The sequence below is a fragment of the Halorubrum tebenquichense DSM 14210 genome (assembly GCF_000337415.1).
Lineage (GTDB): Archaea > Halobacteriota > Halobacteria > Halobacteriales > Haloferacaceae > Halorubrum > Halorubrum tebenquichense.
This window is the reverse complement of record NZ_AOJD01000018.1, coordinates 1-52,715: the sequence shown is the minus strand read 5'-3', so window position 1 is coordinate 52,715 and position 52,715 is coordinate 1. Positions and strand designations below refer to the sequence as shown.

At 69.5% G+C, this 52,715-nt stretch carries 55 protein-coding genes, 2 tRNA genes and 1 pseudogene; 39 read left to right on the top strand and 19 right to left on the bottom strand.

Features of this window, described 5'->3' with window-relative positions:
- The 3 genes from cmk to C472_RS01770 form a co-directional block, all read right to left on the bottom strand.
- A partial coding sequence (gene cmk / locus C472_RS01780) for a (d)CMP kinase (protein ID WP_006628068.1) occupies nt 1-419 on the bottom strand: 419 nt, incomplete at its 3' end.
- Between the two features lie 108 nt (nt 420-527).
- Nucleotides 528-938: a hypothetical protein gene (locus C472_RS01775; protein WP_006628067.1), complete on the bottom strand. Its 411-nt coding sequence runs from the start codon at nt 936-938 to the stop codon at nt 528-530.
- Nucleotides 928-1,968, bottom strand: coding sequence for a zinc-binding dehydrogenase (locus C472_RS01770; RefSeq protein WP_006628066.1), 1,041 nt, complete (start codon nt 1,966-1,968; stop codon nt 928-930). The genes C472_RS01775 and C472_RS01770 overlap by 11 nt, the downstream gene beginning before the upstream one ends.
- Before the next feature lie 300 nt (nt 1,969-2,268).
- Here C472_RS01770 and C472_RS01765 point away from each other — a divergent pair.
- From C472_RS01765 to rpsB, 13 genes are all read left to right on the top strand, one after another.
- Nucleotides 2,269-2,354, top strand: a tRNA-Ser gene (locus C472_RS01765).
- Between the two features lie 56 nt (nt 2,355-2,410).
- Nucleotides 2,411-2,932: a 30S ribosomal protein S13 gene (locus C472_RS01760; protein WP_006628065.1), complete on the top strand. Its 522-nt coding sequence runs from the start codon at nt 2,411-2,413 to the stop codon at nt 2,930-2,932.
- Complete coding sequence (locus tag C472_RS01755; RefSeq protein WP_006628064.1) at nt 2,929-3,456, top strand: 30S ribosomal protein S4; 528 nt, start codon at nt 2,929-2,931, stop codon at nt 3,454-3,456. Before C472_RS01760 ends, C472_RS01755 begins: the two co-directional genes overlap by 4 nt.
- 4 nt (nt 3,457-3,460) lie before the next feature.
- On the top strand, nt 3,461-3,853 hold the full coding sequence (locus C472_RS01750; RefSeq protein WP_004595254.1) for a 30S ribosomal protein S11: 393 nt from the start codon (nt 3,461-3,463) through the stop codon (nt 3,851-3,853).
- Between the two features lies 1 nt (nt 3,854).
- The gene (locus tag C472_RS01745) at nt 3,855-4,607 is read left to right on the top strand and encodes a DNA-directed RNA polymerase subunit D (protein ID WP_006628062.1); all 753 of its coding nucleotides are present in this window, start codon (nt 3,855-3,857) and stop codon (nt 4,605-4,607) included.
- Nucleotides 4,608-4,756: 149 nt separating this feature from the next.
- Nucleotides 4,757-4,841: transfer RNA gene (locus C472_RS01740), tRNA-Leu, on the top strand.
- 39 nt (nt 4,842-4,880) lie between these two features.
- A complete protein-coding gene (locus C472_RS01735) occupies nt 4,881-5,234 on the top strand; it encodes a 50S ribosomal protein L18e (RefSeq protein WP_006628061.1) in 354 nt (117 codons plus the stop codon).
- Nucleotides 5,231-5,680, top strand: a complete 450-nt coding sequence (locus tag C472_RS01730) for a 50S ribosomal protein L13 (protein WP_006628060.1) — start codon at nt 5,231-5,233, stop codon at nt 5,678-5,680. Before C472_RS01735 ends, C472_RS01730 begins: the two co-directional genes overlap by 4 nt.
- Nucleotides 5,674-6,072, top strand: coding sequence for a 30S ribosomal protein S9 (locus tag C472_RS01725; protein WP_006628059.1), 399 nt, complete (start codon nt 5,674-5,676; stop codon nt 6,070-6,072). Before C472_RS01730 ends, C472_RS01725 begins: the two co-directional genes overlap by 7 nt.
- Before the next feature lie 12 nt (nt 6,073-6,084).
- Nucleotides 6,085-6,279 carry a DNA-directed RNA polymerase subunit N gene (locus C472_RS01720; protein WP_006628058.1) on the top strand — a complete coding sequence of 65 codons (195 nt, stop codon included), beginning with the start codon at nt 6,085-6,087 and terminating at the stop codon, nt 6,277-6,279.
- A gap of 3 nt (nt 6,280-6,282) precedes the next feature.
- On the top strand, nt 6,283-6,459 hold the full coding sequence (locus C472_RS01715; RefSeq protein WP_006628057.1) for a DNA-directed RNA polymerase subunit K: 177 nt from the start codon (nt 6,283-6,285) through the stop codon (nt 6,457-6,459).
- Entirely contained in the window at nt 6,459-7,661 is a 1,203-nt protein-coding gene (eno, locus tag C472_RS01710) for a phosphopyruvate hydratase (protein ID WP_006628056.1), read from the top strand. Before C472_RS01715 ends, eno begins: the two co-directional genes overlap by 1 nt.
- 16 nt (nt 7,662-7,677) lie before the next feature.
- On the top strand, nt 7,678-8,505 hold the full coding sequence (rpsB, locus tag C472_RS01705) for a 30S ribosomal protein S2 (RefSeq protein ID WP_006628055.1): 828 nt from the start codon (nt 7,678-7,680) through the stop codon (nt 8,503-8,505).
- A gap of 87 nt (nt 8,506-8,592) precedes the next feature.
- Here rpsB and C472_RS01700 read toward each other — a convergent pair whose 3' ends face one another.
- Together C472_RS01700 and C472_RS01695 are read right to left on the bottom strand one after the other, a co-directional pair.
- Nucleotides 8,593-8,937: a DUF4870 domain-containing protein gene (locus C472_RS01700; RefSeq protein ID WP_006628054.1), complete on the bottom strand. Its 345-nt coding sequence runs from the start codon at nt 8,935-8,937 to the stop codon at nt 8,593-8,595.
- A 25-nt stretch (nt 8,938-8,962) separates the two neighbouring features.
- Nucleotides 8,963-9,556, bottom strand: a complete 594-nt coding sequence (locus tag C472_RS01695) for a mechanosensitive ion channel domain-containing protein (protein WP_006628053.1) — start codon at nt 9,554-9,556, stop codon at nt 8,963-8,965.
- Between the two features lie 130 nt (nt 9,557-9,686).
- Here C472_RS01695 and mvk point away from each other — a divergent pair, with 130 nt between their 5' ends.
- The 5 genes from mvk (at nt 9,687) to yqeC (ending at nt 13,771) form a co-directional block, all read left to right on the top strand.
- The gene (mvk, locus tag C472_RS01690; protein ID WP_006628052.1) at nt 9,687-10,703 is read left to right on the top strand and encodes a mevalonate kinase; all 1,017 of its coding nucleotides are present in this window, start codon (nt 9,687-9,689) and stop codon (nt 10,701-10,703) included.
- Nucleotides 10,700-11,479 (top strand): isopentenyl phosphate kinase, encoded by a 780-nt coding sequence (locus tag C472_RS01685; protein WP_006628051.1) that lies wholly within the window; start codon nt 10,700-10,702, stop codon nt 11,477-11,479. Before mvk ends, C472_RS01685 begins: the two co-directional genes overlap by 4 nt.
- A gap of 45 nt (nt 11,480-11,524) precedes the next feature.
- Nucleotides 11,525-12,568 (top strand): Mrp/NBP35 family ATP-binding protein, encoded by a 1,044-nt coding sequence (locus tag C472_RS01680; protein ID WP_006628050.1) that lies wholly within the window; start codon nt 11,525-11,527, stop codon nt 12,566-12,568.
- Entirely contained in the window at nt 12,565-12,957 is a 393-nt protein-coding gene (locus tag C472_RS01675) for a hypothetical protein (RefSeq protein WP_006628049.1), read from the top strand. Before C472_RS01680 ends, C472_RS01675 begins: the two co-directional genes overlap by 4 nt.
- Before the next feature lie 82 nt (nt 12,958-13,039).
- Complete coding sequence (yqeC, locus tag C472_RS01670) at nt 13,040-13,771, top strand: selenium cofactor biosynthesis protein YqeC (RefSeq protein WP_006628048.1); 732 nt, start codon at nt 13,040-13,042, stop codon at nt 13,769-13,771.
- Between the two features lie 4 nt (nt 13,772-13,775).
- On the opposite strand, the gene C472_RS01665 is transcribed toward yqeC, so the two are convergent.
- On the bottom strand, nt 13,776-14,381 hold the full coding sequence (locus C472_RS01665) for a hypothetical protein (RefSeq protein ID WP_006628047.1): 606 nt from the start codon (nt 14,379-14,381) through the stop codon (nt 13,776-13,778).
- 174 nt (nt 14,382-14,555) lie between these two features.
- Here C472_RS01665 and fdhF point away from each other — a divergent pair, with 174 nt between their 5' ends.
- On the top strand, nt 14,556-16,739 hold the full coding sequence (fdhF, locus tag C472_RS01660; protein WP_006628046.1) for a formate dehydrogenase subunit alpha: 2,184 nt from the start codon (nt 14,556-14,558) through the stop codon (nt 16,737-16,739).
- A 38-nt stretch (nt 16,740-16,777) separates the two neighbouring features.
- Here the strand turns inward: fdhF and C472_RS01655 are convergent, their stop codons facing one another.
- A complete protein-coding gene (locus C472_RS01655) occupies nt 16,778-19,411 on the bottom strand; it encodes a methyl-accepting chemotaxis protein (protein WP_006628045.1) in 2,634 nt (877 codons plus the stop codon).
- Between the two features lie 232 nt (nt 19,412-19,643).
- On the opposite strand from C472_RS01655, the gene C472_RS01650 reads away from it, so the two are divergent.
- From C472_RS01650 to C472_RS01640, 3 genes are all read left to right on the top strand, one after another.
- Nucleotides 19,644-19,961, top strand: a complete 318-nt coding sequence (locus C472_RS01650) for a DUF5785 family protein (protein WP_006628044.1) — start codon at nt 19,644-19,646, stop codon at nt 19,959-19,961.
- Nucleotides 19,962-20,425: 464 nt separating this feature from the next.
- Nucleotides 20,426-21,523: a DUF1611 domain-containing protein gene (locus tag C472_RS01645; RefSeq protein WP_049906181.1), complete on the top strand. Its 1,098-nt coding sequence runs from the start codon at nt 20,426-20,428 to the stop codon at nt 21,521-21,523.
- Nucleotides 21,520-22,566 carry a dipeptide epimerase gene (locus C472_RS01640; RefSeq protein ID WP_006628042.1) on the top strand — a complete coding sequence of 349 codons (1,047 nt, stop codon included), beginning with the start codon at nt 21,520-21,522 and terminating at the stop codon, nt 22,564-22,566. Before C472_RS01645 ends, C472_RS01640 begins: the two co-directional genes overlap by 4 nt.
- A gap of 36 nt (nt 22,567-22,602) precedes the next feature.
- Here the strand turns inward: C472_RS01640 and C472_RS01635 are convergent, their stop codons facing one another.
- Together C472_RS01635 and C472_RS01630 are read right to left on the bottom strand one after the other, a co-directional pair.
- Nucleotides 22,603-22,797: a hypothetical protein gene (locus C472_RS01635; protein ID WP_152420576.1), complete on the bottom strand. Its 195-nt coding sequence runs from the start codon at nt 22,795-22,797 to the stop codon at nt 22,603-22,605.
- 130 nt (nt 22,798-22,927) lie between these two features.
- On the bottom strand, nt 22,928-23,815 hold the full coding sequence (locus tag C472_RS01630; RefSeq protein ID WP_006628040.1) for a PspA/IM30 family protein: 888 nt from the start codon (nt 23,813-23,815) through the stop codon (nt 22,928-22,930).
- A 210-nt stretch (nt 23,816-24,025) separates the two neighbouring features.
- Between C472_RS01630 and C472_RS01625 the strand changes: the two genes are divergently transcribed.
- Together C472_RS01625 and C472_RS01620 are read left to right on the top strand one after the other, a co-directional pair.
- Complete coding sequence (locus C472_RS01625) at nt 24,026-24,997, top strand: sugar phosphate isomerase/epimerase family protein (RefSeq protein ID WP_006628039.1); 972 nt, start codon at nt 24,026-24,028, stop codon at nt 24,995-24,997.
- Between the two features lie 12 nt (nt 24,998-25,009).
- A complete protein-coding gene (locus C472_RS01620) occupies nt 25,010-26,161 on the top strand; it encodes a Gfo/Idh/MocA family protein (protein WP_049906178.1) in 1,152 nt (383 codons plus the stop codon).
- 111 nt (nt 26,162-26,272) lie between these two features.
- Here C472_RS01620 and C472_RS17725 read toward each other — a convergent pair whose 3' ends face one another.
- Nucleotides 26,273-27,835: a hypothetical protein gene (locus C472_RS17725; RefSeq protein ID WP_241432942.1), complete on the bottom strand. Its 1,563-nt coding sequence runs from the start codon at nt 27,833-27,835 to the stop codon at nt 26,273-26,275.
- Nucleotides 27,836-27,863: 28 nt separating this feature from the next.
- Complete coding sequence (locus tag C472_RS01610) at nt 27,864-28,331, bottom strand: type IV pilin (RefSeq protein ID WP_006628036.1); 468 nt, start codon at nt 28,329-28,331, stop codon at nt 27,864-27,866.
- Between the two features lie 211 nt (nt 28,332-28,542).
- Between C472_RS01610 and C472_RS01605 the strand changes: the two genes are divergently transcribed.
- The 3 genes from C472_RS01605 to C472_RS01595 all read left to right on the top strand — a co-directional run bounded on the left by C472_RS01605 (nt 28,543) and on the right by C472_RS01595 (nt 32,161).
- Nucleotides 28,543-29,163 (top strand): YIP1 family protein, encoded by a 621-nt coding sequence (locus C472_RS01605; protein ID WP_006628035.1) that lies wholly within the window; start codon nt 28,543-28,545, stop codon nt 29,161-29,163.
- Between the two features lie 74 nt (nt 29,164-29,237).
- Nucleotides 29,238-31,463: an OB-fold nucleic acid binding domain-containing protein gene (locus C472_RS01600; protein ID WP_006628034.1), complete on the top strand. Its 2,226-nt coding sequence runs from the start codon at nt 29,238-29,240 to the stop codon at nt 31,461-31,463.
- Nucleotides 31,464-31,579: 116 nt separating this feature from the next.
- Nucleotides 31,580-32,161: a DoxX family protein gene (locus tag C472_RS01595; RefSeq protein ID WP_049906176.1), complete on the top strand. Its 582-nt coding sequence runs from the start codon at nt 31,580-31,582 to the stop codon at nt 32,159-32,161.
- Nucleotides 32,162-32,208: 47 nt separating this feature from the next.
- Here C472_RS01595 and fer read toward each other — a convergent pair whose 3' ends face one another.
- Nucleotides 32,209-32,865, bottom strand: coding sequence for a ferredoxin Fer (fer, locus tag C472_RS01590; RefSeq protein ID WP_006628032.1), 657 nt, complete (start codon nt 32,863-32,865; stop codon nt 32,209-32,211).
- Nucleotides 32,866-33,004: 139 nt separating this feature from the next.
- Here fer and fen point away from each other — a divergent pair, with 139 nt between their 5' ends.
- From fen to gcvPB, 4 genes are all read left to right on the top strand, one after another.
- Nucleotides 33,005-33,982, top strand: a complete 978-nt coding sequence (gene fen / locus C472_RS01585) for a flap endonuclease-1 (RefSeq protein WP_006628031.1) — start codon at nt 33,005-33,007, stop codon at nt 33,980-33,982.
- Nucleotides 33,983-34,264: 282 nt separating this feature from the next.
- On the top strand, nt 34,265-34,648 hold the full coding sequence (gene gcvH, locus C472_RS01580) for a glycine cleavage system protein GcvH (protein WP_006628030.1): 384 nt from the start codon (nt 34,265-34,267) through the stop codon (nt 34,646-34,648).
- Between the two features lie 72 nt (nt 34,649-34,720).
- Nucleotides 34,721-36,049 carry an aminomethyl-transferring glycine dehydrogenase subunit GcvPA gene (gene gcvPA / locus C472_RS01575; protein WP_006628029.1) on the top strand — a complete coding sequence of 443 codons (1,329 nt, stop codon included), beginning with the start codon at nt 34,721-34,723 and terminating at the stop codon, nt 36,047-36,049.
- A complete protein-coding gene (gcvPB, locus tag C472_RS01570) occupies nt 36,049-37,479 on the top strand; it encodes an aminomethyl-transferring glycine dehydrogenase subunit GcvPB (RefSeq protein WP_006628028.1) in 1,431 nt (476 codons plus the stop codon). The genes gcvPA and gcvPB overlap by 1 nt, the downstream gene beginning before the upstream one ends.
- Before the next feature lie 48 nt (nt 37,480-37,527).
- Here gcvPB and C472_RS01565 read toward each other — a convergent pair whose 3' ends face one another.
- A complete protein-coding gene (locus C472_RS01565) occupies nt 37,528-38,370 on the bottom strand; it encodes a helix-turn-helix domain-containing protein (RefSeq protein ID WP_006628027.1) in 843 nt (280 codons plus the stop codon).
- Between the two features lie 264 nt (nt 38,371-38,634).
- Between C472_RS01565 and C472_RS01560 the strand changes: the two genes are divergently transcribed.
- The 5 genes and pseudogenes from C472_RS01560 to C472_RS01540 all read left to right on the top strand — a co-directional run bounded on the left by C472_RS01560 (nt 38,635) and on the right by C472_RS01540 (nt 44,350).
- Complete coding sequence (locus C472_RS01560; RefSeq protein WP_006628026.1) at nt 38,635-39,861, top strand: threonine synthase; 1,227 nt, start codon at nt 38,635-38,637, stop codon at nt 39,859-39,861.
- Between the two features lie 79 nt (nt 39,862-39,940).
- A pseudogene (gene gnd / locus C472_RS01555) lies at nt 39,941-40,867 on the top strand (phosphogluconate dehydrogenase (NAD(+)-dependent, decarboxylating)); the annotation flags it as partial.
- 122 nt (nt 40,868-40,989) lie between these two features.
- On the top strand, nt 40,990-42,300 hold the full coding sequence (locus tag C472_RS01550) for a glycosyl hydrolase family 28-related protein (RefSeq protein WP_082238216.1): 1,311 nt from the start codon (nt 40,990-40,992) through the stop codon (nt 42,298-42,300).
- A gap of 231 nt (nt 42,301-42,531) precedes the next feature.
- Entirely contained in the window at nt 42,532-42,876 is a 345-nt protein-coding gene (locus tag C472_RS01545) for a DUF5802 family protein (RefSeq protein ID WP_006628023.1), read from the top strand.
- Between the two features lie 565 nt (nt 42,877-43,441).
- Nucleotides 43,442-44,350, top strand: a complete 909-nt coding sequence (locus tag C472_RS01540) for a Vms1/Ankzf1 family peptidyl-tRNA hydrolase (RefSeq protein ID WP_006628022.1) — start codon at nt 43,442-43,444, stop codon at nt 44,348-44,350.
- 28 nt (nt 44,351-44,378) lie between these two features.
- Here C472_RS01540 and C472_RS01535 read toward each other — a convergent pair whose 3' ends face one another.
- From C472_RS01535 to C472_RS01515, 5 genes are all read right to left on the bottom strand, one after another.
- A complete protein-coding gene (locus C472_RS01535; RefSeq protein ID WP_006628021.1) occupies nt 44,379-44,774 on the bottom strand; it encodes a rhodanese-like domain-containing protein in 396 nt (131 codons plus the stop codon).
- The gene (locus C472_RS01530) at nt 44,774-45,100 is read right to left on the bottom strand and encodes a cupin domain-containing protein (RefSeq protein WP_006628020.1); all 327 of its coding nucleotides are present in this window, start codon (nt 45,098-45,100) and stop codon (nt 44,774-44,776) included. Before C472_RS01530 ends, C472_RS01535 begins: the two co-directional genes overlap by 1 nt.
- Nucleotides 45,101-45,142: 42 nt before the next feature.
- The gene (locus tag C472_RS01525; protein WP_006628019.1) at nt 45,143-45,676 is read right to left on the bottom strand and encodes a cob(I)yrinic acid a,c-diamide adenosyltransferase; all 534 of its coding nucleotides are present in this window, start codon (nt 45,674-45,676) and stop codon (nt 45,143-45,145) included.
- Nucleotides 45,673-45,912 carry a glutaredoxin family protein gene (locus C472_RS01520; RefSeq protein ID WP_049906173.1) on the bottom strand — a complete coding sequence of 80 codons (240 nt, stop codon included), beginning with the start codon at nt 45,910-45,912 and terminating at the stop codon, nt 45,673-45,675. The genes C472_RS01525 and C472_RS01520 overlap by 4 nt, the downstream gene beginning before the upstream one ends.
- A gap of 111 nt (nt 45,913-46,023) precedes the next feature.
- Nucleotides 46,024-46,422, bottom strand: a complete 399-nt coding sequence (locus C472_RS01515; protein WP_006628017.1) for an acyl-CoA thioesterase — start codon at nt 46,420-46,422, stop codon at nt 46,024-46,026.
- Nucleotides 46,423-46,564: 142 nt separating this feature from the next.
- Between C472_RS01515 and C472_RS01510 the strand changes: the two genes are divergently transcribed.
- Nucleotides 46,565-47,068, top strand: coding sequence for an Lrp/AsnC family transcriptional regulator (locus C472_RS01510; protein WP_006628016.1), 504 nt, complete (start codon nt 46,565-46,567; stop codon nt 47,066-47,068).
- Between the two features lie 46 nt (nt 47,069-47,114).
- Here C472_RS01510 and C472_RS01505 read toward each other — a convergent pair whose 3' ends face one another.
- Nucleotides 47,115-48,131 (bottom strand): amidohydrolase family protein, encoded by a 1,017-nt coding sequence (locus C472_RS01505; protein WP_006628015.1) that lies wholly within the window; start codon nt 48,129-48,131, stop codon nt 47,115-47,117.
- Nucleotides 48,132-48,373: 242 nt separating this feature from the next.
- Between C472_RS01505 and C472_RS01500 the strand changes: the two genes are divergently transcribed.
- A complete protein-coding gene (locus C472_RS01500; RefSeq protein ID WP_006628014.1) occupies nt 48,374-49,855 on the top strand; it encodes a proton-conducting transporter transmembrane domain-containing protein in 1,482 nt (493 codons plus the stop codon).
- Complete coding sequence (locus C472_RS01495) at nt 49,845-52,319, top strand: DUF2309 domain-containing protein (RefSeq protein ID WP_006628013.1); 2,475 nt, start codon at nt 49,845-49,847, stop codon at nt 52,317-52,319. The genes C472_RS01500 and C472_RS01495 overlap by 11 nt, the downstream gene beginning before the upstream one ends.
- Nucleotides 52,320-52,715: the final 396 nt, after the last annotated feature.

The following is a 52,715-nucleotide window of genomic DNA, read 5'->3' as shown; positions in this document are numbered from 1 at the left end:
TTGTAGTACTCCTCGTACCGCTTGCGCTCGGAGGCCTCGCGGCGCTCCGTCTCGGTTCGCGCGCGGTCGACCGGCTTCGACTCGCGCTCGGCGATCCGCTCCGCGCGGACCGAAAGCGGGGCGTCGAACCAGAACCGGAAGTCCGCGTGGTCGGCCGCGAGCCAGCCGGCGAGCCGGGATTCGAGGACGACGTCGTCGCGCTCGACGGCGATCTCGCGGAGCCGGCGGTCGAGGTCGCGGTCGATCTGCGGGTCCTCCTCGGCGAACTCGTTGAACTCGACGGGCGTCATGTCGCGTTCGGCCGCCATCTCGCGGAAGATGTCGCCGCCCGAGACGTGCCCGAGACCGAGCGCGTCCGCGAGCTGGACGGCGTTGGTACTCTTCCCGCTCCCCGGCGGGCCGGAGACGGTGATCAACATAGCCTCACTCCGCGGGTGTCGTTCAAAACCGTTGTCGTTCGCCCTCGCGCGGGACCGGCCGGTGAGCGGGCGGCCGCCGGGCGAGAGCGGTTCACGTCTTGCCGTCCCTCACGCCTCGTCGTCCGCAGTCGCGGCCGTCATCGACCAGACCGCGACGAGTCCGAGGAGGAGCGCGGGGACGAGCGGGAGCGCGAGGTACGTCGCGAAGAACGTGAGACCGAACGCGCCGGCGGCGTACGGGTAGACGTAGATGATCCCCGGGATCACCAGCACGCAGGTGAACAGCACGGCGGTCAGCGCCCACCCCTTGCGGCCGAAGCCGTCGGCCGTCGGGTCGTCGGTCGACGCCGTCCCGTTCCGCGGGCCGTCGCCGGGGTCGGGCGCGTCGCGGTCGCGGACGCTGTCGGTCGCGGCGTCGTCCGTCCCGCCGTCGCCCTCGGTTCCGGGGACGTGAACGTAGCCGCCGTCGGTGGTGCCGTCGGCGGCCTCGTCCGCGCCGGCGTCGGTCTCAGAGCTCACTGTCGGGCTTTACGACCACTTTGCCAAAGCCCTCACGGTTCTCGATCATCTCGTGTGCGCGCGCGGCCTCGCTCATCGGGAGGATCTCGCGGACGCGGGGTTCGAAGGTGCCGTCCCAGACCAGTTCCAGGACGTCGTCGACCTCGCCGGGCGTCGCCATCGTCGAGCCGAGCACCGACAGCTGGTTCCAGAAGATGCGGTTGAGCCCGGCACCGGGGTTCCCGCCGGTCGTCGCCCCGCAGGTGACGAGTCGGCCGCCCTTCGCCATCGACTTCAGCGAGTCCGGGTAGGTGGCCTCGCCGACGTGGTCGACGACGACGTCGACGCCGCGTTTGCCGGTACGGGCGCTGATCTCGTCGGCGAAGTCGTTCGCCTCGTAGTCGATGACGTGGTCCGCGCCGCAGTTCTCGGCGTGCGAGAGCTTCTCTTCGGTCGAGGCGGTCGCGAACACCTCACACCCGGCGTGGTCGGCGATCTGGACGGCCGCGTGGCCGACGCCGCCGGAGGCACCGAGGACGAGCACCTTCTCGCCCGCCTCGATGTCGGCGCGCGTGTGGAGCATGCGCCACGCGGTCTGGAAGACGAGCGACGCGGAGCCGGCCACTTCCCAGTCGACGCCGTCGGGGACCGGAACGAGGTTCGCCTCGGGGACGACCGCCTTCTCGGCGTGGACGCCGCGGACGTGCTCGCCGATGATGTGGAAGGAGACGCAAAGCGACTCCTCGCCGTTGCGACAGAACTCGCAGTTCCCGCAGGAGACGCCGGCGCTCACAGCGACGCGGTCGCCCGGCTCGAAGCGCGTCACGCCCTCACCGACGGACTCGACGACGCCCGCCGCGTCGCTGCCGGGGATGTGCGGCATCTCCAGGTCGATGCCGGGCATCCCGCGTCGCGTCCAGATGTCGAGGTGGTTCAGCGCGCCCGCCTTGACCTCGATCACCACCTCGCCGCGACCCGGTTCGGGGTCGGGGAACTCGCCGTACTCGATCACGTCGCGGTCGCCGTGGTCGCCGAACTGAACGGCCTTCATGTTCGGTCCCTCCCGCGGGACCTACTAAACAGTACGCCTCACGGAACCCGACGGCGCGACGCGTACCGGATCCGACGGCGCGACGCTTCCGAGGTCCGACGATGCGACGCTTCCGAGGTCCGACGCGACCGGTTCGGCACTGCCGGCTCGTCGTCCCGAGGGCGTCGACGACGACCGTGGGAACTCCCCACAGCGACCCGACCGATTCGTGATGTTTAAGTACTGAAAGCGGGAGGTAACGAACGCACGAACTGTAGGGGCGTCGGGCCCCGAGTCCGCGAGGGCGATGATACAACGCGGGTTGCGGTAGCCAAGCCTGGCCCAAGGCGCAGGGTTGCTAACTCTGTGGCGTCACTGCCTCCGGGGTTCGAATCCCCGCCGCAACGCTCGAACGGACGAGTACCGCCGGATTCGCGCCGGTAGGGCTCACCACAACCAACACATGAGCACGGAAGAATCACAGGACGACTCGCCGGAGGAGGAGGAAGACCTCCAGTACTTCGTTCGGATCGGGGGCGCGGACCTCGACGGGACGAAGACGGTCGAGCGAAGCCTGTCCGAACTCGACGGCATCGGCACGCGCACGGCGCGGCTGGTCGCCGAGAAGGCCGACGTGGACCGAAGCGCCACGTTCGGGCTCCTCGACGAGGAGGACATCGACGCGGTGGTCGACATCGCCGAGAACCTCGAAGACCACGTCCCGTCGTGGATGACGAACAGACAGAACGACTTCTTCACCGGAGAGACGACGCACCTCGTCGGCACCGACGTCGACGAGAAGCGCCGCCACGACATCAACCGGATGAAGATCATCGAATCGTACAAGGGCGTGCGTCACAAGCGCGGACAGAAGGTCCGCGGCCAGCGCACCAAGTCCACGGGTCGCTCGGAGGGGACCATCGGGGTCAACGTCGAGGAGATCCGCGAGGAGATGGCCGACAACGAAGGCGGTGACGACGAATGAGCACCGGGAAAAACACCAAGGGCTACGAGACGCCGAACCACCCGTACCAAGGCGAGCGCATCGCCGAGGAGTCCGACCTCCTCTCGCGGTACGGTCTGAAGAACAAAGAGGAGTTCTGGCGCGCCCAGTCCGAGCTGCGCAACATGCGCCGGGAGGCCCGACGGCTGCTCGGCGAGGCGCAGGGCGACGTCGACGCCGCCCAGGACGCCGGCGCGGAGTTCGTCGCACGGCTCCGCCGCATCGGCATCCTCGGCGACAACGACGACATCTCGACGGTCCTGTCGCTCGACGTGACCGACCTCCTGGAGCGTCGCCTCCAGACGGTCGTCTACCGCCAGGGATTCGCCTCCTCGACCCAGCAGGCCCGCCAGTTCATCGTCCACGGCCACATCACCGTCAACGGCGCTCGCGTCACGCGCCCGTCGGTGAAGGTGGACGTCGACGACGAAGGTGCCATCGCCTTCGACGAGAACAGTCCGCTCGCGGACGATCTCCACCCCGAGCGCGCGGAGTCACAGGAGTAACATCATGAGTGAATCCGAAGACGGAGGAAAGTGGGGCATCGCCCACGTGTACGCGTCGTTCAACAACACGCTCATCACGGTCACCGACGAGACGGGTGCCGAGACGATCGCCAAGTCGTCCGGCGGCACCGTGGTGAAGCAGAACCGCGACGAGGCGTCGCCGTACGCCGCCATGCAGATGGCGGAGGTCGTCGCCGAGCGCGTCAAGGACGCCGGGCTGGAGGGCGTGCACGTTCGCGTGCGCGGCCCCGGCGGCAACCTCAACAAGTCCACCGGTCCCGGTGCGCAGGCGACGATCCGCGCGCTCTCGCGTGCGGGCGTCGAGATCGGCCGGATCGAGGACGTCACGCCCATCCCGCACGACGGGACGAAGGCACCGAAGAACAAGCGAGTCTGACATGACCGAAGACGAATTCGACGTCCAGTACGTCGAACGGGACGAACGCAGCGCGCGGGTGCTCATCCGCGGGCTCACGCCGGCGCTCGCCAACGGCATCCGCCGGGCGATGATCGCCGACGTCCCGACGTTCTCGATCGACACCGTCCGGTTCGTCGAGAACTCCTCGGTCATGTTCGACGAGATGATCGGCCTGCGTCTGGGGCTCATCCCCCTGACGACGCCGCTCGACGACTTCGAGGTCGGCGACGAGGTCACACTCGCGCTCGACGTCGAGGGGCCGGCGACGGCGTACTCCGGCGACATCGAGTGCAGCGATCCGCTCGTCGAGGTCGCCGACGACAACGTGCCGATCATCGAGCTGAAGGAGGGACAGCGGTTGGAGTTCGAGGCCGACGCGGTCCTCGACACCGGCAAGGAGCACGCCAAACACCAGGGCGGCGTTTCCGTCGGCTACCGCCACCTCCAGCGCGTCACGGTCGAAGGCGACCGCGGCGAGTTCGACGACGACGAGCCGAACATCCTCCGCGGCGTCATCGAGACGCCCGACGGGGAGATCGAGCTCACGGACGACTTCGACAACGACCTCTCGGAACGGTTCCCCGGGAAGGAGGTCGCGGTCGAGGACGTGCCGGGCGCGTTCGTCTTCCACATCGAGACGGACGGCTCGTTCGACGTCGAGGAACTGCTGCTCCGCGCGATCGACACCATCGAGGAGCGCGCGGACGAACTACAGACGAAAGTCGCGGTATAAGGAAATGACGGCCCTTCGAACCAACCCCCTGACCGTCGCCCCCGTCGACAGCCGCCGGCCTGCCTCGCTCGCCGAGGCGGCCGCCGCGCCGTCGACGGACGGCGGGACCGAAAGTGGTTTGAAGGGAGCCGGAATACGAAGGAGTGCACGCAGGGATAGCCAAGTCAGGCCAACGGCGCAGCGTTCAGGGCGCTGTCCTGTAGAGGTCCGCAGGTTCAAATCCTGCTCCCTGCACTCCGTTTTCCACGAACTCTCCGTTCAGGAGGGACAGCTATGAGTAGCAAGACGAACCCGAAACTACAGAACCTCATCGCCGATCTGAAGTCGGTCTCGCGAGATTCCGGTGCCAACGTGTGGCAGGATGTCGCCGATCGACTAGAGAAGCCACGGCGCACGCACGCTGAGGTCAACCTGGGCCGCATCGAGCGGTACGCTCAGGAAGACGAGACGGTCGTCGTCCCCGGCAAGGTGCTGGGCAGCGGTGTGCTCGAAACGAACGTCACCGTCGCCGCGGTCGACTTCTCCGGGACCGCCCGGACGAAGATCGACCAGACCGGCGAAGCGGTGACGCTGGAACAGTACGTCGAACAGAACCCGGAAGGAAGCAACGTGAGGATCATCCGATGAGTCTCGCGAAGATAGACGCGGACGTCGTCGTCGACGCCCGCGACTGTATCCTCGGTCGCGTCTCCTCGGAGGTCGCCCAGCGCGCCCTCGCCGGGGAGACCGTCGCCGTCGTCAACGCCGAGCGCGCCGTCATCACCGGCAACGAGGAGGCGACGATGGAGACGTACCACAAGCGCGCGGAGCTCGGCTCGGACAGCGGGCCGTACTACCCCAAGCGCCCCGACCGCATCTTCAAGCGCGCCATCCGCGGTATGCTACCGTACAAGTCCGAGGACGGTCGCGAGGCGTTCTCGAACGTGCGCGTGTACGTCGGGAACCCCTACGAGCGCGACGAGGACGTCGAGAGCGTCGTCCTCGACGGCACGTCGCTCGACCGCCTCTCGAACATCAAATTCACGACGCTCGGATCGATCTCCGAGTCTCTGGGAGCCAACGTCACATGGTAACGAACACCTCAGGCAAGAAGAAGACGGCCGTCGCCCGCGCCACGGTGCGCGAGGGCGAGGGTCGCGTTCGCATCAACTCCCAGCCAGTCGAGCTGGTCGAACCGGAGCAGGCGCGGCTCAAGATGCTGGAGCCGTTCCGCATCGCTGGCGAGGACCTCCGCGACGGCGTCGACATCGACATCGACGTCGAGGGCGGCGGGTTCAGCGGCCAGGCCGACGCGACGCGGACCGCCATCGCGCGCGGTCTCGTCCAGCACCTCGGCGACGCCGAGTTGCGGGACGCGTACATGAGCTTCGACCGCACCCTGCTGGTCAACGACGTGCGCCAGTCCGAACCCAAGAAGTGGGGCGGACCCGGCGCGCGCGCTCGCTACCAGAAGTCCTACCGCTGAGGTGATCCAGTCATGATGATCCCCGTCCGGTGTTTCACGTGCGGCAACGTCGTGGGTGAACACTGGGAAGAGTTCAAAGAGCGGGCTCGCGAGGGCGACGAAGACCCCGGCGAGGTGCTCGACGACCTCGGGGTCGACCGCCACTGCTGCCGGCGCATGCTGGTGAGCCACCGCGACCTCGTCGACGTCGTCTCACCGTACCAGTAATCCATGTCAGGACAGCGATACAACCGATACGAGAAGGCACGCATCCTCGGCGCGCGAGCGCTGCAGGTGTCCTACGGGGCACCCGTGCTGATCGACACGGACCAGACGGAGCCGATCCTCGTCGCCGCGGAGGAGTACGACGCGGGCGCGCTCCCCTTCACGGTACGGAGGGAGAGCTGATGACGCGGATCACGAGCGTCTCGCTGCGTCGCGTGCTCGACTCGCGGGGCAACCCGACCGTCGAGGCCGACGTGCTCACCGAGTCCGGCGGCTTCGGCCGCGGTGCGGCCCCCAGCGGGGCCTCGACCGGCGAGTACGAGGCGATCGAACTGCCCGCGAGCGAGTCGATCGCGAAGGCCCGCGAACACGCGGTGCCGCGCCTCGAAGGCGTCTACGCGGGCGACCAGCGGGCGGTCGACAACGCCTTGCGCGCCGCCGACGGGACGGACGACTTCTCCGCCATCGGCGCGAACAGCGCCGTCGCCATCTCGATGGCGGCCGCGAAGGCCGCCGCCGACGTGCTCGGCGCGCCGTTATACCAGCACCTCGGGGGCGCGTTCCGCGGCGAGAACTTCCCCGTTCCGCTCGGCAACGTCGTCGGCGGCGGGGAACACGCCAAGGAGGCGACCCACATTCAGGAGTTCCTCGCCGCGCCCGTGGGCGCGCCGAGCGTCTCGGAGGCCGTCTTCGCGAACGCCGCGGTCCACGCGGCGGTCGCGGACGTGCTCGACGAGCGCGGCGTCCCCGCGGCGAAGGGCGACGAGGGCGCGTGGGCACCCCCGATCTCGGACGCGGAGGCGTTCGAGGTCGTCGACGAGGCGGTCGACCGCGTCGAGGACGAAGTCGGATTCGAGATCCGCTTCGGGCTCGACATGGCCGCCGCCGAGCTGTACGACGACGACCGAGAGGCGTACGTCTACGGCGACGAGACGAAGTCGGCCGACGAGCAGATCGAGTACGTCGCCGGCCTCGTCGACGAGTACGACCTCGCGTACGTCGAGGACCCGCTCGACGAGAACGACTACGAGGCGTTCGCGGAGCTGACCGACCGGGTCGGCGACCGGACGCTGATCTGCGGCGACGACCTGTTCGTCACCAACGTCGAGCGGCTTCAGGACGGGATCGACGCGGGCGCGGCCAACAGCATCCTGATCAAGCCGAACCAGATCGGGACGCTGTCGGACGCGTTCGACGCGGTCGAACTCGCCGCCCGCAACGGGTACGAGACGGTTATCTCGCACCGCTCGGGCGAGACCGAGGACGCGACCATCGCACACCTCGCCGTGGCGACCGACGCCGGCTACATCAAGACCGGCACGGTCGGCGGCGAGCGAACGGCCAAGCTGAACGAACTGGTCCGCATCGCGGACGACGCGGTATGACGGACCGACACCACGCATGAGCGAAGACAACGACGCGGTCGAACTCGACGACGACGCGGAGACCGAGGCGGTCGACGCGGCGGTCGAGGAGGAGGCCGACACGACCGAGGAACCGACCGCCGACGCGGCCGCCGAGGGGGCGTCCGCCGACGCCGAAACTGGGACCGCCGACGCCGAGAGCGCGGCCGCCGACGCGGCCGCGGACGAGACCACCGAGGAGGAGGACGCCTCCCCCTTCGACGACGACGTCATGCCGGACGACGACGTCGACCTGCTGATCCCCGTCGAGGACTACCTCTCCGCGGGTGTCCACATCGGGACCCAGCAGAAGACGAAGGACATGGAGCGGTTCATCCACCGCGTCCGCGACGACGGGCTGTACGTCCTCGACGTGAGCCTGACGGACCAGCGGATCCGCACGGCCGCGGACTTCCTCTCGAACTACAACCCCGAGCAGATCCTCGTCACGTCCTCGCGGCAGTACGGCCGGTTCCCGGCCGAGAAGTTCGCGGACGCCATCGGGGCCCGCGCCCGCACCGGCCGCTTCATCCCGGGCACGCTGACGAACCCCGACTACGCCGGCTACATCGAGCCGGACGTCGTCGTGGTGACCGACCCGATCGGCGACGCGCAGGCCGTCAAGGAGGCCATCACCGTCGGCATCCCGGTCATCGCGATGTGCGACTCCAACAACCAGCTGTCGAACGTCGACCTCGTCATCCCGACGAACAACAAGGGTCGCCGCGCGCTGTCGGTCGTCTACTGGCTCCTCGCCAACGAGACGCTCGACCGCCGCGGGGCCGACACCGTGTTCGCCCTCGAAGACTTCGAGGACGAACTGTAGGCGGTCTTCGACGTCGAGTTCGACTTTTCGAAGCCGTCCCGACCGACCAGCGGCCGCGCTCTCGGCGAGCGCAATCGGTCGGGGACCTCACACCACGTCGATAGTGAGCGGGTAGCTCCACGCCTCGCCCTCGGACGCCTTCACCGCGGCGACGACGACGAACACCGTGTCGAGGAGTCCGAGGATCGGCAGGATCAGGAAGCCGACGAACAGGAACACCAGCGCGAGCGCGACAAACGAGTAGACCGAGAGCCATATCTGCCAGTTGAGGGCGTTCCGCGCGTTCTCCTTGACGAACGCGTCGTCGGTGACGACGTAAACGACGAGCGGTCCGACGACCCATGTGAACAGCGCCAGGAGGTGCGTTATCGCCGCCAGGGTGGTGTCGCCCTTGGCCCCGTCGGCGTCGAACCGTTCCGATGTTGCTGCCATGAGGAGGCGATCCGCGCCGCGGTATTTAGGTGTTCGCCGCGCCGGCGTCGGTCGACTCGTCTACCGGATCGTCGGCCGGCCCCTCGGGCACGTCGTGGGTCCAGCGCGGCTCTATCTCGCGGTTCGCCAGGACGACGCGGTCGCCGGCGTCCGTGTCGATCCGCGTCTTCCGGAGTTCGATGGCGGCGACGGTCCCGGTCACGCCCTTCGCCTCCACGCGGTAGCCGACGTTGAAGTCGGGATCGCGGAGGAGGTAGACGCCCGCGACGGTGTCTTCGATCATCTCGGAGAGCGCGTAGGAGACGCCGAGCGCGATGAAGCCGACCGCGGTGCCGAGGCTCGCCGCGATGTCGCCCATCCCGAGGACCTTCAGGAACGTGAGCGCGACGCCGAACCACAGGAAGACGGCGACGAGCGTGACGATGAGGTCGCCGACCAGTTCGCGGTCGCCGACGTACACTCGGGCGATCGACGAGCGGACGACCGCGAGGACGACCCTGACCGTCGCGTACGCCAGCGCGAGGAACACCAGCCCCGAGAGCAGTCGCGGGATGGCGACCGCCAGCCCCTCGACGAAGTTCGTGAACGACTGTCGCAACAGCGACGGGAGCGCGGGCATGGCCCGCACGACGGCGGCCGCCGGTGAAAAGCTGACGGGGACGGACGGATTCGCCGTCCCGCGTCCGCTCCCCGCCGCGGCCGACCCCGCAAGCGCAACGCCTGTAAGCGCGGGGAGAGAGGTGACTCGTATGACCGTTTGCGAAGCGCCGGGGAAGGTGTACCTCTTCGGCGAACACGCCGTCGTCTACGGCGAGCCGGCCGTGCCGGCGGCCATCGAGCGGCGCGCCACGGTGACCGCCGAGCCCCGCGACGACGACCACGTGCGCGTGGAGGCCGAGGACCTCTCCTTGGACGGGTTCACGGTAGAGTACTCCGGCGGGACCGGGGACCGACCGGACGTCGACGTGCCGACCCCGCTCGTCGAGGCGGCGATGGGCTACGTCGACGCCGCGGTCGAGCAGGCGCGGGCGGCGGCGGACGCCCCCGAGGCCGGCTTCGACATCACCGTCGAGAGCGACATCCCGCTCGGGGCGGGGCTGGGGTCGTCGGCGGCCGTCGTGGTCGCGGGGATCGACGCCGCGACCCGCGCGCTGGGCGAGCCGCTCGACCGCCGCGAACTCGCCGACCGGGCGTTCCGGGCCGAGTACGACGTTCAGGACGGGCAGGCCTCCCGCGCCGACACGTTCTGCTCGGCGATGGGGGGCGCGGTCCGCGTCGAGGGCGACGACTGCGAGCCGATCGACGCCCCGAACCTCCCGTTCGTCGTCGGCTTCGACGGCGGCGCGGGCGACACGGGCGAACTCGTCGCCGGCGTCCGCGAACTGCGGGCGGAACACGAGTTCGCCGCGGACACGGTGGCGTCCATCGGGGACCTCGTCCGGACGGGCGAGGGGCTGCTCGCCGAGGCCGACGCCGACGCGGAACCGGAGCCGGCGCTGCTTGCCGAGCTGGGCGAGCTGATGGACTTCAACCACGGGCTGCTCGCGGCGCTCGGCGTCTCCGCCCGGTCGCTCGACGCGATGGTGTGGGCCGCGCGGGACGCGGGCGCGCACGGCGCGAAGCTCACCGGCGCGGGCGGGGGCGGCTGCGTCGTCGCGCTCGACGAGAGCGACGCGAGCGAGACCGCCCTCTCGTTCACGCAGGGCTGCGAGGAGGCGTTCCGCGCCGAGCTGGCGACGGAGGGCGTCCGGGTGGTGGAGCCGTGACGGACGCCCGAGCGGGGTCGGATCCCCCCGTCGTCCTCAAGCTCGGCGGGAGCCTGATCACCGAGAAGGACCGCCCGGAGACGCTGGACGAGGCGGGGCTCGACGCCGCCTGCGACGCCGTCGCCGACGCGCTCGCGGCGGGCGCGGTCGACCGGCTCGTCGTCGTTCACGGCGGCGGGAGCTTCGGCCACCACCACGCCAGCGAGCACGGCGTGTCGACGACTGAGGGGACCCGCAACGCGGAGGCGGTGGCCGCGGTCCACGGCGCGATGAAGCGGCTGAACGCGCGCGTGTTAGAGCGGCTCCGCGAGCGGGGCGTCCCCGCGGTCCCCGTCCACCCGCTGTCGCTCGCGGCGCGGGCCGAGGGGGCGGACGGGGATCTCGACCTCCCGCTCGGATCGACGGCGACGCTGCTCGGCGAGGGGTTCGTCCCCGTCCTCCACGGCGACGGCGTCGCGACCGCCGGCGACGGGGTCACGGTCGTCTCGGGCGACGAGCTGGTCGTCGAGCTCGCGACGGGATTGGGCGCGCGGCGCGTCGGCGTCTGTTCGACGGTCTCCGGCGTCCTCGACAGCGACGGGAACGTGATCCGCGAAATCGGCGAGTTCGCGGCGGTCGCGGACGCGCTCGGCGCGAGCGACGCGACGGACGTCTCGGGCGGGATGGCCGCGAAGGTGCGGGAGCTGCTCGGGCTCGACGCACCGGCGTACGTGTTCGGCGGCGACGGCTTGGGCCCGTTCCTGCGGGGCGAGGACGCCGGAACCCGGATCGACTGATCGGGTGACAGAACCCTTATTCGAACCACGGCCCTCCCCACTGGCATGAACGAATCGGACGTGCGGGAGCGGCTCGCAGACGTGCGGGACCCAGACCTCGGAGACGACATCGTCTCGCTCGGGGTAGTGAACGATATCGATCTCGACGACGGGGCGGGGACGGTTCACGTGTCGCTGGCGCTCGGCGCGCCGTTCTCGCCGACCGAGTCGTCGATCGCCGACGACGTGCGAGACGCGCTCGACGACACGGGACTCGACGTGGAGCTGTCGGCGTCGATCCCGGACGACCTCTCGGCGGACGAGCAGGTGCTGCCGGGCGTGAAGAACGTGATCGCGGTCGCCTCCGGGAAGGGGGGCGTCGGCAAGTCGACGACGGCGGTCAACCTCGCGGCCGGGCTCTCGGAGCTGGGCGCGCGCGTCGGCCTGTTCGACGCCGACGTGTACGGGCCGAACGTCCCGCGGATGGTGTCGGCCGAGCAGCGCCCGGAGACCGACGGCGAGACGATCGTCCCGCCCGAGCAGTTCGGCCTGAAGCTGATGAGCATGGACTTCCTCACGGGCGAGGACGACCCCGTCATCTGGCGCGGCCCGATGGTCCACAAGATCATCACGCAGCTCGTCGAGGACGTCGAGTGGGGCGAACTGGACTACCTGATCATGGACCTCCCGCCGGGGACCGGCGACACCCAGCTCACGATCCTCCAGACGCTGCCGCTGACCGGAGCCGTGATCGTCACGACCCCGCAGGACGTCGCGCTCGACGACGCGACGAAAGGGCTCCGGATGTTCGGCAAACACGACACGAACGTCCTCGGCATCGCGGAGAACATGTCCGGGTTCAAGTGCCCCGACTGCGGCGGGTTCCACGAGATCTTCGGCTCCGGCGGCGGGAAGGCGCTCGCCGCCGACCACGACCTCCCCTACCTCGGCGGCGTCCCGCTCGACCCGTCCGTCCGGACCGGCGGCGACGACGGCGAGCCGATCGTCTTAGCGGAGGGCGAGACCGCGGACGCGTTCAAGGTGATAGTCGAGAACGTCGCGGACAACGCCGGCGTGGTCCAGCGCCGGAAGGTGTCGCGGGGCCGATGACCGACACGGACGACGGGCCGAGCGCCGCCGGGGGGAGCGACGCGGAAGGAACCGACGCCGAAGGGAGCGACACGGAAGGAACCGACGCCGAAGGGAGCGACGCCGACGGGGACGGTCCCGAGGACGCCCTCGCAGCCGCCGGCGTCGACCCGGTCGTCCCGGACGGCGTCGACGGGGGCGAGTTCGCGGACGACGAGGCGGTCCGGGCGTTCCTGCGCGAGGTCGCCGAGGACGTCCGCGGGGACAGTTCGGAGAGCAAGCAGCTCTCGGCGGTGCTGTACCGCGTGTCGGACCTGTACGACGAAGCCGAAGAGACATCGCCGGAGGAGATCTACCTCAACGTCCGCCACATCATGCGGATCAAAGCAGAGGGCGGACTGCGCCGCTGAGACGCCTCGGGGGGTCCGCGGGAGTCCTCGACGCGCGAACGCGACCGCCAGAGTGAGGCCCGTCGCGGTCGAACGGCCGGGCATGGACCTGACGACCGCGCTCGACGCCCGCGACGCGACCGTCTGCGTCGTCGGCGCGGGCGGGAAGAAGTCGACGCTGTTCGCGCTCGCCGACCGGCTCGACCGGGCGGTGGTGACCGCGAGCGTCCGGATACCGATCTTCGACGACCGGGTCGCCGCGGTGCGCGTGACGGAGGACCCGGTGGCCGCGGTCGAGGCGGCCGGAGACGGCGACTGGCCGCTCGGGCTGGTCCCGGAGCGAGAGCGCTCGGACCGGTACCTCGGCTACGACACCGACACCGTCTCCGAGATCGCCGACGCCGCTCCGGGCGCGACGCTCGTGAAGGCGGACGGCGCGCGCCTCCGGGAGTTCAAAGCGCCGGGCGACCGCGAGCCGCAGATCCCGTCGGCCGCGGACGTGGTCGTCCCGATCGCGAGCACGCACGTCGTCGGCGAACCGCTCACCGAGGACCTCGTCCACCGACCGGAGGAGGTCGCGGCGATCACCGGCCGCGAGATCGGGTCGAAGATCCGGCCCGCGGACGTCGCGACGGTGCTCGCTAGCCCGGCGGGCGGGCTGAAGGGCGTCCCGAGCGACGCGACCGCGATCCCGGTCGTGAACAAGGTCGACGACGAGGCGGACGCGACCGCGGCCCGGAAGATCGCGGGGGAGATCCAGTTCCGCGCGAACGTGCCGCGCGTCCTTCTCACGCGCCTGATCGCGGACGATCCGGTCGTCGAGGTCGTCGAGTAGCGGGCTACGGGGACTCCTCCGGAATCCCCTCGAACGACCGCCAGAGCGCCCGGTACAGCGTCCACGCGTCGACGCCGGCCCGATCCATCACGGCCCGACAGGCGTCGTCGAACTGACGGTAGTCGCCGGTCGAGGGAGGGTCCGGGTACTCGCCGTCGAGTTCGCCGGCCGCGGCCAGCACCGCCCACGTCCGCCGGTCGACCGCGACGAACCGCGACGGGGCGAGGAACTGGAGGAACGCGGACGCGACCGCGACGTCGACGCCGGCGAGCGCGGTGAGGGCGTCGAGCGCGGCGTCGGCATCGCCGTCGGTCGGGTCGGACTCGGCCGCTCCCGCCGTCTGGACGGCCGCGTCGATCGCGTCGACCACGTCGTCGAACGCGTTGCTCCGGAACGCCTCCTCGCGCTCGCGCCGCTCCCGGTCCGGATACTCGCCGAGGTACCGGCGGAAGTACCACCGGACGACCCACTGGGCGTCCCGCCGCCCGTACTCGTCGCCGGCGAACGCCCTCGGGACCGTCTCGACGTGCTGGCGCTCCACGCCGTACAGCGGCTCCCGCTCCGCGTACTCGCGGGCGCGGGCCCGGACCGTCGGCTCGCTCAGTTCCATCGGCCGCCGGTACGTCGGCGGCCGGAATGAACCTTCGTCTCGGCGGGGCCGCCCGCGTCGTGGTCCGGGGCCGCGCTCGACGGCGTCGACTCCGAGCGGAGATGGACCACCGGTACACTCATGGAGTCCACGACGGATCGTGCGGTATGTGCCCACAGGAGGGCGGTGAGACCGATGCCCAGTGAACCGGGAGACGCGACGAAGACGATCTGTCCGTACTGCGGCGTGGGATGCGGGATCCGCGTACTGGAGGGGGACGACCCGGGCGAGATGCGGTTCATGCCGTGGGGCGACGCCCCCGTCAACGAGGGGAGCGTCTGTATCAAAGGTGGGGCGGCGACGCAGGTCGTCGACCACGAGGACCGGCTGACTGAGCCGCTGATCAGGGAAGACGGCGAGTTCCGCGAGGCGACGTGGGACGAGGCGCTGACGAGGGTCGTCGACGAGATGGAGGGGATTCGCGCGGAGCACGGCCCCGACGGGATGGGCTTTTTCGGCTCCTCGAAGACGTTCAACGAGGAGAACTACCTCATCCAGAAGCTGGCGCGGCGATACGGCACGAATCAGGTCGACAACTGTACGCGGATGTGTCACGCCTCCACCGTCTGGGCGCTGCGGACCAGCCTCGGGATGGGCGCGATGACCAACAGCATGGCCGACTTAGAGGACGCCGCGGACGTGCTGTGGATCCAGGGCGCGAACCCGGGCGAGCAGCACCCGATCGCCAACAGCCAGTACTTCCGACAGGCCGTCTTGGAAGGCGCGACCGTCATCCAAGTCGACCCGCACGCGAACAAGACCACCCGGTCGTTCGAGATCGACGACACCGACCGGCACATGCACCTCCAGTTGAAGCCCGGCACCGACATCCCCCTCCTGAACGTCGTCCTGAAGACCATCTTGGAACGACACGAGGCGGAGCCGGACGCGGGCTGGATCGACGAGGCGTTCGTCGAAGCGCGCACCGAAGGGTTCGACCACCTGAAGGAGACGCTCGCGGACTTCGACAAGGAGGCGGCCGCCGAGGAGTGCGGTGTCCCCCTCGAAGCCATCGAACTCGCCGCCGAGAAGTACGCGATGGCCAACGACGCCGCCATCTTCACCGGGATGGGGATGAGCCAGCACACCTGCGGCGTCGACAACGTCCAAAACGAGATCAACCTCGCGCTGATCACGGGGAACCTCGGTCGCCCCGGCACCGGCGTCAACCCCCTGCGGGGACAGAACAACGTCCAGGGGACCTGCGACGTGGGCGCGATGCCGAACGTCCTCCCGGGGTATCAGCTCGTCGACGACGACGAGGCGCGCGAGAGCGTCGAAGACGTGTGGGGCTTCGAGATACCGTCCGAGCCGGGACTGACGAACGTGGAGATCTCCCACGCCATCGGCGACACCGTCCACGGGCTCTACGTCATGGGCGAGAACCCGATCATGAGCGAGCCGGACGGCAACCGGACGGAAGAGCGGTTCCGCGAGGAGCTCGACTTCATGGTGGTCCAAGACATCTTCATGACCGAGACCGCCGAGCTCGCGGACGTGGTCCTCCCCGCGACGACGTGGGCCGAGCGCGACGGCACCGTCACCAACACCGACCGTCGCGTCCAGCGCATGCGCGGCGTCCACAAGGTCCACGAGAACACGCGCCACGACCTCGACATCCTCTGTGAGGTCGGGACGCGGCTGTTCGAGGGGGACGAGGAACGACGTTCCTCGGAGAACCGGGCAGAGCCCGGTGGAGCCTTCGCCTTCGACGGCCCCGAGGAGGTGTTCGAGGAGCTGCGCGAGGTCTGTCCGATCATGCACGGGATGACCTACGACGCGCTCGGCGAGACGGGGATCCACTGGCCCTGCTACGAGGAGGGCGACGAGGGCGACTCGTTCCTCTACGAGGACACCTTCGAGACCGAGAGCGGGCTCGGCCGCATCGAGGGCGTCGTCCATCAGGAGCCGAAGGAGGTCCCGGACGAGGAGTACCCGCTCGTGTTGACCACGGCGCGGCTCGAAGAGCACTACAACACCGGGACGATGAGCCGGCGCTCGCCCACGCTCTCGAAACAGCACCCGGAGAACTTCGTCGACGTCCACCCGAACGACGCCGAGCGGTACGGCATCGAGGACGGCGACCGCGTGAACCTCAAGTCACGGCGCGGGGAGATCTCGGTCCGCGCCGACGTCACCGAGGACATCAAGGAGGGCGTCGTCTGGACCACGCCGCACTTCGCGGCCGCCTCCGCGAACCGGCTCACCAACGACGTGCTCGACGAGCGCTCGAAAATCCCCGAGTACAAGGCCGCGTCGGCCGAAATCGAGGTCGACATCGAGCCGGCGGGCGACGAGGCGGCGTCGGCGGACGACTGAGGCGTCGCCCCGTTTTCGCACCCGCTCGGGAGTTCGGATCAGTCGTCGCCGGGCGCGGCCTCGCCGTCGTCGACTCCGCCGTCGGCCGCCGTTTCGCCGGCGTCGGTCGCGGCGGCGTCCGCGTTCGCGTCGGCGTTCGGGGTCGCGGTCTCGACCGCGTCGTTTTCGGTCGTCTCGCCTTTAGCCGGGTCGTCTCCGTCCGACTCGACTCCGACAGCGTCGGCGTCCACCGACTCGCCCTCAACCGCGTCGTTTTCGGCGGCGTCCGCGGTGTCGGCGTCGTCACCAGCCTCCGCGGCATCCGGACCGAACTCGAACCCGGTACCGGCGGCCGCCTCCGACGGTTCGTCGGGATCGGCTTCGGCGTCCTCGGCGTGGGCCACGTCCGCGACCGCCGACTCGGCGGCCGCCGCCTCGCGCGCCTCGAACTCGTCGGCGAGCGCGCGGAGCTCGTCGGCGCGGTCGGAGAGCGACTCGGCGCTCGTCGATATCTGACCGATCGCGGCCGTCTGCTCCTCGGCGGCGGCGGAGACGTTCTGCGCCTCGCTCGCCGTCTCGACGCTCACCTCGGCGACCTCGTCGATCATCGAGACGGCCTCCTGGGTCGACTCCGCCTGCTGGTCGGTGGCGTCGTTGATCGACTGGACGCCCGCGTTGGCGTCCTCCACGTCGGCGACGATCGATTCGAGCGTCTCGACGGTCTCCTCGACGACCGCCCGGCCGGCCTCGACGTCGTCCTCCATCGAGAACAGGCCGTCCGCGACCGACTCGGTGGACCCCTCGACGCCCGCGATCAGCTCCTCGACCTCGGTGGTCGCCTCCGCGGTCTCCTCCGCGAGGTCTTTCACCTCGCGGGCGACGACCGCGAACCCCTCGCCGGCCTCGCCCGCGCGCGCGGCCTCGATCGAGGCGTTGAGCGCGAGGATGTTCGTCTGCTCGGCGATGTCGTCGATGAGTTCGACCACCTCGCCGATGCGCTCGACCTCGTCGCGCAGGTCGCGCATCTCGTCGACGGTCTGGCCGACCTCGTCGTCGATCCGGTCCATGCGCTCGATCGCCGCGCCGGCCTCCTCGCGGCCCGCCTCGCCGGCCTCGGCAGTCGCCGCCGACCGCTCCGCCAGCTCGTTCGTCGAGGACGCGATCTCCTCGACGGTGGCCGAGAGGTCGTCGAGCTCGGCGGCCGCGGTCGCGAGCGTCTCCTCCTGCCGCTCCGTACCGACCGAGATCTCCTCGACGCTCTCGGCGACGTCGACGCTCGTCGACTCGACCTCCGCGGCCGAGTCCGTCACCTCGGCGCTGCGCTCGTCGACCGTCTCGGCGGCGTCCTGAATGGCGACGACGAGCGCCTCCAGCCGGTCGAGCGTCTCGTTGAGCGACTCGGCGATGGCCGTCATCGCCTCGCTCTCGCTCTCCGGGTCGAGCCGGCGAGTGAGGTCGCCCTCGGCGACCGCGTCGATCGTCGCCTCGTACTCGTCGGCCTTCGTCTCTAAGTGCGCCGAGAGTTCCTCCGCCTCCTCGCGGGCCGCGGCGGCCTCGTCGGCGGACTCCTCGACCGCGGCGATCTGCTCGCGCATCGTCTCGCGGATGCGGTCGAACAGCGCCGAGAGCTGTCCGAACTCGTCGGCGCGTTCGCGGTCGATCTCGACGTCGAGCTCTCCCGCCTCGATCGCCTCCGCGTACCCGCGTAAGTCGTCGACGGAGCCGTTCACGTCGCGGACGACGAACGCGCCGACGGCGAGCAGGCCGGCGACCGAGATGCCGATCAGGACCAGCACGGTCCGCGTCACGTCGCCGACGGTGCCGTACACCGAGCGCTGCGGGGCCGCGACGACGACAGCCCACGACTTCCCCTCGACCGGTGCGGTCGCCGTGGCGAGGTCGGCACCGTCTACGACCGTCTGCTCGGCGTTCGAGACGTCGGTCGTCGTCGACTCGGCGACGTCGCTCCGGAGGTGCGAGAGCTCCTCGATGAGGAAGTAGTCGCGCAAGATCGCGTCGCTGTTCGACGCCAGCGCGACCTGTCCGGTGGCGGTGGAGACGACCTGCATGTTGCCGCCGTCCACCGGGGCGGTCAGGAGCGAGCCGCGCTCCGACAGGTCGACCGTGATCACGATCGCCTTGCCGGGCACGTTGTTGATCGGGCTGACGAACCCGAGGTGGTTCTCGCCGTCGGCCTCGTACGGCTCGAAGGATCGCACCTCGTTGGCGTGCGCGAACGCCGCCGGCCCGACCGCCCACGGCCGCTCCTCCTCGGAGAACGTCGTCCCCTCCGTCATGGGCGAGGTGCTCACGGTGACCTCGTTGCTCACCATGTTGTAGTAGTGGACGTCGACCACGTACTCGGGGAGCATGTCTGCGTTCTGCCGGAGTTCGTCGCGTATCCGTCCCTCGCTCGACGACTGGACGCCGGAGGCCGACGAGACCCGGTTCGTGTACCCGTTCATTTCCTCGAGGAAGCCGTCGATCCCCTGCGCCTCTCGTTCGGCGGCGCTCGTCATCGTCTCGCGCGCGTCGGACTCGACGCTCGCCTGGACCTGATCGACGGCGAGCGCGCCCGTGCCGAGCAACACCGTCGACACGACGATGACCGCCGCCGCGATCTTGAAGAGGTACCGGCCGCGCAGTCGATGAGAGAGACGCCGGAGGATTCCGTCTCGGTCGTCAGCGGACATGATTCGCAGTTTTCACAACCAGTGATAAACGTCGGTGGCAAGATATCAGTCGTGATAGCTCGCGGGACAGACGCCGACCGAGCGTCACGTTCGACGGGTGATTTCGGGGTCGAACTGGACGTTCGAAAAGGGGCACATCGCGGTGCCGGCAGGGGTGGGTCGGGGTCGGGTCGAAGACGAGAGCGACCGCCCCATTCGAAACCACTATCCCCGATCCGGCGGATCGTTCGGTATGGACTGGCCACACGACCCCGACGGCGAGCAGGGGAGCGAGGGCATGCGGCAGTACGGCCACGCCGTGCTCGCGAAGAAGATCGACGAGGAGGAGGACTTCCCGCTCACGGCGGCGGAGTACGTCGAGCAGTACGGCGACCACCCGATCCGGATCGACTACGAGACGGTCGTCTCGGTCGAGGAGATCTTCGAGAACGTCGAGCAGGAGGAGTTCGCTGACTTCGTCGAGTTCCACCAGGAACTCGGCCGCGCGATGCGCGAGAACGGCTACTGGTTCTACGAGGGCGCGGAGCAGTTCGTCGACGGCAGCGCCTGATTACGAAGTTGCCTTTTGAACTGCGGTAGTTCGTGAATCCGCGGTCGATCGGGCGGACAGCTCTGATCTGACCGAGACAGTCGAATCCCCGGTCGCTCGGCTGTACGCTGCGGTGATCGCTGTTTATAAATCACCGACCGATACGAACACCGCCGAAGCCCCAGTCGCGAAGCGGGCGCACGCTCGGGGCGCTCCTCACTCGGTCGCTCCGCTTCCTCGTTGCGGTGCTGCCGTCGCCTGCGCCCGCTTCGCGACTGCCCCTTCGAATCCCGCCCCCGCCCCGCACAGCACCTCAGGCCTCCCCAGCCTCGCGGCTCACGGCTTCGCCGTTCGCCGCGTCCCTCGCGCGTGCGACTCGCGGCCTTCGGCCGCTCGTCGGCACGCGCCACCGCAATTCAGATCGGAGTATGATCGGCGGCCGACCACCCGACCGGTTTAAGAACGCCGGGGGCGAGCGATTCGGCATGGACACAGAGCGGATCGCGGTGCTGGCCCACGAGAAGTTCCCCGACCGCGCGAAGACGGCGCTCGGCGTGATGCGCTACGGCGACCAGGACGTTCGGGCGGTCCTCGACCGCGACCGCGCCGGCGACCGCGTTCGGGACCACGTCCCGGACGTGGCGGACGCGCCGGTCGTCGAGTCGTTCGCGGACGCGCACGCGGCCGCCGACGGCGATCTGGACGCCTTATATATCGGGATCGCGCCGATCGGGGGCGGCTTCGACGAGTCGTGGCGATCGGACGTCGAGGCCGCCATCGAGGCCGGCTGCGACGTGGTGAGCGGGCTTCACTACTTCCTGAACGAGGACGAGGAGCTGGCCGCGCTGGCCGCCGAACACGGCGTCGACCTCGTCGACGTCCGGCGACCGGACGACGATCTGACGGTCGCGACCGGGGCCTCGGCCGACGTGGACGCCGACGTGCTGCTCACGGTCGGGACCGACTGCTCGGTCGGGAAGATGACCGCCTCGCTGGAGATCGTCGCGGCCGCCCGGGAACGGGGAATCGACGCCGCGTTCGTCCCGACGGGACAGACCGGGATCATGATCGCCGGGTGGGGGAACCCGATCGACCGCGTGGTCTCCGACTTCGCCGCGGGCGCGGTCGAGGAGATGCTCGTCGCGGTCGGCGACGACCACGACCTCGTCGTCGTCGAGGGGCAGGGGAGCATCGTCCACCCCGCCTACTCGACGGTCACCTGCGGCATCCTCCACGGCGCGATGCCGGACGGACTCGTCCTCTGTCACGCCGCGGGCCGCGAGGTCGTCCACGGCTACGAGTCGTTCGAGCTGCCGCCGATCGCCGAGTACGTCGACCTCTACGAGGGGCTCGCGAATCCCGTCCACGAGGCGAGCGTCGTCGCCGGCGCGGTCAACACGAAGGACGTGGCCGACGACGAGGCGGCCGCGGACGCGGTCGCCGCGGTCGCCGAGGCGGCTGGCGTCCCCGCGGCCGATCCGGTGCGCCACGGCGCGGACGCAATCGTCGACGCCGCGGTCGACGCCGGACTCGGCGTGGACGAGGACGGGAAGGAGGACGACGAGGAGGCGGCCGGCGAATGAGCCTCGACGCCGACTTCGAGCGCGTCTCGATGCCCTTGGAGAACCCGTTCACCATCTCGCGGGGGACCCAGACGGAAGCAGAGAACGTGGTCGTCCGGGTGACCGACGAGGCGGGGATGACCGGCGTCGGCGGCGCGGCCCCCTCGTCGCACTACGGCGAGACCGCAGACACCGTCGAAGCGGTGCTGCCGGACCTGCTGGACGCGGTCGAGCGCGTCGGCGACCCCCACGCGCTCCACGCGGTCGAGTCCGAGCTGCGCGCGGTCGTCGAGGGGAACCCCGCGGCCCGCTGTGCCGTCTCGATCGCGGTCCACGACCTCGCGGCGAAGCGGCTCGGCGTCCCCCTCCACCGCCTGTGGGGGCTCGACCCGAGCGACGCGCCGAAGACGTCGTTCACGATCGGACTCGACGACACCGACCGCGTGCGCGAGAAGGCCGCCGACGCCGTCGAGGCCGGCCACTCGGTGTTGAAGATCAAGCTCGGCACCGACCGCGACCGGGAACTGGTCGACGCGGTCCGCGACGCCGCGCCCGACGCCCGCCTCCGCGTCGACGCGAACGAGGCGTGGACGCCGAAGGAGGCGGTGCGGAAGGCCGGGTGGCTCGCCGACCGCGACGTGGAGTTCGTCGAGCAGCCGGTTCCGGCGGAGAACCCCGAGGGCCTCCGGTACGTCTACGAGCGCTCCGAACTCCCGATCGCCGCCGACGAGTCCTGTGTGACCGCCGCGGACGTGCCCGCGATCGCCGACCGCTGTGACATCGCGAACCTGAAGCTGATGAAGACCGGCGGCCTGCTGGAGGCGCGCCGCGCGATCGCCGCCGCGCGGGCGCACGGCCTCGAAGTGATGTGCGGCTGTATGGTCGAGTCGAACGCCTCCATCGCGGCCGCCGCGCAGCTCGCGCCGCTCCTCGATTACGCCGACCTCGACGGGTCGCTGCTGCTCGCCGAGGACCCGTACGAGGGGATCGACCTACCGGACGGCGAAATACGGCTCGCCGAGCAGGACCGGGCGGGGACCGGCGCGCGTCCGCTCGGAGAGTAACAGCGGCGAGAACCGGCCGTCGCGGCGGGTTCTCGGTCAGTCGCTCCGCTCGAATCGCTCTCTCATCCGCCTCTCGTGGTACCTCTTGAATCCGTAGAGCACGATTCCGATACCCAACACGAACAGGCCGACCGGAACCCAGATCCAGGCGGCGCTCAGCAGGGCCAGAAGGAGGGGGATCGCGATCAGCAACCCACCGATCCAGATGAGGTGCTTGGGGACCATCGCCACCGGAAATTTCGCGTCCGATCGTATAATATCCCCGGCGAGAGCCAATCACCCCGCCGTATCAGCGGAGCCGAGCGCGAACGCCTCGTCGTTTTCCGACGGTGGCCGAGTCAGCGAAGCGAGACTCGACGCCTCAGTTCCGCTTCTCGTCGGCCTCGGACTCCGACTCCTCCAACTCGACGTCGAGCTCCTCGTCGAGGTTCGTCTCGGCGTCACCGTCGAGGTCGGCTTCGAGGTCGTCCGCGTTCATCTCGCTCTCGATGTCCTCCAGCTCGGCGTCTATCTCCTCGTCGGTCGCGCCGCCGTTGCCGTTCGCCGGCTCGCCCTTGCCGAGTTCGCCCTTGAGCGTCTCCAGTTCGGCGTCGACCTCGCTGTTCGTCGAGAGGCCCTCCAACTCGCGGTCGATGTCGTCCTTGTCGGAGAGCGCGTCCTCGAACGCGCCGGAGTCCTCCAGCTCGTCCATCGCCTCGGCGCGCGCCTCCATCTCCTCGGTGCGCTCCTCGGCGCGCTCGATGGAGCGGCTCACGTCCGACATCTCGTCGCCGACGCCGGTCATCGCCTCGGAGACGCGGGAGGAGGCCTCGGCGGCCTCGTAGCGGGCCTTCATCGTCTCCTTCTTCGTGCGGAACTCCTCGATGCGGTTCTGGAGCTTGTTCTTCTTCTCGACGAGCTGGTCCTGCGTGTCGTTGAGGTCCGCGATCTGCCCTTCCAGCTCCTCGATCTGGCTCATCTTCGACTTCTTCTTTTCGAGCGCCTTGCGCGCGAGGTCGTCGCGGTCCTGCTGGACCGCCTCGCGGGCCTGCCGGTTGTGCTTCTCGACGTTCTCTTCGAGCTTGCGCTTTTGAATCTCCAACCGCTTCTTCTGGGTCGTCAGGTCCGCGATCCCCTGTTTGACGTCTTGGAGTTCGTCGCGCATCTGTTCGTACGAGTAGTCGAGCGACTCGGTCGGGTCCTCGGCCCGATTGAGGAGGGCGTTCACCTTCGAGCGGATGACGTAGGAGGCGCGAGAGAGGATTCCCATATCACCGTGTACGCGTTCCACCCGTTAAAACCTCATGCGGTTCGCGACCGTGAGACGCACTCCGGGCCCGAGAGACGCGGGTCGCGGGAGGGGCGCTGCGCGCGCCGGGGACGGGGATCCGGCGGAACGACGCGCGGGCCGCCGCGGACGGGACCCGCCGTGGCGGCGCTTACCTGAACACTTATTCGGCGGGTCGATGTAGCCCGGCGCATGGACATCGGCGTCTTGACCGTTCCCCTCGGCGGCGAACGGATCGACGACGCGGCCGCGTACCTCGACGGGCTCGGCGTCGACGCCGTCGAACTCGGCGTCGGTGGGTGGCCCGGGCAGGACCACGCCGACCGCGAGACGCTCCTGGAGGACGAGGGGGCGCGCGAGGATCTCCGCGGAGTGCTCGACGACCGCGGGCTCCGGATCTCCGCGCTCGCGACGCACAACAACCCGCTTCACCCGGACGAGGAGCGGGCCGCGACCGCGGACCGCGAACTGCGCGAGGCGATCGAACTGGCCGACCTGCTCGGTGTCGGCACGGTGACGTGCTTTTCAGGGCTTCCCGCGGGCGCGCCCGGCGATTCGACGCCGAACTGGATCACGGCCCCGTGGCCGACCGAACACGCCGACGCGCTCGACTACCAGTGGGACGAGGTCGCGGTCCCGTACTGGTCGGACCTCGCCGAACACGCCGAGGACTGCGGCGTCGACGTCGCGATCGAAATGCATCCGAACATGCTGGTGTACGAGCCGACCGGCATGCTCGCGCTGCGCGAGGCGACGAACGAGCGGATCGGTGCCAACTTCGACCCCTCGCACCTCTACTGGCAGGGGATCGACGTTTGCGAGGCGATCCGCTTCCTCGGCGAGCACGACGCCATCCACCACGTCCACGCGAAGGACACGAAGGTGTACGAGTCCAACTCGCGAGTGAAGGGCGTCCTCGACACGACCGGGTACGCCGGCGAGTCGGACCGCTCGTGGCTGTTCCGCTCGATCGGCTACGGCCACGGGGAAGAGCACTGGAAAGAGGTGATCTCGACGCTCCGGATGGTCGGGTACGAGGGCGCGCTGTCGATCGAACACGAGGACTCGCTCACCTCCTCGCGCGAGGGGTTGGAGAAGGCGGTCGACGTGTTGGACCGCGCCGCCTTCGAGACCGAACCGGGCGACGCGTACTGGGCGGAGTGAGGGGATCCACACATGACACAGGAACCGCTGAAGGTCGGCGTGCTGGGGTATCGATTCATGGGCAGGGCGCACGCGAACGCGCTCGCGCGGCTCCCGATGTTCTTCCCGGACGCGCCCGAGGTCGAGCGGCACACGCTCGTCGGGCGCGACCGGGACGCCCTCGCGGGGGCGGCCGACCGGTTCGGCTTCGCGCACACCGCGACCGACTGGGAGGCGGCGATAGACGAGGTGGACGTCTTCTACAACCTCGGCCCGAACCACGTCCACGCGGAGCCGTCGATCGCGGCCCTCGAAGCGGGGGTCCCCGTCCTCTGTGAGAAGCCGCTCGCGCCGACACTGGAGGAGGCCGCGGCGATGCGCGACGCCGCGGCCGCGACCGGCGCGACCGCCGGTACCGCGTTCAACTACCGGTTCGTCCCCGCGATCCGGTACGCGAAGGGACTGATCGAAGACGGCGAACTCGGCGAGATCCGGCAGGTCCGCGGGCGGTACCTTCAGGACTGGCTCGTCGACCCGGAGGCCCCGTGGGCGTGGCGGATGGACGCCGACATGGCGGGATCCGGCGCGCTCGGCGACCTCGGCGCGCACACGATCGACCTCGCGAACTTCCTCGTGGGCGAGGAGGTCGGCGGGATCGACCGCGTCTCCGGGCAGTTGACGACGTTCGTCGACGAGCGGCCGGTGTACGTCGACGGCGACGCGGCGGGCGAAGCCGACGCCGAGGTCGCCGAGTACCGCGACGTGACGGTCGACGACGCCTACAGCGCGCAGGTCGCCTACGACTCGGGCGCGACCGGGACCTTCGAGGCCAGCCGGGTCGCCGAGGGGCACAAGAACGACCACGCGATCGCGGTCCACGGCTCGGAGGGGAGCGTGAAGTTCTCCTTGGAGCGGCTCAACGAACTGGAGGTGCTCCGCGAGGGGAACCGCGGCTACGAGACGGTGTTCGTCACCGAGGAGACGGACCCGTACGTCGACCGCTGGTGGCCCCCCGGCCACGTGATCGGGTGGGAACACACGTTCGTCCACGAGAACTACGAGTTCCTCTCGGCGGTCGCCGAGGGGAAGTCGTTCGAACCGTCGTTCGCGGACGGCTACGAGGTCCAGCAGGTACTCGCGGCGATCCAGCGGGCCGACAAACTCGGAGAGTGGGTCGAAATCTAATTCCCAGTTCTCCCGGCCCTGTCGAGATCAGCCGGAACTGATACCAACGTCGTACTAGATATGGAGGGCGGACACAACAGCAAGTGACCTTCCCTTCGGGCGTGGCTTCGTTCAGTCGTCAGTCGAGCGGTACCGATCAAGCAAGTACCCGATCCCACCTACTGCCATGAGCGTTTGTACGACACCGAATCCGGGCGCTTCGTCAGCGGCCACTCCACCTTGATCCGTGACTGCGTCGCCTTCCGAGGAGGTTTCACTACCCGTCCCGTTAACTTCCTCAGTTGGTTCTTCGGTTACGACGACGGAGTCTTCGATAGCCGTCCCGTTTATACGCAGGGTGAATTCTCCGGTCTCCTCGAAGACCGTCTCCAGTTCAACGGTTTCCGCGCTTTTTGAATCCACCTGAACCTCTGTTGTCTCAATTTCGGTCGTCTCACCTGCGGGTCCATCGACCGCGAAGGAGACCGTCGTCGATGAGTTAACGTCGGTTACGTTTTCTACGGTCACGCGTGCCGTCACGGTGTCTCCGACATACGCCTCGCTATCGGATTCTACGAGCGTCACGTGAAGTAGCTCAAAGTCAGCTTCGATCCGTTCTTTGTGGAACTCGGCTGCCTCCAACCTGTCTTCCCAGACTGGAGAGTGAGGTTGTCCCTCAAACGTTCTGAACGTGGCAGGGACATCGAGGTGGTCGTAAATTTTGCGGCTGGTTTCGAACCGGTCGTCAACTTGTAACGTCCCGAAACATTCCTCAACCACTTGATCGATCTCGTCGTCACCTCTGAACCGTTTGTGAATATAATTCTCAGGGTCGTCAGGGTCCTGATCTTCACCGCCGATCCACCGGAACTGCTCAATGTCCATCCACTCCTCCTTGTTGAATGCCTCGCCGGTGAGTTCTTCCAAATTTCCAGTTCCGATCGGCCATGGGACGGTTGTTCGATCGGGATCGCCATGAACTGGGACGTCGTCGGTGAGCTCAGTAAATGGCAGGAAGGCGTGCCCGTTCGCACCGGAAGAGTATGCGTTGATGTATTCCGGATGGAGTGGGGCGACCTTATCAATGAAATAGCCAGCAGACGATCCCCCATCGTAATGGATTCCATCCGAAATTGTATAGCTGCCAGTGTTCAGCCGGGATTTGGCATCCTCGATCATCGCGATGAATTGTCGGTCAACGCGCTCACGTTGAGGTTCAGAAATCTCAAAGTCCAGGGCTAACGTCAACTCCTGTGGTTCCAAGCCGAGGTGTCCGCGTGTTAGTGTGAGGGGAACACTCAGTACAGGGCAATTCGTCGCATCTGCAATGCGTCCCGTGATGCCGCGGTCAGGGTCCTTGGCCCCCGCAACTCGTTCTTCAAAGTCACCCCATGGATACGTTGTAACCACCAACGGTCGCACTTGGGAGTCGTTTAGAGACTCTTCGACAGAGGGGAAAGACGGCGTATAGAGGAAATACGGAGAGTGGAACCCGGCGTCGGGGTCTGCTTCGATCTTTTGAACCCCCGGCTCGGTTCCGTAACTGTTCACACCGGGTTCAGCGCCGTCAACTGCCTCAGTATCGTGAACTCCTTCAGCCAGAGTTCGTCCACTGAATCCGATGATGCCGGCTGTAGAAACCCCCGCCGTCTGGAGTATTCGCCGCCGCCTCGCTTCGATTTGCTGTGACTCCATTGGTGTCAGAGTTATCCGAAAATGCGAATCAGACGCCGACGCCGCCGCCCGGCGTGCTACCGCCGTTCTCCTCGCTCCACTCCTCGATCGCGGAGTCCTCGCCGTCGTAGCTGCCGAGCGTCTCGCGGGTGTCGAACGCGACCGGCTCCCAGACCACGTCGAAGTTCTCGTTGCCGGTGGTGTTGGGCACGGGGACCCGATCGCCCGGCCGGACCACGCCGTCGCCGGGCCACGCGCCGAACTGGACGTTGCCGTCCGGGTCCTCGCCGCGGACGTACAGCTCCTCGGCGGGGACGGGGTCGGGACCGAGCGCGACGACGACGAGCTCGCCGCCCTCCTGTTGCGCCTCGAACTCGGCGTCCGGCGGGGCGACGCCGTCGATGAGTCCGAACACCGCCGCGCCGACGATCGCTAACAGCAGCACGACGACCCCGACGAGCAGCCCCGTCCCCGCCAGCGGGGTGAACCCTCGCTCGTCGTCTCGGAACGCAGCCATTCGACCGTCAGTCAGACGGCACCGGTATAAGCGTTTACGCGCCGCGTATCAGCGCTGATAAGTTTGGAGGCGTCGAGGACGGTACCCGCCGGGCGGGCAGAGACCGGCGGAGCGAAACGAGCGACCCGAGACCATCGCCCGCGGGCCGACCGAGACGGACACCCGCGGACCGAACCGGAAACGGGTTATTCCGCGCGACCCAACTCCGACCGTGACGTCTCGGACAGGCGGTTCGACGGGCGGTCGCCCGCGCGGGCTGCGCGGCATCGCGCGCACCTGGGCCGAGGTGCTCGTTCGGCCGCGGCGAGCGTTCGCGAACTCGATCACGCCCGGCGATCAGGCCCCGGCGCTGACGTTCGCGGTCGCGGTCGTCGCGGCGTTCGCGTTCGGCCTGATCGCGACCGACCCCGGCGCGGTGCCGACCGTCGTCCCCTCGTCGCGGGCGCTGTCCGGACTGGTGGTCTTCGTCGTCGCGGTCGTGATCGGGACCCCCGTCGGCCTCCACCTGACCGGCGCGGTCGCGACGGTGTCGGTCGTGGTCGCGAGCCTCGAACTCGCGGGCGGGGTCGGGTTCCGCGACCGCGGCGGCGTGAGCGAGACGGTTCAGGCGGTCGCGTACGCCAGTTCGCCGATGGCGCTCGCGGGACCGGCGATACCCGAGCTGCGGGTCGCCTGCGGCGCGTACGCGTCGGTGCTGCTGTTCGTCGGACTCCGATCGGTACACGGGTTGGGAGCGCTCCGGACGGTCGTCGCCGCGCTCCCGCCGGCCGCGCTCGGCTACGGCGTGGGGTACCGCGTCGTCGCGGCGGCGCGGACGCTTTTCGCCGCGTGAGCCGCCGACGGCCCGCGCCGCCGCCAGCGGGCTTTCGACAACCGTTTTAGGCCCGAGACTCTCGGTGTATTCAAATGGGATCCTGTATCATTTGTGGCACCGACGTCGGGGGCGGTCGCGTCTGCGACTCGCACCAGGAAGACGTCGTGTTCGACTTCCGCGGCGACTCCCCGAACGGTCTCGTCCCGAGCCGGTTCTACCGAGGCGTCGTCGACGGGTACGCCGAGTTCGGCGTGTTCGTCGACCTCGCGCCGGGCGTCACCGGCCTGCTCCACCGCTCCGAGCTCGACCAGCGGCTCGACAGCCTCGACTGGGAGCCGGGCGACGAGGTGTTCGTCCAGGTGAAGGGCGTCCGCGACAACGGCAACGTCGACCTCGGCTGGTCGATCCGACAGGCCGACCGCGAGTTCCGCGGCGTCCTCGTCCAAGAGTCCTCCGGCGAGCGTCTCCCCGACGAGGAATCGGGGGACGACGAGACCGAAGAAGAGACCGAGACCGAGGAGCAGGCGGACGACGCCGAGGACGAAGACGCCGGCTCCGACGCCGAGGACGAAGACGCCGGCTCCGACGCCGACGAGAGTGGCGAGACTATCGAGGCCGACGACGAGGTTGACGGGTCTGTCGAAGCCGACGCCGACGAACCCGAGCCGACCGACGAGGGCGACGACGCGGAGCGCGTCGCGTCCGACCCCGACGAGTCCGCGGACGCCGGCGCGTCCGAGGAGGGCGCGGCCGAAACCGCAGACGAGGACGACGCGGAGGCCGTCGCCGCCGCGGACGAGGAGACCGACGAGGACCGCGAGCGCGCGACGATCACGACGCTCGGAGACGCGGTCGGCGAGTCCGTCCGGATCGAGGGCGAGGTCGTCGGCGTCCGCCAGACCGGCGGCCCGACGGTGTTCGAGGTCAGCGACGAGACGGGCGCGGTCGACGTGGCCGCGTTCGTCGAGCCGGGCGTCCGGGCGTACCCGGACGTCGAGGTGGGCGACGCGGTGCGGGTCGACGGCGAGGTCGAGAGCCACCGCGGCGACATCCAGGTCGAGTCAGACGCGCTCGTCCTCCTCGACGGGGAGGCGGCGGAGGCGGTCCGCCGGCGGATCGCCGACGCGCTCACCGACGAGGCGCGCCCAGAGGGGCTCCAGCCGCTCGCCGGCGACGAGACGGTCGCAGAACTCGCTGACGGCCTCCTCGACGCCGCGGAGGCGGTCCGCCGCGCGGTGCTGGAGTCGCGCCCCATCGTCGTCCGCCACCCGGCGACCGCCGACGGCTACGTCGCGGGCGCTGCGGTCGAGCGCGCGGTCCTCCCGCTGATCCGCGACGAGCACGCGAAGAGCGACGCCGAGTACCACTACTTCACCCGCCGCCCGCTCGACGAGCCGGTGTACGGGATGGACGCGGCGACCAACGACGCGACACGGATGCTCCAGGACCGCGACCGCCACGACGAGAAGCTCCCGCTGTTCCTGCTCGTCGGGGCCGGCTCGACGACCGAGTCCGCGGACGGCATCGACCTGCTGTCGGTGTACGGCGTCGACGCGGTCGTCGTCGACGCCGCGGTCGCCGACCCGGAGACCCGAGAGGCGGTCGACACGCTCGTCTCGCCGGAACTGACCGACGTCGGCGGCGACGAGACGCTCTCGACGGGCGCGCTCGTCGCCTCGCTCGCGTCGGCGATCAACGACGAGGTCCGCGCGGACCTCGAACACCTCCCCGCGGTGAGCTACTGGGCGGACGCCCCGGAGCGGTACGTGAACCTCGCGCGGGACGCGGGCTACGACGACGAGCGCGTCGCGGAGCTCCGCGAGGCGGTCGCGCTGGAGGCGTACTACCAGTCGTATCAGGACAAGCGCGAACTGATCGCTGATCTCCTGTTCTCGGACGGCGGCAACCTCGCGGCGCACGTCTCCGAGCAGTTCCGCGAGAAGCTGGAGACCGAGGTCGAGACAGCGGACGCGAACGTCGCCACGGAGGCGGTCGACGGCGTCGAGTTCGCGCTGCTCGACACCGACGGCTACACCCACCGCTACGACTTCCCGCCGACGCCGCTACTCCTCGACGACCTCCACCGCCGGCGCGCCGACGGCGAGCCGTTCGCGACGGTCGGCGTCGGCACCGACGAACTGTACGTCCGGACGACGGCCGACGTGTCGGTCCGCGACGTGGCCGAGCGCGCGGCCGAGCTCGCGCCGGCTGCCGACATCGCCACCGCGGGCGTCCGCGAGGGGAAAATCGAGTTCCTCTCGGGCGAGCGCGACGCCGTCGAGGACGCGGTCGTCGCCGCCGTCGCCGAGGCGTTCTGAGGACGCGCGGGATATTCGCCGTAGTTTTCCTTTCGATTCGTTTGAAAACTCCCGCGCATCGGATCGGTCGGTAGATTATTCTACTCGTGTGAGATTCTCTCACGTGGGTATCACCGATGGCTACACAACCGTCCGAACGGACGCTTCGCTCGGAACTGCTCGGGAGAGACGTGGAGTTCAACTACTCGGAGACGTGGCTGGCGTACTCGATGCTCGGACTCCGGATCGTGATGGCGTGGGTGTTCCTCCAGGCCGGGTTAGAGAAGCTGTTCGAGGGCGGTATCGGCGACCCGCTCGCGTGGAGCTCCGTGGGGTTCCTTCAGAACGCCATTGCCGAGGCGAACCCGTTGCGAGAGCTGTTCCTCTTTTTCGCCGACTTCGCGGCGATAATCGACCCGATGGTAGTGTTCGGGCAGATCCTGATCGGACTGGCGCTGCTGTTCGGCGTCTGCTTCCGGTTCGCCGCGCTGATGGGCGCGATCATGATGTCGCTGTTCTGGACCGCCGCGTGGCAGGGCGGACTGCTGGCGGGGTTCCCGGTGGACCACGGCTACTTCGTCGACAGCTCGCTCGTCTACATGCTGATCCTGTTCGGGCTGGGCGCGTGGGGTGCCGGCCGGATCGTCGGGGTCGATCGGGCGCTAGAGGAGACGGAACTGGTCAGGAACGCTCCGGGGCTGCGGTTCCTGCTCGGGTGACCGGACGCCGCGGACGGCGTCGCGACGTTTTCGACGCTCGCCCCGATTCAGCGGCGCGTGAACGGGCCGGGCGGCAGGATGAGGTCGTCGAGTTCGGGCCGCTGTTTCACGTTGAACACGACCGACAGCTCGTCTGTCAGCGGGTAGCCGTTACAGGAGAGGCGGAACCCCCGCTCGGCGAGGTCGTCGGGCATGATGTGGTCGGTCGGCTGCGAGAGCTTCCCCTCGGCGAGGTACACCGCGCAGTTCGCGCAGGCACCGCCGCGACACGAGAAGGGCCACGCGAAGCCGCTCCGCTCGGCCGCCTCCAGCAGGCTCTCGTCGGGGTGGACGAGCAGGCGGCCGTGGGCGTCGGGACCGAGGTCGGCGTGGGACGCCTTCCGGAACAGCTCGTCGTCGTCCAGCGACCAGCCGTAGTCGACGACGGCCTCGTAGTCGAGGAACTCGACGCGGGTGGACGTGGGCGTGTGTCCGTCCGCGTCCTCGGTGAGGTCGACGTCGGCCGGGTCGACCCCGTCGCCGCTCTCGTCCCCGTTCGCGTCCCGCTCCGACAGCTCCCGGTACGCCCGGCGGACGAGCTGGAACTCCTCGACCGAACCCCCCTGATCGGGGTGGGCGCGCTTCACTCGCTCGCGGTACGCCCGTTCGACCGTCTCGTCGTCGGCGTCCTCGTCGACGTCCAACACCTCGAACGGGGAGACCATCCGGTTACGCCACGTAGACGCGTGAGACACATAAACTGCCCAGAAGTCGGCAGGCGGATCATTCCGGCGAGAGTCGGCGAACGGACGGGCGGCCGCGGACCGGTCAGCGTTTAAGAGCGGCGCGCCCCAGAGACCGACAATGGGAAACGCCGACCTGCGCGATCTCGCGTCGATCCGGGACGTTCCCTTCGCGGAGATCGAGGGGAGCGTCGTCGCCGTCGACGCGCACAACTGGCTGTACCGCTACCTCACGACGACGGTCAAGTGGACGGCCGACGAGAAGTACACCACCGCGGACGGCGTCGAGGTCGCCAACCTGATCGGCGTGGTACAGGGGCTCCCGAAGTTCTTCGAGCACGACCTGGTCCCGGTGATGGTGTTCGACGGGGCCGTCACCGACCTGAAGGCCGACGAGGTCGCCGAGCGGCGCGAGAAGCGCGAGCGGGCGGAGGAGCGCCGGGCCGCCGCGGAGGAGCGCGGCGACGCGGTCGAGGCGGCTCGGCTGGAGGCCCGCACGCAGCGGCTCACCGACACGATACAGGAGACCACGCGGGAGCTGCTCCGCCTGCTCGACGTGCCGATCGTCGAGGCCCCCGCGGAGGGGGAGGCGCAGTGCGCGCACATGGCCGCGACCGGGACGGCCGACCACGCCGGCAGCGAGGACTACGACGCTCTGCTGTTCGGCGCGCCCACCACGCTCCGCCAGCTGACGAGCAAGGGCGACCCGGAGCTGATGGATCTGGCGGCGACGCTGTCCGACCTCGACCTCGACAGACAGGGGCTCGTCGACGCCGCGATGCTCTGCGGCACGGACTTCAACGAGGGGGTCAGGGGGATCGGCCCGAAGACCGCGGTGACGGCGGTCAGGGAACACGGCGACCTGTGGGGCGTCCTCGACGCGCGCGACGCCGAGATCCCGAACGCCGAGGCGATCCGCGAGCTGTTCATGGACCCGCCCGCGGCTGACGTCGCGGTCGACGCGGACGTGAACCCGGACGTCGAGGCCGCCCGCGCGTACGTCGTCGACGAGTGGGGGGTCGACGGCGACGAGGTGGAGCGCGGGTTCGAGCGCATCGCGGAGTCGCAGGTCCAGACCGGGTTGGACCGCTGGACCTGAGGAGGCGGGCGCGAACGGTGGGGCCCGCGGAGCCGGGCGCGACGGACCGGTCTGCCTGAGCGGGCGCGACGGACCGGACCGCGACCGGTGTCCGCCGGCTCGACCGCCGCGAACACACCTTTTATTTCCTCGTCGCGGGAAGGGTGACACACACGTGTCGCGGACCGCCTTTCGATCGCGGACGACGCCCGTGACCGGCCGGGAGATCGTATCTCCCGCCGATCCCGACGGCGCGGCGCTCCCGCGGACCGAGCCCCGAGCGGGCCGCGACGACCCTGACCAATGAGCTTCGACGTTCCCGACGACAGACGGTACTTGGAATCGCACGAGTGGGCGACGACCGGCGGAGACCCCGTTCGGATCGGCGTCTCCGACTTCGCGCAGGACGAACTGGGCGACGTGGTGTTCGTCGAACTCCCCGAGGTCGGCGACGAGGTCGTCGCCGGCGAGGCGTTCGGCGTCGTCGAGTCGATCAAGGCCGTCTCGGACCTGTACGCCCCCGCCTCGGGCGAGGTCGTCGCGGTCAACGAGGCGCTGTTCGACCGCCCGGAGCTCGTCAACGAGGACCCGTACGGCGACGGGTGGATGCTCGAAGTCGCCCCCGCAGAGGGCGGCGAGGCGGACGGACTGCTCGACGCCGACGAGTACGACGATCAGATCGCCTGATCCGACCATGAACGCGACACTTTCAGGCGGACGACGTGGCACCGGACGGGCGGGCGACGCCGGGGTGGGCCGATGAGCCGGGCGGAGGGCACGCCGTACGCGCCCCACACCGACGAGGAGACCGCGGCGATGCTGGCGGCGATCGGCGTCGACGACGAGGAGGACCTGTTCGATATCCCCGACGCCGTCGCGTTCGACGGCGACTTCGGCATCGAGCCGCGCACCGAACGCGAGATCCGCGACGAGTGCGCCCGTATCTTGAACCGCAACGACGACCTCACGGAGTTCCTCGGGCGGGGCCACTACGGGCACTACGTGCCGAGCGTCGTCGACCACCTCGCCGACCGCACGGAGTTCCTCACGAGCTACACCCAGTACCAGCCCGAGGTGTCACAGGGGTTCCTCCAGGCGCTCTTCGAGTACCAGTCGATGCTGGTGGAGCTGACCGGCCTCGACGTGGCGAACTGCTCGATGTACGACGCCGCGACCGCGCTCGGCGAGGCCGCGACCCTCGCGGACCGCGTCCGGTCGACCTCGGGGGACGTGGTCCTCGTCCCCGAACGGCTCCGGGAGGGGAAACGCGCAGTGCTGTCGAACTACTGCGCGGGCGCGGACCTGACCGTCGAGGAGTACCCGATGGCCGACGGGACCGCCGACGTCGACGCGCTCGCGGAGCGCGCCGGCGAGGACGCGGTGATGGTGTACGCGGAGAGCCCGACCGTCCGCGGCTGTATCGAGGAGCGGCTCGCCGCGATCGGCGACCTCGCCGACGAGACGGACGCGCTGTTCGCGCTCGGCTCGGACGTGGTCGCGCTGTCGGTGCTGGAGTCGCCGGCGGCCGTCGGAGCCGACGTGGTCGTCGGCGAGGCCGGCGCGCTCGGCCTGCCGACCGCCTACGGCATGGGATTGGGGATCTTCGCCTGTCGCGACGACTTCCTGCGGCAGGTGCCCGGGCGGCTGGTCGGTGCGAGCGAAGACGCGAACGGCGACAGGGCGTACACGCTGACGCTCCAGACCCGCGAACAGCACATCCGCAAGGAGCGCGCCACCTCGAACATCTGCACGAACCAGGCGTGGGTCGCGCTCCGCGCGGCGATCCACGCGGCGACGCTCGGGCCGGACGGCCTCGTCGACCTCGCGAACGACTGCGTGCGCGAGGCGGAGTCGCTCGCGGCGCGGATCGACGACCTCTCGGGCGCGGCCGCGCCCGTCCACGACCGCCACCACTTCCGGGAGTTCGCGGTGCGCGTCGACCAGCCCGCGGCGGCCGTCGCGGAGGACTTGGAGGCGGAGGGGTTCGCGGTCCACGCGATCGACGACCACCTGCTTCAGGTGTGCGTCACCGACCTCAACGCGGGGAAGACGGACGGACTCGTCGCGGCCTTCGAGGAGGTGCTCTGATGATCCACGACCAAGCGAACTACGAGCGCGACGGCGAGGGGGTCCGGGAGCCGCTGCTCTCGGAGAAGGGTGAGGAGACGGTCGACGTGCGCGAGGACTCGCCGCTCCCCGACGACCTGACGCGGGAGGAGCTGACGCTCCCGAACCCGTCGGAGCCGGAGACGGCGCGCCACTACACCCGGCTCTCGCAGATGAACTGGTCGATCGACTCCGGCCCGTACCCGCTGGGGAGCTGTACGATGAAGTACAACCCCAAGTTCACCGAGGACGTCGCCGCCGACCCGAACGCGGCCGTCCACCCCGACCGCTCCGCGCGCTCGGCGCAGGGGATCTTGGAGCTCCAGTACCGGCTTCAGGAGGCGCTCGCGGACATCGGCGGGATGGACGCGGTCACCCTCCAGCCGCCCGCGGGCGCGGCCGGCGAGCTGACGGGGATCCTCGTCGCGAAGGCGTACCACGAGCACCACGGCAACGACCGCTCGGAGGTCGTGATCCCGGCGTCGGCCCACGGGACGAACTTCGCGACCGCCGCGACCGCCGGCTACGACGTGGTCGAGCTCCCGTCCGGCGAGGACGGGCGCGTCGACCTGGAGGCGCTGGAGGCGGCCGTCGGCGACGACACCGCCGCGCTCATGCTCACGAATCCGAACACGGTCGGGCTCTTCGAGCGCGACATCACCGAGATCGCCGAGGTCGTCCACGACGCGGGCGGCCTGCTCTACTACGACGGCGCGAACCTCAACGCGCTCCTCGGCCGGGGGCGGCCCGGCGACATGGGGTTCGACGTGATGCACTACAACGTCCACAAGACGTTCGCCACCCCGCACGGCGGCGGCGGGCCGGGTGCCGGGCCGGTCGGCGTCGTCGACGAGCTGGCCCCGTTCCTCCCGACGCCGCGGGTCCGCGAGGCCGACGAGAGGTCGGGCTACGAGCGGTTCGAGCCCGACCACACTATCGGCAAGGTCCACGGCTTCGCCGGCAACTGGCTCGTGTTGATCAAGGCGTACGCGTACATCGCCCGGCTCGGCGACGAGGGACTCGCCGACGCCGCCGCGAAGGCCGTCCTCAACGCGAACTACCTCGCGGAACGGCTCGACCTCGACGTACCCTTCGGCCCGTTCCACCACGAGTTCGCGGCGACCGCGGGCGACCGCGACGCCGCCGACGTGGCGAAGCGCATGCTCGATTTCGGCGTCCACCCGCCGACGACGAAGTGGCCGGAGATGGTGCCGGAGGCGATGTTGACGGAGCCGACCGAGATCGAGGGGCAGTCGTCGCTCGACGACCTCGCCGAGGCGTTCAACCTCGCGTACGCCGACACCGACGAGGCGCTCGACTCGGCCCCGAACCGGACCGCCGCCGCCCGGATCGACCAGGTCGGTGCCGCGCGGAACCCGCGGCTCTCGTGGCAGGCGCTCGACGAGGAGTAGGTGTCGACGGGGAGTAGGGCGCTCGACCGCCGAAGGGGACCGACCGGGTCAGGGTTCGGTCGCGGCGGAGCGCATCGGCTCCTCGCCGTCGGCGTCGACGCCGTCGAACTCGGTCGCGTCGCGGTCGTCGTCGGTGGCGTCGAGGGAGCGTTCCTCGGCGTCGAGGCCGGCGGGGGTCGTGGCGTCTCCGGCCTCCGCCGTCGCGTCGAACGGTCCCGCGCAGTCCACGAACCGCCGCATCACGCGCCCCTCGGCGCGGTGGAGCGTCTCGCTACAGGTCGACTTCGCGATGTCGTTCGCCTCGGCCAGCTCCGTGAGCGTACAGCGGCGCGGCGTGTCGTAGTACCCCGACCGGACCGCCTCGAAGACGAGTTCGCGCTGCGCCTCCGTGAGCGTCCGGTCCGGGTCGTCGCCGCCGGTCGCAGCGACACCGACCGTCACCCCGTCGCCCGCGAGCCGCCGGCCGAACGCCTCGATCCGGTCCCGGTCGCCGACGACCGTCACGGCCGCGCGGCCGTCGACGACCTCGACCGTCGACTCGATCGGCAGGCCGACCGCCCGCGCCGCGGGGAGGTACGCGGGCCTGCGACCGACCACGCGGAGCGTGCGGACCTCGCCGCGGCGCGCGACGACCCGTTGGCGGACGACGCGGTCGTGGTCGTCGAGCGCGTCTTCGACCCGATCCCTGTCGGTGCCGGCGACGCGGACGGTCGCGACCGCCTCGGCGTCCGCGCCGCTCTCGGTCGGATCGTCGGGGAGGGAGACGGAGGGGCCCTCCCCGTCGACCGACATGGTCTCGTCGACCCGGAGCGTCGCCGACGGGACGCGCCGGGAGACGTCGCCGAGCCACGAGCCGGTCGGGAGGTCCAACCGCAGTGCGGTCCGACTCATCGCTTCCACCCCGATTCGCCAGGCGGACCGGCCGCCCCGACGGTCGCTGGTACACGCATCTCCCCTGAGCGTACGGACGCGGTCCCCGTCGGCGTGCCCCTTCATACGTTTCGAACCTAAGTACCCGCGCGCCGGTTCGGGGGCGGACCGCCGGGACCGCAGCAGCGATCGGTCCGGGCAGACCGCCGGGACCGCAGCAGCGATCGGTCCGGGCAGACCGCCGGGACCACAGCACCGAAGTCCCCGGCGGGCGAGCGCGTGCCCATGGAGACGACAGAGGCGTTCGTCGGCCTGACCTGCGTCGACTGCGGGGAGACGTTCGACGCGGAGACGGCGACCCACCGCTGCCCCGACTGCGACGGCATTCTCGATCCCGAGTACGACTACGACCGGATCGACCTGACCCCGGAGACGCTCGATTCCCGCCCCGACGGGTCGATGTGGCGGTACGCCGAACTGCTCCCGTTCCCGGCCGAGACGGCGGTGTCGCTCGGCGAGGGCGCGACGCCGCTCGTCGAGTGCCCGGCGCTGGCGGACGCGATGGGCGTCGGCCGCGTCCTCCTGAAAGACGAGGGCGCGAACCCCACGGGGACGTTCAAGGACCGCGGGCAGTCGGCCGCGATGACGGCCGCGCGCGAACACGGCGCGAGCGAGATCGCGCTGAACAGCGCCGGCAACGCTGGGCAGGCGGCCGCGGCGTACGCGGCCCGCGCGGGTCTGGACGCGCACGTCTTCCTCCCCTCGCGGGCGGGGTTCACCCAGAAGGCGATGACGGAGGTCCACGGCGCGGCCCTGACGGTCACCGACCCCGTGGACGGGAACTCGCAGATCGGCGACGCCGGGAAGGCGTACGCGGAGGCGATGGACGAGCACCCGGAGTGGTACTCGACGAAGACGTTCGTCACCCCGTACCGCCACGAGGGGAAGAAGACGATGGCGTTGGAGCTGCTGGCGCAGCTCGACTGGAACCCGCCGGACGCGGTCGTCTACCCGACCGGCGGCGGCGTCGGACTCGTCGGGATGCACAAGGCCGCCCGCGAGGCGCGGGAGCTGGGCTGGACCGACGAGCTGGTCCCGATGTACGCCGCGCAGGCGGCGGGCTGTGCGCCGGTCGTCGACGCCTACGAGTCGGGGGCGGAGCGTCACGAGCCGCTCGCCGACGACGAGGTCGACACGGCCTGTAACGGGATCGCGATCCCCGATCCCGGCGCGAGCCATCTCATCTTAGAGGCGATCCGCGAGTCCGACGGCGGGGCGGTGGCGACGACGGACCGAGAGATCCTCGACGCCGCGATCGAGGTCGCGCGGGCGGAGGGGCTGGAGATGGGCGCGACGTGCGCCGCCGCCGCCTCCGGGGCGTTCGCGCTCGCGGAGTCCGGCGAGTTCGGCCCGGACGACACCGTCGTCCTCCTGAACACCGGCGCGGGCAACAAGGACGTCGACGCGCTGCGCGCGCACCTCGGCGAGCGCGAGGCCGAGGCGGCGGAGTAGGGGGAAAGCGGGAGGCGGCGAGCGGGAGACGGTCGAGTAGGCGAAGAATCGAACCGGAACCACTACGGCGGCCGGTCGCCACCCCTCGCGCATGGAACTGGGCGTCATCGGACTCGGGCGGATGGGGCAGATCGTCGCGAACCGGTCTATCGAGGCGGGCCACGACGTGGTCGCGTTCGACCTCTCGGCGGAGGCGACCGCGGAGGCGGCCGAGAACGGCGCGGAACCGGCGGACTCCGTGGCCGACCTGTGTGAGCGACTGGACGGCGGGGAGGGAGACGGCAAGCGGATCTGGCTGATGGTCCCCGCGGGCGACGCGGTCGACGCCACGCTCGCTGACCTCGAACCGCACCTCGACGCTGAGGACGTGGTCGTCGACGGCGGGAACTCCCACTTCGAGGCGTCGACCCGTCGGGCGGCGGAGACGGACGCGGCCTACCTCGACTGCGGCACCTCGGGCGGCCCCGCGAGCGCGGAGGCGGGCTTCTCGCTGATGGTCGGCGGCCCCGAGTGGGCCTACGAGGCGATGGTCCCCGTCTTCGACGCGGTGGCGACCGGGCCGGACGGCCACGACCGCATGGGCGAGTCGGGGTCGGGACACTACGTGAAGATGGTCCACAACGGCGTCGAGTACGCGCTGATGCAGGCGTACGGCGAGGGGTTCGAACTGCTCGCAGACGGGCGCTACGACCTCGACATGGAGTCGGTGGCGCGCACCTGGAACAACGGCGCGGTGATCCGGTCGTGGCTGCTGGAGCTGTGCGAGGAGGCGTTCCGCGAGGAGGGGTCGGACCTGGGCGACGTGGCGGACCGCGTCGCGGGCGGGTCGACGGGGACGTGGACCGTTCAGGAGGCGCTCGAACAGGAAGTTCCCGTCCCGCTCATTTATCAGGCGCTCGCGGAGCGGTTCGACTCGCGCAACGAGGGCCGCTTCTCGCGTCGCCTCGCGAACCGCCTGCGGTACGGGTTCGGCCGGCACGAGGTCGCGCGGCGCGACGACGACTGAGACCGGGCGGCGGCATTTCCGTCCGTGTGCGTCGGGGAAAACGATCGAACTGTATGGGTAGCCAAGTACGATAAGCGCCTTCGGTCCCGTAATTTATCTTCTGTCGAAGCGACGAAGATATCATGGATCGTTCACAGCTGCGGCGACGAGAGTTTCTCGGCATGATCTCGGCGGGCTGTGGGGCGGTCTCGGGGTGTGCTGGCGGACAAAGTACTGCGTCGGACGACGTCGCCACGTGGAACGTTGCGTCTCATGGAATCGAAGGAGATGGGGATTCCGACGTTGGGGAGGCCGTTCACGAACTCCTCGATGACATACATAACGAGGGGGGAGGTGTCGTTTATTTTCCGCCCGGGAGGTACCTATTCGACCGGACACCGCTGGTAGGTGACAACACGGTTCTCACCGGAGCGGGACGGTCGACCATCTTCGAAGGTCCTCGTCCGGATGGCGACACGGGAGGGGCACTCCTGTCGAACAAGGGCTACGATACAACGGGATACGACGGTGCCTCGAACTGGGGAGTTCGAAACGTTCGAATCGACTCCCCGGATTCAAACGGCATCATGCCTGCCCACGCAGAGAACGTTCGACTTGAGTCGATTTACGGGGATGCCATTCACTACCATCACATCGATATCGTGTCGTCGAAAAACGTCACAGTCGACGGCTACTGGGCGAGCAGAGGTGGCGAGGGAGACTCAGACGCCCCCCTACAGATCGATGCGCAACAGTCCGATATCTCGTCGAACGGTATCTGGAACGGAACGGACACCGCTCTTGCCATGGACGACGGGACCCCTACGAGACGTTGCCGGCTGACAAACTTCGAGATTAATCCCGAGAACGGTCCACAACACGGCGTACAACTCCATCGCGGCCGCCACGAGTCGATCACCATCAGTGACGGGCAAATTTCGGGGTGCCGGTACACGGCCATTCGCTCAGACCCGGATGAGTTAGTAACGGACCTAACTATCGACGGTGTGTCGTGTATCGGGAACGCGCGTGGGATCACGTTGGGCCACGTGGAAGACGGGCGGCGGGGGTTGACTATCACCGAGGTTACCATCAGGACGGATGACAGCGATGTGGCACAGGGATCGGGACTGTATGCAGCCGGATTTGACGAAAGCAGAATCTCGAACGTCGTCGTGAGCGGTGAGTTTACCAACTCGATCATCTTCGACAACATGACCGACCTAATGTTGAGCAATATAACGGCAACAGGGGCCGCAGATCAAGCGTTTCGCTTCCGCGAAAATGCTGAGGCGACGCTTACAACAGCCCGTGCAGCGGATTGTGGTGGCACGGGTATCTACGTAGGTCCGGGAAGTAGCGTTGCTTACGGTGGTGTCACGTTCGAAGATGTCGGGAGCGAGATCGTAGTCGATGGCGAGATACGTGAGTGGACTTCGTCAACGAGTTCATGACAATACTGATCACAGGATGTTCCAGGTCCGTTGAAACGGCTGGGACTTCGGAGTGGCCCGTGATGACCGCCGATTTATAAGCGGATTCGTTCTTTCGGGTTCGGTAGCTGAGAAAAACGGGCAAACGTCTCGTGAAGCGTTCCGCGACGCCTGCTTCCTGCCCGATTATCACGATCGACCACGTCCGAGAAAGGCTTATGTATAGTCATGGTAGAGAGTATCACGCATAGAATGTTCGAGCGATTCTCAAGCGGCTACTACCTGGGAGAACTGTACGTGGAACCCCACGGCGGCGAGCGCGCCGTCATCCGGCGGGCGGACCACGAACACGTCAACGAGCAGCTGTACGCGGACGGCGAGGGGGTCGAGCGACTCGACGCCCCGCTCGTGATGAAAGTCGGCGGGAGTCACATCCCGGTCGCCGGCGACGACGACGTCCCGAGCGGCACGCTCGCGATTCCGCAGGCGCTCGCCGACGAGACGCTCCCGGACCGCAAGAACGTCCTGCTGGCGGACGCGGACCGCGCCGAGAAACTGCTCCGCTGGGAGGGGTGGGAGCCATACGTGAACGCGTAGCACTACGGCTTTAACTCCGGAATTTGTTTATAAGTGATTTCGGGCTGATCGACGGCAAACAGCCGTATCTCCGTATGTATCTACTTATAAATCGGTGTGGGCAAGTCGGCGCTGAGGACCTTCGAATCCCCAGACACTCGCTACGACGCAGTCGCTGCTGGGAACAGGACCGCCGAAGCCCCGGCCGGGAGGACTCGATGCGCTCGCTGTCGTTCGAGACGCCTTTGGCGTCTCGTGATGACGAAACGGCTTTGCCGTTTCGAACCACGGCCCTCAGTCGCTCACTGCGTTCGCTCCCTGCGGTCCTTGCGTCGCGCGTCTTCGTCCTCCCGGCTGCCCCTTCGAGTCCCACCCCGCACAGCGACCGCGCCTCACGCCTCCCCAGCCTCGTCGCTGGCCCCTCCGCTTCGCTCCGGAGCCAGCGACTCCCTCGCGCGACGCTCCTCGGCCGCGGTGCGGCCTCGGAGGCGCGCGCCACCGCACAGCACCCATTTATAAATGGGATCGGTTGTGTCGCCGCCGTCGCAGACGGACCTTTTAGGTCGCCGGAGAGCGCGGTTCGGGTATGATCGACAGGCTGCTCGGGCGCGCCCAGCTGAAGGAGCGCATCGAGGAGTTGGAGGAGGAGAAGCGCCACCTCGAACGCCGCGCCGAGGCCGAGGAGGAGCGCCGGTCCGACGCGGTCGCCGACCGCCAGCGCGCCGAGGAGCGGGTCAACGAGCTCGAACACCGGATCGAGTCGTTAGAGGAGCGGCTGAGTCGGACCGAGGGCACCGAGGAGTCCGTGGAGTTCCGGCGCGTGACCGATCTCCGAGGGGCGAGGGTCGCGGACGTGCTCGACCGCTTCCGCGCCGTCGAGAGCGACGACCCGGAGGGGCTGCTCACGGCGTACGTCCCCGACGCCGACGCGCTCCCCGCGACCGTCGCGGAGTGGTTCGGCGACCGCGCGGCGCTCGTCCGGCGGGCGGCCCCCGCGGTCGTCCTCGCCGACGACACCGGCGCGGTGAGCGCGGCGCTGACCCCGCCGATCGAGCCGGACCCGTTCGACCGGTGGGACGACGCGTTCCGGCTACCGGACGCGTGGTTCCGCCCGACGGGGCGGTTCGCGTTCGCCGTGGTCCGGTCGGACACCTTCGCGCTCGGCGTCTACGAGGGGGCCGAGCGGGTCGGGTTCGAGGGGTTCACCTCCGACGTGAAGTCGGCCCACTCGAAGGGCGGGTTCTCGCAGGGGCGCTTCGAGCGCCGCCGCGACGGGCAGATCGACGACCACCTCGACCGCGCGAACGAGGCGCTCGCCGATGTCGCGGAGGCTGAAGACGTCGACCGCGTGATCGCCGTGGGCGAGCGGAGCGTCCTCGGGCGCGTGCGCGACCGCGCCGACCGCACCGACGTCTCGGACGCGACCGGGAAGCCGGAGGCGGCGCTCGACGACGCGTTCCGCGACTTCTGGCGGGTCCGCCTCCGCGCGCTGTAGGCGCGCGCGGCCGGGCGGCCGTCCCGCCTCAGAACGGGGACTCGGGGCCTTCGTCGGCGTCGGACTCGTCGTCCGGGGCGTCCGTCGCCCTCAGTTCGCCTACGGTCTGTTCCCACGCCTCGACGCCGCCGCGGAGGCTCTCGACGCGCGCCTTTTGCGTTCCCTCGTAGCTCCCGATCAGCTGGGCCGCCTGCTGGCTCGCGACGCCGTGCGGGCAGACGGTGACGATCCGGTCGGCCCCTTCGAGCTCCGCGACCCGGCTCGTCAGCTCCGGGAACGGGATACACTCGCTGTCGGGGAGGTGGCCGCGGTCGAACGCGCGCTGGTCGCGGATGTCGACGATACGGAGCGTCTCGTCGGCGGAGCCGTCGGCGCGCTCGGACAGCAGCGCCGACAGCTCCTCGGGGTCGATCTCTCCGTCCATCAGTTGAGCGGGGCGAGGGTGGCCGTGAGGACGGCCCGGTCGGTCGTGTCGTTGCGCGCGCCGTGGACCGCGCCGCGCTCGTTGGGCACCACCGCGGGGGCCGCGAGCGCCTCCTCGTCGCCGTCGCGGATCACGGTCGGTTCGCCCTCGACCACGTGGAACACGTTCGTGGCGTCGGCGTGTTCGTGCGGGTCCACGGCCGCGTCCGGGCCGAGGACGAACGCCTTCACGAGCGCGTCGTCGGTGACGACGAGCTCGGCCGTCTCGACCTCCCCGGGGGCGGGGTCGAGGTCGGCGACCGCCCTCGCGTAGCTGTCGAGCGTCATACCCGCACCTCGCGCGGGACGGGGAAAAATCGCGCGTTCCCGTCAGTACGAGGGCGACTCCTCCGGCTCGCCGTCGCGCGCGTTGACGAGGCGGCCGAGGGTGAAGAGGAGGTCCGAGAGGCGGTTGAGGTAGGTGACGACCGCCTCGTTTATGGGCTCCGAGCGCGCGAGGTCGACGACGCGGCGCTCCGCGCGCCGCGCCACGGCGCGGGCGTGGTGGAGCGCGGCCCCCGCCTCGCCGCCGCCCGGAAGGATGAACGACCGCAGCGGCTCCAGTTCCTCGTCGAACGCGTCGATGTGCTCTTCCAACTGCTCGGTGTGCTCGCTCTCGACCTGCGGGTCGTCCGGGTCCGGGTCGGGGTTCGCGAGGTCGGCCTGGACGACGTGGAGGTGGTTCTGTATCGTCCCCAGTAAGTCGTCCACGTCGTCGTGGCCGGTCGGTCGGATCGTCCCGAGGAGCGCGTTCGCCTCGTCGACGGAGCCGTACGCCTCGATGCGGTGGCTCGACTTCGACACCCGGCTCATGTCCCGGAGGTCGGTCTCGCCCTCGTCGCCGCGGCCGGTGTAGATGCTCATGCGAAGGTCCTCTCGACGTACTCGACGATGTTCGCGCTCTCGGCCATCGTCACGCCCCGCTCGTCGTCGACGAGGACGGGCACGCCGCGCTGGCCGCTGACCCGCTTGACCTCGTTCCGCTCGGAGTGGAGCGCCTCGACCCACTCGGTCTCGTAGTCGACGCCGGCGTCGTCCAGCGCCTCGGCCGCCTTCTCGCACCACGGACACCCGTCGAGGGCGTACAGTCGAACGCTCATACCGATCGATCCGTCCGCGGCGTCAAGAAGGTGTGCGTCGCGGTCGCTCGGGCGACCGACTTCCGGGCCGTCGTCGCCGCTGCGGTCGCGGGCCCGCAGAGTCACGGGGCCTCAGAGGTCGTGGTACGACTCCATTGCGTCCCGGAGCTCCTCGGAGATCGGCGTCGGCTCCCCGGTGTCGGGGTCCAGCGAGACGAGCGTCGCCTCGGCCTCCGCGGCGACGGCGTCGCCGACGCGGACCTCGTGGGTCATCGTCGCGCTCGACCGGCCCAGATCAGCCAGATCGACGGTGACGGTGACCCGATCGTCGGACAGCTCGACGGGGCGGCGGAAGTCGATCGAGATCGACGCCAGCACGTTCGAGGACTGCGAGATGTCCATGTCGAGGACGTCGCGGAAGTACCGCGTCCGCGCCTGCTCGATGTACGTCGCGTAGACGGCGTTGTTGACGTGACCCAGCGCGTCGATGTCGCGGAACCGCACGTCGATGTCAACGGTGTAGGGTGCCATATCCGACCCACTGGCGGGGACCGTATGTAGGCGTCGGGATCGGAGCGGGGAGCGTCGACGCCGGGGCGGGTCGGGAAGCCTCACACCGGTCCGGGCCGGCGGCCCGACAACCTATAAAGACGGCAGGCGTCTATCCGGGACCATGGGCAACGAGGCGATAGACGACGTCGACAGGGCGATCCTGTACGCGCTTCAGGAGGACGCCCGGAACACGTCGTCCGGGGACATCGCGGAGCGGACCGGGACCTCCGACAGCACCGTCCGCAAGCGCATCGGACGCCTCGAATCCGACGGCGTGATCAAGGGGTACAGCGCCAGCGTCGACTACCAGCGGTCGGGGTATCCGCTCCGGATGCTGCTCTACTGCACCGCGTCGATCCCGGAGCGCGGCGAGCGCATCCCGGAGATCCTCGACATCGACGGCGTCGTGTCGGTCCAAGAGCTGGTGACCGGCGAGGAGAACCTCCTCGTGACGGTCGTCGGCGAGTCGGACAACGACATCACGCCGGTTGCGCAGGAGCTGCTCGACATGGGCGTCACCGTGGCCGACGAGGTCCTCGTGCGGACCCACGAGACGACCCCGTTCGGCAGGTTCGACGCCGGGCGCGACGACGGCGGGGACGACCGGAGCGGGGACGGCAACTGAAGCGAGGACGACTAGACCACGGCGCGGACCGCGGAACCGAGGGCGACTAGACCACGACGCGCTCGACGTCGAGCGGGGTCGCGCGCCGGACGACCGCGCGGACCGGGTCGACCGAGCCGGACAGGTTGTCCGAGTCGCCGTCGAGGACGACGAGCGCCGCGCGCCGACCCGGAGCGATGACGCCGCAGTCGAGGTCGGCGACCTCGGCTCCGGCGGCGGTGGCCATCCGCAGCACCTCGCGGGCGCTCACGTCGAACCGCTTCGCCGCGAACGCCATCTCCCGGAACATCGACGGCGGGTTCAACATGACGTTGTCCGTGCCGAGCGCGACCGTCGTGTGGTCGAGCAGGTCGCGCACCGGCGGCGTGCCCACGTCGAGGACCTCGTTCGCGCGGGGGCACACCGCGATCGGGACCGACCCGTCCGCGACCCGTTCGAGGTGCTCGCGCTCGGCGTGGACCATGTGGACGAGGAGGTCCGGGTCCAGGTCGAGCGCCGGGTGGATGTCGGTCGCGTCCGGCTCGCCGGCGTGGATCGCGAAGGGGCGGCCGCGCTCCTCGCAGGCGGCGCGCTCCGCGGCGAACGCGTCGTCGTTCGCGCCGGAGGCACCGTAGCCGTCGGCCACGTCCAGCACCGACGCGTCGCCGCTGCCGAAGATGAACGGGTCGACCTCGGCGTCCGCCCCCGCCTCGCGGAGCGCTCGCGCTCCCTCGACGCCCGACTCGCGGAAGTCGAGACACGAGACGGTGCCGGTCCGCCGCATGAACCGGAGCGTCCGCCGCATCGCCGACACCAGTTCCCCGCGGTCGGCGTTCGCGAGCCGTCGGTGTTTCAGGCTGTCCGGCGGCGCGACGGCCTCGTCGAGCGAGAGGCCCACGGCCGCCTCCTTCGCCACGGAGTCCCCGAGGTGGGTGTGCGCGTTGACGAACGCGGGTATCACGACGTCCGTCGAGTCGGTGTCCGTCTCCTCGACCGCCTCGATCCGACCGCCCTCGACGACGACGCGTCCCCGGACGGGTTCGAGGGACCTCCCGGCGAGGACGGTCCCAGAGATCGTCTCCATACAGCCACTCCGCGCTCGGGACCGATATGGTTTCGTGAGGCGACCCGAGGCGGCGAGCGCCCCTCGACGGCCGCAGCCGCGACGAGCCGTAAACATACCATTCTATAATAACAGTCCCTCGAACGATTTGTGAATACAAGCAGATTTAATACACGTTACGTTCTCAAAGTGGCTTAGAGACGACCGAAATCGGATCTCGGTGTCGGGCGGGATCCGAAACGGGTCGTGCGACGAGTCGAACGATGTCAGGACACAGCTCGAAGCCGACGGTCGGAGCGCTCGGGGAGACGGACGGGTCGTCGTCCGTCCCCGCCGTATTGACGTTGCTCGCGTGGTCGCTGTTCGCCGCGAGCGTCGCCGCGCTCGTCGGCCGAGTCCGACTCGGCGGCGCGTGGGAGCTCCCCGGCGTGATCGCCGTCGACGGGCTGACAGTCCTGTTGTGGGCGGTCGTCACGTTCTTCAGCGGGATCGTCCACAGCTACTCGCGGCGCTACATGGCGGGCAGCGCTCACGAGACGCGCTTTTTCGTCGCGGTCTTCTCGTTCACGCTCGCCGTGATGGCGCTGGCCGCGGCCGACCACGTCGCGCTGTTCTGGCTCTGCTGGCTGGCGATGGGGCTGCTGATGGCGCGGCTCATCGGGACCGTCGAGGGGTGGCGGCAGGCGCGGGCCGCCGCGAGCGTCGCGCGGACCCACTTCCTCGCGAGCAGCGCGCTCCTCGGCGTCGCGGTGACGGCGCTGTGGTGGGCGACGGGCGCGACGACGGTCTCCGGGATCGCCGCGAGCGCCGACGCGCTCGGCGGGCCCGCGTGGATCGTCGCCGCGGCCGCGCTCGTCCTCGCGGCGATGATCCAGTCGGCGCTGGTCCCGTTCCACGGCTGGCTGCTCTCCTCGATGACCGCGCCGACCCCGGCCTCGGCGCTGATGCACGCCGGCTTCGTCAACGCGGGCGGCATCCTGCTGGCCCGCTTCGCCCCGGTCGTGACCGTCGACACTGCGCTCATGCTCGGGGTCGTGGCCGTGGGGGCGACGAGCGCCCTGCTCGGGAAACTACTCAAGACGGTCCAGCCGGACGTGAAGAGCGAACTGGGCTGCTCGACGGTCGGACAGATGGGCTTCATGATCATGCAGGCCGGCCTCGGCTTCTTCGGGGCCGCGATCACCCACCTCATCGTCCACGGCTTCTACAAGGCGTACCACTTCCTCAGCGCGGGCGAGGAGGTCGAGCGCTCGGTCCCGACCGAGGCGGAGTCAAGCCGGACGAGCGCCGTCGGCGCGCTCGTCGTGCTGGCGACCGGGCTGGCCGGCGGCGCGACGTTCGCGCTGCTCACCGGCAAGGGGACGAGCGTCGACAGCGGCCTGCTGCTCGCGGGGCTCGTCGCGCTCACGACGCTCCACGCGGCCCGGAGCGCCCTCCGGCAGACCGCGCTGTCGCCGGCGGCCCGCTACGGCGCGATCCCGCTCGTCTTCCTGCCGGCCATCGCGGGCTACGCGCTCGTCTACGAGGCCGTCTCGGGCGTCCTCTACGGGCTGCCGATGGTCTCCGCGCCGACCGAACTGACCGCGCTCCACGCGCTCGTCGCCGCCGCGTTCCTCGCGGCGTACGTCGCGATCGAGACCGGCGTCCACGAGCGCAGCGAGCGCCTCTACGTCGCGCTGCTGAACGCGGGGCAACCCGCGTCCGAGACGGTGCTAACCGCCACGGAGGAGTACAATGAGTACTGAACCCGCCGTCAGAGACAGCATCGACGAGGCCGCGGAGACCGTCGGGTCCGTCTGGCCGATCCACTCGTTCGTGACGGCCAACCCGCTCTCCGGCTTCGAGGACGAGCCGTTCGCCGAGGCCGTGCCGCGGGCGGCCGACCGCCTCGGCGGCCGCGGGTACCCCAGCCCCGAGACGTTCCGGGCGGCCCTCGACGAGGGTCGGATAGACCGGGACCTGCTCGACGCGGAACTGGCCGAGCGCGGGTACGAGGGCGACCCGGAAGCGCTGCTGGAACGGATGGAGACAGCGGAGGCGGACGCGACGGACGATCCGACGCCCGGCGCGACGGAGCGGGCCGACCGCGTGCTGACGAAGTGGCTGTCGGCGTTCCTCGACGAGGGGCAGGCCGAGTGGTCGATGCCGAACGCCGAGGACGGGTTCTACGACGCGTTCCGGTCCGTGGCCGCGCACGACGATCGGATCCCGGAGGGCGTCGCGACCGACCTCCCGGCGTCGCCGATAGAAGCGGTCGAGTCCGTGCTGGAGCCGTGCCCCGAGGGTCGGTGGAGCGCCGTCTTCGAGGCGCAGTTCGCCGCGCTCCCCGGCTGGACCGGGCTGATCAAGCGCCGCGTCGCCGACGGCGGGGCGTGGCAGTCCGCGCGCCCGGTCACGCTTGAGGGGTACGTCGCCGTCCGGCTCGCGCTGCTCGACGCCTTCGGCGTCGACGTAACCGACGTTCCCGACGCGGCCGACGAGGGCCCCGAGCCGGCGGACGAGCTGGCCGACGCGTTCCTGAGCGCGTGGGAGGCGAGCTACCGCGGCGAGCTCGTCGACCGGGTCGCGGCAGAGGGCGAGGCGCGCGCCGAGGCGAGCGAAGCCCGCGCCGACGGCGGCGCGTCGGGGCGGCCGGCCGCGCAGCTGGTGTTCTGTATCGACACGCGCTCGGAGGTCATCCGGCGGCACGTCGAGGCGACCGGCGACTACGAGACCCACGGGTACGCCGGCTTCTTCGGCGTGCCGATGGAGTACCGTGGGTACGACTCCGATGTGTCGGTCGACGCCTGTCCCCCCATCGTCGACGCGCAACACCGCGTCTCCGAGGCCCCGACCGACGACGACGCGCGGGGCGTTCGCGACCGGTGGGGGGCCCTCCGCGAGGCCGCCGGCGAGGTGATCGAGACGCTGAAGTCCAACCCCGCCACCGCGTTCAGCTTCGTCGAGGGCGCGGGGAGCGGGTACGGGGTCGCGCTCGCGGCCCGCACGCTCGTTCCCGACCGGGTGTCCGACCTGCTCGACGCGGCGGGCGACTCGGTCCCCGACGACCACGAGTTCTGCGAGCCGGACCTCCACCGCCACGAGCGCTCCGACGGGGGGCTCCCGGTCGGCCTGACCCGCGAGGAGCGGGTCGAGTACGCCGCGACCGCCTTCGATCTGATGGGCTGGGAGGCGTTCGGTCGGCTCGTCGTCTTCACCGGCCACGCGGCGGAGACGGCGAACAACCCCTACGGGTCGAGCCTCGACTGCGGTGCCTGCGCCGGCAACCCCGGCGGGCCGAACGCCCGGGTCCTCGCCGCGATCTGTAACGACCCCGAGGTCAGGGACGGTCTGCGCGAGCGGGGCCACGACGTGCCGGACGACACCGTCTTCCTCGCCGCCGAACACAACACGACGACCGACGAGATCGAACTGTACGACGGGAGCGTCCCCGACTCGCACGCGGACGACCTCGCTCGGCTGCGCGCGGACCTCGAGACCGCCCGCGAGACCGCGGCCGCCGAGCGCGTCGGGACCCTGACCGGCGACGGCCCGACGGGTCCCGACGACCCGCCGAACCGCGGCGACTCGGCGGCCGCGAGGGAGGCGGAGCGCCGCGCGGGCGACTGGGCCGAGACCCGCCCCGAGTGGGGGCTGGCCGGCAACGCGGGGTTCGTGATCGGGCCCCGCGAACTGACGAGCGGCCTCGACCTCGACGGGCGCGCGTTCCTCCACTCGTACGATTGGACGACCGACGCCGACGGCGACGCGCTGGAAGCGATCCTCGCCGGGCCGATGGTCGTCACCCAGTGGATCAACGCGCAGTACTACTTCTCGACGGTCGACAACGCGGCGTACGGCAGCGGGTCGAAGGTGACCCACAACCCGGTCGGGAACGTCGGCGTCTACCAGGGCAACGGCGGCGACCTGATGACCGGACTGCCGCTCCAGTCGGTCATGGCCGCGGCCGACGAGCCGTACCACCAGCCGCTCCGCCTGTCGACGGTCGTTCACGCGCCGGTCGACCGCGTCGCGGAGATATTGGCCGACAACGAGGCGGTGGCCGGACTGCTGGACAACGACTGGCTCTCGCTTACGGTCGTCGACCCGACGCGGGACCACCGCGCGTTCCGTTACGAGGAGGAACTGGAGTGGACGCCGCTGGCCGAGTCCGAACGGGCCGAGTCGGCGGCGGAGACGCCGACCGCCCCCGCCGCCGCGGACGACTGAGTCCGCGTTCGGTCGGGGCCATGAGGCTCCGTTGAAATCCTATTCGTTAGACACAAGACTATGTGAAACAGCCGGTCGCTGAAGGATGCGAGCTGACTATCGTAACAGATCACAACAGCAGACATGGCAGCCGTGTTTTCAGCCGTCTTCTCGGACCCAGTGATTTGAAATGAGGAGGACTCGACGACTACTGCTCTGGAGGTGAGTCATCTTCCGCTTTCGGCAGATCCCGGCGATTAGCGAGGTAGTAAAGTAATACGACGAAACCGGCTGTCGGCACGATAATCCCAAGTTCGTATTTAACGGGCCGCTCTTGGGTAGAGGATTGTTGGTCAGTTCTCAGCTGGAGCTAGAAGTCACAGCAGGCAAGGGTGACGCAACCGCGTCACCCGACGA

Bases quoted from the DNA above. Each gene is read 5' to 3' on its own strand.
- C472_RS01535 (WP_006628021.1), bottom strand. From the start codon at position 44,774: ATGGACGGAGAGATCGACCCCGAGGAGCTGTCGGCGCTGCTGTCCGAG.
- C472_RS01755 (WP_006628064.1), top strand. From the start codon at position 2,929: ATGAGCACCGGGAAAAACACCAAGGGCTACGAGACGCCGAACCACCCG.
- C472_RS01495 (WP_006628013.1), top strand. From the start codon at position 49,845: ATGAGTACTGAACCCGCCGTCAGAGACAGCATCGACGAGGCCGCGGAG.
- C472_RS01600 (WP_006628034.1), top strand. From the start codon at position 29,238: ATGGGATCCTGTATCATTTGTGGCACCGACGTCGGGGGCGGTCGCGTC.
- C472_RS01730 (WP_006628060.1), top strand. From the start codon at position 5,231: ATGAGTCTCGCGAAGATAGACGCGGACGTCGTCGTCGACGCCCGCGAC.
- C472_RS01530 (WP_006628020.1), bottom strand. From the start codon at position 45,100: ATGACGCTCGACAGCTACGCGAGGGCGGTCGCCGACCTCGACCCCGCC.
- C472_RS01675 (WP_006628049.1), top strand. From the start codon at position 12,565: ATGACCGACACGGACGACGGGCCGAGCGCCGCCGGGGGGAGCGACGCG.
- eno (WP_006628056.1), top strand. From the start codon at position 6,459: ATGACGCGGATCACGAGCGTCTCGCTGCGTCGCGTGCTCGACTCGCGG.
- C472_RS01665 (WP_006628047.1), bottom strand. From the start codon at position 14,381: ATGGAACTGAGCGAGCCGACGGTCCGGGCCCGCGCCCGCGAGTACGCG.
- C472_RS01510 (WP_006628016.1), top strand. From the start codon at position 46,565: ATGGGCAACGAGGCGATAGACGACGTCGACAGGGCGATCCTGTACGCG.
- C472_RS01695 (WP_006628053.1), bottom strand. From the start codon at position 9,556: ATGCCCGCGCTCCCGTCGCTGTTGCGACAGTCGTTCACGAACTTCGTC.
- C472_RS01565 (WP_006628027.1), bottom strand. From the start codon at position 38,370: ATGAGTCGGACCGCACTGCGGTTGGACCTCCCGACCGGCTCGTGGCTC.
- C472_RS01735 (WP_006628061.1), top strand. From the start codon at position 4,881: ATGAGTAGCAAGACGAACCCGAAACTACAGAACCTCATCGCCGATCTG.
- fer (WP_006628032.1), bottom strand. From the start codon at position 32,865: ATGGTCTCCCCGTTCGAGGTGTTGGACGTCGACGAGGACGCCGACGAC.
- C472_RS01720 (WP_006628058.1), top strand. From the start codon at position 6,085: ATGATGATCCCCGTCCGGTGTTTCACGTGCGGCAACGTCGTGGGTGAA.
- C472_RS01645 (WP_049906181.1), top strand. From the start codon at position 20,426: ATGGACACAGAGCGGATCGCGGTGCTGGCCCACGAGAAGTTCCCCGAC.
- rpsB (WP_006628055.1), top strand. From the start codon at position 7,678: ATGAGCGAAGACAACGACGCGGTCGAACTCGACGACGACGCGGAGACC.
- C472_RS01770 (WP_006628066.1), bottom strand. From the start codon at position 1,968: ATGAAGGCCGTTCAGTTCGGCGACCACGGCGACCGCGACGTGATCGAG.
- C472_RS01515 (WP_006628017.1), bottom strand. From the start codon at position 46,422: ATGGCACCCTACACCGTTGACATCGACGTGCGGTTCCGCGACATCGAC.
- C472_RS01745 (WP_006628062.1), top strand. From the start codon at position 3,855: ATGACCGAAGACGAATTCGACGTCCAGTACGTCGAACGGGACGAACGC.
- C472_RS01540 (WP_006628022.1), top strand. From the start codon at position 43,442: ATGATCGACAGGCTGCTCGGGCGCGCCCAGCTGAAGGAGCGCATCGAG.
- C472_RS01650 (WP_006628044.1), top strand. From the start codon at position 19,644: ATGGACTGGCCACACGACCCCGACGGCGAGCAGGGGAGCGAGGGCATG.
- C472_RS01550 (WP_082238216.1), top strand. From the start codon at position 40,990: ATGGATCGTTCACAGCTGCGGCGACGAGAGTTTCTCGGCATGATCTCG.
- C472_RS01505 (WP_006628015.1), bottom strand. From the start codon at position 48,131: ATGGAGACGATCTCTGGGACCGTCCTCGCCGGGAGGTCCCTCGAACCC.
- C472_RS01700 (WP_006628054.1), bottom strand. From the start codon at position 8,937: ATGGCAGCAACATCGGAACGGTTCGACGCCGACGGGGCCAAGGGCGAC.
- C472_RS01725 (WP_006628059.1), top strand. From the start codon at position 5,674: ATGGTAACGAACACCTCAGGCAAGAAGAAGACGGCCGTCGCCCGCGCC.
- C472_RS01500 (WP_006628014.1), top strand. From the start codon at position 48,374: ATGTCAGGACACAGCTCGAAGCCGACGGTCGGAGCGCTCGGGGAGACG.
- gcvPA (WP_006628029.1), top strand. From the start codon at position 34,721: ATGAGCCGGGCGGAGGGCACGCCGTACGCGCCCCACACCGACGAGGAG.
- C472_RS01680 (WP_006628050.1), top strand. From the start codon at position 11,525: ATGAACGAATCGGACGTGCGGGAGCGGCTCGCAGACGTGCGGGACCCA.
- C472_RS01655 (WP_006628045.1), bottom strand. From the start codon at position 19,411: ATGTCCGCTGACGACCGAGACGGAATCCTCCGGCGTCTCTCTCATCGA.
- C472_RS01560 (WP_006628026.1), top strand. From the start codon at position 38,635: ATGGAGACGACAGAGGCGTTCGTCGGCCTGACCTGCGTCGACTGCGGG.
- C472_RS01640 (WP_006628042.1), top strand. From the start codon at position 21,520: ATGAGCCTCGACGCCGACTTCGAGCGCGTCTCGATGCCCTTGGAGAAC.
- C472_RS01630 (WP_006628040.1), bottom strand. From the start codon at position 23,815: ATGGGAATCCTCTCTCGCGCCTCCTACGTCATCCGCTCGAAGGTGAAC.
- C472_RS17725 (WP_241432942.1), bottom strand. From the start codon at position 27,835: ATGGAGTCACAGCAAATCGAAGCGAGGCGGCGGCGAATACTCCAGACG.
- C472_RS01620 (WP_049906178.1), top strand. From the start codon at position 25,010: ATGACACAGGAACCGCTGAAGGTCGGCGTGCTGGGGTATCGATTCATG.
- C472_RS01545 (WP_006628023.1), top strand. From the start codon at position 42,532: ATGTTCGAGCGATTCTCAAGCGGCTACTACCTGGGAGAACTGTACGTG.
- C472_RS01750 (WP_004595254.1), top strand. From the start codon at position 3,461: ATGAGTGAATCCGAAGACGGAGGAAAGTGGGGCATCGCCCACGTGTAC.
- C472_RS01760 (WP_006628065.1), top strand. From the start codon at position 2,411: ATGAGCACGGAAGAATCACAGGACGACTCGCCGGAGGAGGAGGAAGAC.
- gcvH (WP_006628030.1), top strand. From the start codon at position 34,265: ATGAGCTTCGACGTTCCCGACGACAGACGGTACTTGGAATCGCACGAG.
- mvk (WP_006628052.1), top strand. From the start codon at position 9,687: ATGACCGTTTGCGAAGCGCCGGGGAAGGTGTACCTCTTCGGCGAACAC.
- C472_RS01610 (WP_006628036.1), bottom strand. From the start codon at position 28,331: ATGGCTGCGTTCCGAGACGACGAGCGAGGGTTCACCCCGCTGGCGGGG.
- C472_RS01715 (WP_006628057.1), top strand. From the start codon at position 6,283: ATGTCAGGACAGCGATACAACCGATACGAGAAGGCACGCATCCTCGGC.
- C472_RS01595 (WP_049906176.1), top strand. From the start codon at position 31,580: ATGGCTACACAACCGTCCGAACGGACGCTTCGCTCGGAACTGCTCGGG.
- fdhF (WP_006628046.1), top strand. From the start codon at position 14,556: ATGCCCAGTGAACCGGGAGACGCGACGAAGACGATCTGTCCGTACTGC.
- C472_RS01525 (WP_006628019.1), bottom strand. From the start codon at position 45,676: ATGAGCATCTACACCGGCCGCGGCGACGAGGGCGAGACCGACCTCCGG.
- fen (WP_006628031.1), top strand. From the start codon at position 33,005: ATGGGAAACGCCGACCTGCGCGATCTCGCGTCGATCCGGGACGTTCCC.
- yqeC (WP_006628048.1), top strand. From the start codon at position 13,040: ATGGACCTGACGACCGCGCTCGACGCCCGCGACGCGACCGTCTGCGTC.
- C472_RS01625 (WP_006628039.1), top strand. From the start codon at position 24,026: ATGGACATCGGCGTCTTGACCGTTCCCCTCGGCGGCGAACGGATCGAC.
- C472_RS01520 (WP_049906173.1), bottom strand. From the start codon at position 45,912: ATGAGCGTTCGACTGTACGCCCTCGACGGGTGTCCGTGGTGCGAGAAG.
- gcvPB (WP_006628028.1), top strand. From the start codon at position 36,049: ATGATCCACGACCAAGCGAACTACGAGCGCGACGGCGAGGGGGTCCGG.